We start from the raw sequence: 56607 nt of genomic DNA, 5'->3' as shown, positions 1-56607 counted from the left end.
TTTGCCTGCGCGCCGCTTCCCTTTTTGCTTGCTTTCTTTTCTTTTTGTTTCCCTAATACTTATTACATGAGTAGAGACTTTACTTCTACAGTTCGCTTTTTTTTATTTCTCGCTACTCTTCTTTCAGCGCAATATGCTAAGGGTGGTGATACCTTGACGGTAGCCAAGTCTTTTTACCACATTGATTATTCTAAAAATATCATTCTGGTCAACAAGGGCGTAACGGCCGGTACGCCGCAGGATCTGGATCCGATAACGCATCTGCAACTCGACCGGACGTACACTTTCCTTAGTTCGCTGAACGCGGCCGAAACGGATTCGGCGTACCAGGTCGCCAACCAGGGCCGGCGCTTTACCCTGTACTTTACCCAGCTTCCGGTTATTCACCTCGACGCCCGCAACCCCATCGTCGACAGCCCGAGCACGTACGCCAAATTCACGCTGGCGGAGCCCAACGGCGCGGTTACGGAGCTAAACGCGGGGGTAGAAATCCGCGGGGGCTTTTCCCAGACTTACCCCAAAAAGTCGTATGAGCTCAGCCTGTGGAACGACACCACCGGAGCTACCACCCGCGACGCGCGCCTGCTCCAGATGCGCACCGACAATAAGTGGAACCTGCAGGCTTTATACAATGAGCCCCTGCGCATGCGCAGCAAAGTAGCCAATGAGCTGTGGCAGGAAATTCACCAGCTGTATTATAAAGCCAGTGAGCCGGAAGCTAAAATTGGCATTGCTACCGCCTACGTTGAAGTGTTTGTGAACAACGAATACAAGGGCATTTATGCGCTTACGGAACGAATAGACCGTAAGCAGCTGAAATTAAAAAAGTACGACAAAGGAATTAAGGGCGAGCTGTACAAAGGCAGCGACTGGGGCGGTGCCGTAACGTTTACGGAGCTGCCGCCCTACGATAATTCCAGTGAAACGTGGGGTGGATTTGAGTATAAACATCCGGAGGAAGAAATTAATTGGTCCAACCTGTATTCGTTCGTGGACTTTGTTAAGAACACTCCGAATGAAGAGTTTTACAGCCGTTATAAAGCATGGCTCAAGCTGGATAATGCCGTCGACTATTATATTCTGCTGAATTTGCTGCGGGCCACCGATAACACGGGCAAAAACCTGTATATCGCCAAGTACAAGACCGGGGAGCCTTACTTCTTCGTGCCCTGGGACTTGGACGGGGTTTTCGGCACCGATTGGCAGGGCCTCAACTCGCCGACGACGGACGACTTACTCACCAACGGACTCTACGACCGGCTGCGCGAGGACTGCTCTCCCAACGGCTTCCGGGCCACGCTCAGCCAGCGCTGGACCCAGCTGCGCGCCACCGTGCTGACGGAGGAGAAGATTCGGGCCAAGTTTGCCACTACCCATACCTACCTGCGCTCCAACAACGTGTACGCCCGCGAACAGCTGGCCTGGGGCGAGTTTACGTATGGCCTCGACCAGCTCACGTACATGAACTCCTGGCTCCGAAGCCGCCTCACGTACCTGGACGCGGCCTTCACCCAGCCCTGCAACAATACCACGCTGGCCACCACCACGGGCCGCTTGGCCCCGGCTCTCACGCTGTACCCCAACCCGGCCAATGACTACGTGGTAGTGGAAACTACCGAGCCCTACGAACTCTGCATCCGCAACGTGCGGGGCCAAGTGCTGCTGCGGGCGCAGGGCCGGGGCCGCCAAGAGAAAATAGCGCTTGGCGCCTTGCCCAAAGGTCTGCACGTAGCCACCGTGACGAGCTCTACGTCGGTCCGGACCCACAAGCTGCTCATCAACTAGCAAGGTTAGGCAGTAGGCTTGCCCCCACCGCTGATCCGCAGATTCCCGCCTTGTGCAAGCCCGTACGGCTTACGCGAGGCGGGAATTATTGTGTCAGGGCCCCGGTAAAGCCGCAGTAGCGCTGCCAGTTGAGCTTCGGCAAGCTTTACCAGTAGAAAGGCAGCCTGAAATAACTGTTCAATTTTAGTATTATTCTATTTATTTTTTGCATAATATTCGTTATACTGCATGGTAAATAACGCGAGATAGTTGCCACTTGGGCTCAGGGTTTAACGCTGGCAACTGCCTTACGGCACCTCGATTAGTTTCTCCCTATCTGTGCTGTCCATTTTTGCCCTATGCTGATGAACAAGAAGCTACGGAACCTGGTGTTTGGGCTGCTGCTCCTGGTCTGCAAGCCAGCGGCTGCCACCACCATTGCCTTTTACGTCAACGGCCACCCCGATGACTGGCAGCTGTTTATGAATCCGGACGCCTATCAGGACCTGACCAGTCCGGATACCCGGGTAGTGTTTATATACCTGACTTCCGGTGACCAGGACCTGCGCGGGGGGGGCGACGGCTCGTTGCCGCTGTACCTGGCCCGCGAGAACGGGGCCCTGCGCTCCAGCAGCTTCGCCTCCAACCTAGCCCAGGCCGCGTCCAGCCCCGGGGCATTGGGCCCGGTAGAAACTGGCATTTTCAACCAGCACCGGGTAGCGCGCTACCGCTACCGCAATGCGGTGCACTACTTTCTGCGCCTGCCCGACGTGGCCGATTGGCAGAGCATCACCCACCTCGACCAGTTTCACCGGCGGCCCCTGCCCTTGCAGACAATCGACGGGGCCGCTACCTACACCACCTGGGCCGATCTGACGGCCACGGTGCGGGCCATTATTCTGGCTGAAAGCCAGGGGGCCCTCAATGCGCATCTGAACGCCCTGGATCCGGATGTGCGCTACAACCCCGAGGACCACCCCGACCACCGCAATGCCGGTTCCATTGCCGTGGAAGCCTGTCAGGGCCTGAAAGCCCGGATCAAGCTGTTTCAGGGCTACGCTACGGGCCTCTACCCCGAAAACCTTTCGAACGAGGAAAAACTCAACGAGTCGGCCCTGTTTGCCCTGGCGGCCAGCGCCACCACCGAGGCCGGCTACGACAACACCTGGGAATATTGGCACAAGGCCTTCATCGGCAAAAACTATTACCGCCTCTACTACGACCCGGTGAGCCTCCAGGCCAGCGGGCTGCCTTCCATTGATGGACTACCGGTAACCTCGACGACGGCCAGCGCGTTTTCGCTCGAATACATTTCCCCCCCCGGCCACTCCGATGCCGACCAGAACATGGTAATGCAGGCCCTGGACCGGGCCAGCGAGTTTATTTCCTACCACAAGCGGCACTTCAACAACATGCACCTGTTTGTGTATGCGTCCTTGCTGCTGGGTGGTTTTTTCCTGGGTCTGCTAGTCATGAAACGGCGCTACGCGGCGGTAGCCGAGCCTTTGCGCCACGCCACGGCCTAGCTTCTTGTTCCTCGGCCGATTCAGCGCCCGGACCTGCCCGCCAGGTCCGGGCGCTGGTTTTTTAGGGGTGGGCCCAACCCCGGACCGAGCAGCAAGTGGGCCACAGGCAAAGACGACGGCCCGAAAACCAGGCCGCCTGATTTCCGCAGTGGACGCCGCCGGTGCTTATCTTGGCCCGCCTACGGGGCCGGCGCTTCGTCCGGCTGCTTCATGATTTCTGCCATGCTCGTCTCTGCTTCCCAACCCGCTGCCAAGCCGTACCGGGGCTGGCTCCTGCTCTTTGTCATCGTCAAAATCGGGCTGCAGTACCTGGTGACGCACCCTATTTACGAGCTGCACCGCGACGAATTCCTCCACCTCGACCAGGGCAACCACCTGGCGGCCGGCTACGTGTCGGTGCCCCCGCTTTCGGCCTGGGTGGCGGGCCTGATTCAGCTGCTGGGCAACACCGAAGGCTGGGTGCATTTCTTTCCGGCCCTGTTTGGGGCCCTGACGCTGGCCGTGGTGTGGGCGGCGGTGCACGAGCTGGGCGGGGGCCTCTACGCCAAGGTTCTGGCCGCTACGGCCGTGCTGTTTTCGGTCGTGTTGCGCCTGAACCTGCTGTTTCAACCCAACTCTTTCGACGTGCTGGCCTGGACGGCGGCCTACTACTGCCTGCTGCGCATGGTGCGCGACGCGCACTGGCGCTGGCCGGTGCTGCTGGGCGGGGCCGTGGGCCTGGGCATGCTCAACAAGTATAACCTCGTATTCTGGGCTGCCGGTATGGTTCCGGCCCTGCTGCTCACGACCCAGCGCCGGTTGCTGCTGCTGCCCCGCACCTATCTGGCGGTGCTGGTGGCGCTGCTGGTGTTTTTGCCCAACCTATTCTGGCAGTACCAGCACCACTGGCCGGTGCTCTGGCACATGCGGGAGTTGCAGCAAAGCCAGCTGGTGCACGTCGACCGGGCCGATTTTCTTAAGGAGCAGCTGCTGTTCTTTTTCAACAGCGTGGTGGTGCTGGTGGCGGCCGGCGTGGGTCTGGTGCGCTACCGGCCGTTGCGGCCCTACCGGTTTGTGGGCTGGGCGGTACTGTTTACGCTGGCCTGGTTTACCTTGATGCACGCCAAGAGCTACTACGCCGTTGGCGTGTACCCGATTTTGCTGGCCGTGGGCAGCGTGTATTTGGAGTACAGCTGGCAAACCGGGCGGTGGCGCTACCTGCGGCCGGCGCTGCTGGTGCTTATTGCCGTGCTGTTTTTGCCCATGCTGCGCGTGGCCTTTCCGCTCCAGTCGCCCGAACAGATCCGGCAAAGCCCGGGTCCCTACGAAAAACTGGGGTTGCTGCGCTGGGAAGACGGCCGAAACCACGCCCTGCCCCAGGACTTCGCCGACATGATTAGCTGGCGGGAAATGGCGAATCTGGCCCTGCAAGGCTACCGGCAGCTCACGCCCGCCGAGCGGCAACACCTGATTATTATCACCGACAACTACGGCGAGGCCGGGGCCCTGAACTTCTACAACCACGGCCGCATGCCCGCCGCCGTATCCTACAACGCCGACTACGTGTACTGGTTTCCGCCGCTGGAAGGCCTGCAAACAGTAATGCTGGTGACGGAAGACCCGCTGGAAGCCGACGACGCCATTCACTTCAAAGCCGCCACCCTGGTGGGTCGGGTGCAAAACCCGCTGGCCCGCGAAAAAGGTACGGCCGTGTACTTGCTGCGCGGGCCCGACGCGGCCATTATTCAGGAAGTGCGGCAGCAGATACGGGACGAGCAGCGTCGGATGCGCGGTTGGCCGTAGTGCCGGTTTCGAGCATTTCCACAACCTGCGCCCGGAGCCGCTTCAGCGACTCGTGGGCGAAGCGCCGCTGCAGCATCCGGCCAAACAGCTTGAAGCCCAGCCAGTAAAACGGGTTGCGGATGCGGCCTACCTGGGAAAAAGCGTGGATGTGAAACACGACGCGGCCGGTTGCCAGGTTTTTGTGGATGGTAAATTCAATCTGCCCCCGCTCGAAGTGGCCTTCCAGGGTGCGGTAGTTGTAGCCCCACACTTGCTCCTGGGTGCCGTCGGGCAGGGCGCGGGTTTCGTCCGTGACGCCGCCGATGCGCACCCCAAACCAGAAGGTGAAAAACAAGAACTGGCCCCGTAAGACCATCGTGCGGTTTTCCAGGGGCGCATCGGGCACGAAGATGCCGGTAATGAGGTCGGAGGGCGGGAAGGTGTAGTTGCGCAGAATCGTTTGGCCCGCCTGCCAGGAGCCGTGCGCTTCGGGCGGGCCGGGCGCCTCCCCGGGCAGCTCGATTTCGTAGTCGTCGATGCGCCAGCCGTTTTCGGCGGTGTACTCGGCCGTGCGCTCCAGGTCGAAGTTGACCTGGGCCTTGCCGAAGGATTCGAGCCGGGCCCGCTGCACTTCCCAGAGCGGGGGCTGGTTGGGGGCGGTGGGGTTAGGCATGGGCTTGGGCTTCCGCCGAGTTTTTGTCGTGCTCAATGGTTTCGACCTGGACCGGGCCGCGGGCGTGGCCGCCGCTGGCCTGGGCCACTTTCTCGCAAAACAGCTCCCAGGTTTGCTGCTGCACTTTTTTGCCCATGCCCAGCGTGTCGTAGGTGAAGGCCACGAGCCCGTCGCGGGAGCGGGCCCAGGAGTGAATTTCGAAGCGCAGCGCTTCTTTGCCCAGGGGCGCCACCGAAAACTTGATGCGGCCCGCCTCGGGGTGGTCTTCCAAGGTCACGAACTCGAAGCAGTCGGGGGTGACTTCCGTGACGCGCACCGAGCCGTTCCAGGGACCCAGAATTTTGATGGAAAACTCGTCGCCCTGGCGCAGGCCCTGCTCGTGGCCCTTTATTTTCTCAAACTGGGCCAGCAGATCGGGCGAGTAGTGGGCCACGTTATTCTGGATGGCCTCCATGAGCTGCCCGGCCGTGAGGGCGGGCCGGTCGATATCGATGTAGTAGCGCCGCTCAAACAGGGGGCCGGAGCCGGTGCTGGCGGGTTGCTCGGGTTTTTTCATAAGGGAATCAGGCCCGCTGAGGAAATGCAGCCGGCCGTCTAGCCCCTAACGCGGGCCGTCCGGCGCGGGTTGGGTTTTGCGGCCCTTGGACTTAGCCCCGGCAATTCCCGCTACTTTTGCACTTCCTCACCAGCTTCGCCCCGCTGCATGCGCACTTCCCGGATTTCTCAGTTTCTGCTCTCGACCCGCTTTGTGGTACCTCTCTACGCGGTCCTGACCGTGCTCATCAGCTTTCAGCACTACTTCAAGGGCACAATCAACAACTACCTGATTTTCGTCAAGCCCTTTTTCAACCTGGTGGCGGGCAAAAATCTCTACCTCGAATACCCCGAGTACTACTACGATACCTACAAGTACAGCCCGGTGTTTGCCCTGTTTATGGGCCTCTTTGCCTGGATGCCCAACTGGCTGGGCCTGCTGCTCTGGAACGTGCTCAACAACACGGTGCTCTATACCGCCGGCCGCCGCCTGTTCCCCGAAGTGCGCCGGCAACTGCTGTTTCTGCTCCTGATTTTCATCGACGTCATGACGGCCCTGCACAACAGCCAGGCCAACTGCCTGCTGGTGGGCCTCATGCTGTGGACTTACCTGAACCTGGAAAACCGTAAGCCCGTGTGGGCTGGGCTGTGCCTGGCCCTGGCCTTCCTGATTAAGATTTACGGCATCGGTATCGGGCTGCTGTTCCTGTTTTACCCGGGCTTCTTCCGCAACAGCTTCTGGGCCGGACTCTGGCTGCTGGTATTGGGCTTCACACCCCTGCTGGTGGTCAACTGGACCGACTTTCAGATGATTTACCGGGGCTGGTACGACATCGTGCGGGCCTCGGCCACCGGCGTGCAGCTCTCCCTGATGGGCGTGCTCGACACTTGGTTTGGCCTGCACGTGTCCAAGGGCGCGGTGCAGCTCACGGGCCTGATTTTCCTGCTTATCCCGCTGGGCTACTGGCGCCGCTGGACCGAAACCCACTACCGCCGGCTCTACGTTTCGTCCATCCTGATTTTCGTGGTCATCTTCAACCAAATGGCCGAGTCGCCCACCTTCATTATTCCGGTGGTGGGCTTCGTGTTCTGGTTTTTGCACTACCGCCGCAGCACGCCCCTGGCCTGGCCCCTGTTTGTGCTGGTAGCACTGTTTACCTCCTTATCGGCTACCGATATCTACCCCCATTTCATCCGCGACGGGGTTTTCGACGCTTACAAAATCAAGGCCGTACCCATGATTCTGGCCTGGCTGGTTATTCAGGGTCAGCTGCTGTTCTACCCCCGCTGGCGCGAGCGGCTGGCCGCTGCCGCTGATGCCGCCGAGCAGGAAACCCTGGCCGCCGAAGCTGCCCCAGCCCAGTAGCGCGAACTGTGTAGTTCGCGTGCCAGAACGACCATCGTTGGCGCGGCACGGGGCACGCGAACTACACAGTTTGCGCTACTCCACCCCACCGCCGCATTGCCAAAAGCCCCGCCCCTGCCGTATAGCAGCAGGCGGGGCTTTTTCGTGCGCAAAAAGCCTACCCGCGCCACCCGCCCGAAAAACTCACCATTCACCATTTCACCACCTCACCCTTGTACCGCCCCTACCACCCGCCCGCCGACCCGCAGCTTGTGCGGGAGCTCACCCAGACCCAGCAGGAGCTGCGGACCCACGTACGCCTGCTGCCCCTGCCCAAGGAGCCCGAGTTTATTGCCGGCTGCGACTCGTCGTTTCCCACCCCCGAAACCATTCTGTCGGTGTTCGTCGTGCTGCGGTTTCCCTCGCTGGAGCTGGTCGAGAAGGTGTGGCACACCGGGCCGGTGGAAGTGCCCTACGTGCCGGGGTTTCTCTCCTTCCGGGAGGCGCCCAACGTGCTGCGGGCCTACGAAAAGCTGCAGCAGAAGCCCGACATCATTATGGTCGACGGGCACGGTATTGCCCACCCGCGCCGCATGGGCATTGCGGCCCACATCGGCGTCATGCTCGATATGCCCAGCTTCGGGGTGGCCAAGCAAAAGCTGACCGGCAGCTTCCCCGAGCCCGGTCTTACCCGGGGCAGCATCACGCCGCTCACCGACAAAAGCGGGGAACTGCTGGGCGAGGTTATCCGCTCCAAAGACAAGGTGCTGCCGCTGTTCGTGAGCCCCGGCCACCGCTGCGACCAGGCCACGGCCACCCGCCTGACGCTGGCCTGCCTGCGCGGCTACAAGCTGCCCGAGCCCACGCGCCTGGCCGACCACTGGGCCGAGGAGTTCAAGAAGGAGCTGCGCTAAAGCCCGACTTTCTACCCCGACAATACAGCCCCGCTCACCCACGCGCCCCCTTTTGCCCGAGCCGTAGCCCGGGCTCGGTCAAACACTGGTACCGCCGCTTATTGCTAACCCGGCGGCCCGGAAAACCGGTCAGCTTTCCGCCACACGTGTGACAGCTACTCCCGAGAAGCACGGAGCACCTATCACGGGTGTGACGAGTACTCCCGAAAAGCGCGAGGCACCTGTCACGCCTGTGATAGGTCGTCCCGAAAAGTGCGGAGTACCTATCACAGTCGTGACAGGCACCCGCCAAAAGCCGGGGGCACCATCACAGTTGTGCCCGATACTCCCGAAAAGCGCGGGGTGCCTGTCACGACTGTGACGGGGGCCCCGGGAAACAGGGCCTTACTTATTACGGTGGCGGCGGAGACCCTACCTGGGCCGGATGGCACTAGCGGCTAGCTTTGGCCGACGTGCTGCGTCTGGGCTCCGAGACCCGGCAACCATCTGGACCCGGGCGGCTTACCTGCTGCTTAGCTACATAATAGCCGCGTTTTCGAAGGCTGAGCGCAGGGCGGCCAGGGAGCGGCCCGCTTCGGACGGCAGCTGTAGCACACTGGCCACGGCTTCAAACACCGGCCGGGGTGAGGCCGCTTCGGCCATAATGCCGCGGTCCAGGGGTTGCTGCTGGGACTTTGACAGCTTGCCACCATCCGGGGCGGGCAGCAGAATGTGGTGTACGAGGCGGGTTTGCAGAAAACCAGCCGTTTCGGGGGTTTGGGCCGCCAACCAGCGTTGGGCGGCCGTGCTGGGCAGCAAGTCCAGGCCCCGCACGATGAGCGTCACGCCCAGCCGCACGTCGTCCACCACGGAGCCAATCTGGTAGGCGGGCAGCCCATCCTTTTTACGCACTACAAAGTCGCCCAAATCCCGGGCCAGCTCAATGGCTACCGGACCCAGCCACAAATCGGTGAAGTTGACCACGGTAGAAGCGCCCACATGGGCCCGCCAGGCCGTTTCCGGCGCTTCAAAGTCCAGATTTTGCGGCTGGCAGGACCCGGAATACACGCCCCCGGCCGAATGAGCCAGCACCTGGGTGCGCGAACAGCAACAGGCGTAGAGCAGGCCGGACTGCTGGCGCAGGGCCTCCAGAAAGTCTTCGTACTCGGCCAGGTGGTGGAGCTGGGAAAAGTTGCGCTCAAAGTCCTCGGGGCCGCTGGGGCCGTGGTCGTAGTCAATACCCAGCCACTCGATGGTGCGGAAGATATTCTCCACGTAGGCCGGCCGCAGCCGGGCCCGGTCCAAATCGTCGATGCGCAGGTGCAGCACCCCGTACACCCGGCGCACAATCAGCCAGGTAAGCAGGAAGTTGACGGCGTTGCCCAAGTGTAAATACCCGCTGGGCGTGGGTGCCAAGCGCGACACAACGGGAGCAGAGTACGGCATGAATGAGAAATTACGGGCAGCTTTTTGGGTGGGGCAGACCAGGGGGCTATACAGTATTCAATATTTTATATAAATAAACTGGTCCGGTTAAACGCGGCATTCAACCGGCTGTTTAACTGGTTTAACGCTCAACTTATGAAATACGTTGTACTCTTGCCAGTGCTTTGGCTTCTGCTGTGGCTGTGGCCGAAGCCCGCTACGGCCCAGCAACTCTACTTCCCGCCCCCGACCGGCAACACCTGGGCCACCGTGTCGCCGCAAACCCTGGGCTGGTGCCCGGCCGCCCAAGATTCGCTGCTGGGTTTTCTGGGCCGCAAGAATACGAAGTCGTTTCTGATTCTCAAGGACGGCCGCCTGGCCCTGGAGCACTATTTCGGCACCTACACCCAGGATTCGGTGTGGTATTGGGCCTCGGCCGGCAAGTCGCTGACGGCCGTACTGGTGGGTTTGGCGCAGCAGGAAGGCCTATTGAGCATCGAGGACACGACTTCGCGCTTTCTGGGCCGGGGCTGGACTTCGGCCCCCGCCGCCAAGGAACGCCTCATCCGGCTGCGCCACCAGCTCACAATGACCACCGGCCTCGATGACACCCCGCCCGCGCCCTGCGACAACGAAAGCTCCACCCCGGCCTGCCTGCGCTACCGTACCGACGCGGGCACCCGCTGGGCCTACCACACCGGCGCTTACCGCCTGCTACAAGACGAAATTGCCCGGACCAGTAACCTGACCAGCACCCAATTCACCACCCAGCGCCTGGGCAGCCGCATCGGCCTGAGCGGGGTGTGGTACAACTACGTCTTCTACAGCCGGGCCCGCGACATGGCCCGGTTTGGACTCTTTATTCTGGCCCGGGGCAGCTGGAATGGCACCCCCATCCTGCGCGACACGGCGTACTTCCGCCGCATGACCACGCCCTCCCAGCCACTAAACCGCTCCTACGGCTACCTGTGGTGGCTCAACGGGCAGTCGTCGTACATGCTGCCCCAGAGCCAACTCACCTTTTCTGGCCCGCTGGTGCCCACGGCTCCCGCCGACATGCTTGCGGCTCTGGGTAAAAACGACCAGAAAATCTACGTGGTGCCCAGCCTGGGCCTGGTGGTAGTGCGCCAGGGTCAGTCGGCGGAGGCACCCAAGCTGGCTGTTTCCTCTTTCGATACCGAGCTCTGGCGCTACATCATGAACCTGTATTGCCGGCCCCTGGCTACGTCTGCGGCCCGCGCCGCCGCGGTGCAGCTCTACCCTAACCCGGCCCGCGGGCAGGTGCATATCCAGTTCCAGACTGCCGCTCCCGGCCAGCAGCTGCGCTGCCTGGACCTGCTGGGCCGGGAAATGCTGCGCTCCCCCTTGCCCGCAGCCGGCCTCACGCTCTCGGCGGCCCCCTGGCCCGCCGGCCTCTACCTGGTGCAGGTACTCGATGCCCGGGGCACTGTGCTAGGCACTCAGCGCCTGGTAAAGCAGCCGTAAGAGCGGGTTACGGCTGGTAGGGCCAAGCCCCAGCAGGATGACCTGTCGATAGTAGAAATTCGCTAATTATATGATTGCCGAAGCCCAGCGGGGCAACATTCCTTGACCAGGTGTTGCCCCGCTGGGCTTCGAGGTTTTGCGGTTGCCCAATTGCTACCAATATGCCGTTCCGCTGGGGCTTCGGCAATCAATAGTCCTAGAAACCTGAGTTACTTCTTACCTGCCAGCGCCGGCGCTTTGCGGGCGGCTTTGCTGCCTTTGCTCTGGCTGATGACCTCCCGATTCTGCACGCCCCAGGCCTGAATAGCCTGAATGACCGGCTCCAACGACTGCCCGCACTCCGTCAGCGTGTACTCCACGGTGGGCGGCACGGTGGCGTAGGCCTGCCGGCTCACAATGCCGTGGGCTTCGAGCAGCTTGAGCTCCTTGATGAGCATGCGGGCGGTAATGCCGGCTACGTCCCGCTCCAGCACCTTAAAGCGCATGGTGCCGTGCCGCAGCAGACTGTGGATAATGGCAAACTTCCACTTGCCTTCCAGCACGTCGAGGGTTTGTCGGAACGGACAATCGGCAATTATTTTTTCCTGACTCAATGCCATAACCAGTTGATTTTCTGCATTAGTTACAGATTGTATATTGATATACATACGCGTAACTACTAGCAAAAGTATAGTGAAAGAGTGAACTTTCGGCCCTGATATATGTATGTACATAAGTCAGCCTCTGGCTAATATTTCCAACTCTCGCCTTCACTTCCCCTTTTGTTATGCAAACTGTTCTGCACAAAGCCGAATCCCGCGGCCACGCCAGCCACGGCTGGCTCAACTCCTACCATACCTTCAGCTTCGCCGGCTATTCCGACCCCAGCCGGGTGCACTTCGGGGTGCTGCGCGTGCTCAACGACGACACCGTGGCCGGCGGCATGGGCTTCGGCACCCACCCCCACGACAACATGGAAATCATCAGCATTCCGCTGTCGGGCGACCTGGAGCACAAGGACAACATGGGCAACCACGGCATCATCCGGCGCGGCGACGTGCAGGTGATGAGTGCCGGTACGGGCGTGGCTCACAGCGAGAAAAACCACAATAAGGACCAGGAAGTAAAGTTTCTGCAGATCTGGGTGTTTCCCAACCAGCGCGGCGTAAAGCCCCGCTACGCCCAGCAAACCTTCCGGGCCGAAGACCGCCACAACCAGTTTCAGCAGGTGATTTCGCCCTCGCCCGACGATGCCGGCGTCTGGATTCACCAGGATGCCTGGTTTAGCCTGGGCGACTTCGACCCCGGTTTCCAGACCGAGTACCAAGTCAAAAAAGCCGGCAACGGGGTCTACGCCTTCGTGCTGGAAGGCGAGGTGACCATCAACGGCCAGAAGCTGCACCGCCGCGACGGGCTGGGCAGCTGGGACACTGACTCACTCAGCATTCAGGCCGACAGCCAGGCGCAGCTGTTGCTCATGGACGTGCCCATGTCGCTATAACTAGTTGTCGGTTGTTTGTTGTCAGTTGTTAGGTTTGGGGTGGCGCGTGAAATCATCGACTGCCTCCGACACTTACCAGCTGGCAACCAACACTGGCTAAAACCCGACTAACAACTGACAACAAGCAACTAACAACTAAAAATGAAGACTGCCCCCACCACCTACCCCGTGCACGAGCTGATCAAGAACCGCTGGAGCCCCCGTTCCTTTTCGCCCCAGCCTATTGCGCCCGAAACCCTGGGCCAGGTATTCGAAGCCGCCGCCTGGGCCGCCAGCGCCATGAACGAGCAGCCCTGGCGCTACATCTACGCCCACCGCGCCGACACCGAGGCCTTCCAGAAAATGGTGGACTGCCTGATGCCCGGCAACCAGCCCTGGGCCAAAAACGCCGCCGTGCTCATCCTGTCCCTGGCCAAAACCCAGTACGACAACGGCACGCCCAACGGCGCCGCCCTCCACGACCTGGGCCTGGCCAACGGCAACCTGATTCTGGAAGCCACGGCCCTGGGCCTGCACGGTCACTTCATGGGCGGCTTCGACCGGGAAAAAGCCAAAGAAGTGTTTCAGCTGCCCGACAACCTGCAGCCCGCCGTCATGATTGCGCTGGGCTACCGGGGTGAGGCCGAGCTGCTGGAAGAGCCCTTCCTGAGCCGGGAAAAAGCTCCCCGCCAGCGCAAAAGCGTCGCCGAAATTGCCTTCCAAGCCCATTTGCCGCAGTAGAGCTTTAGTTGTTAGTTGTTGGTTGTCAGTTGTTAGGAAAAAGCTAGCAACCAAGCTAGGACTAACAACTGACAACCAACAACTAACAACTAGAAAGAATGAACCACCGCATCATCCGGGCCGCCGAGCGGGGCCTCAAGGACATTGGCTGGCTGCAAAGCAACTTCTCGCTGAGCTTCAGCTCCTACTACAACCCTGACCGGGCGGGCTTCGGCCTGCTGCGGGTCTTCAACGACGACTTCGTGAAGCCCGGCAACGGGTTTGGCCTGCACGCCCACGCCAACATGGAAATCATTTCGGTGATGCTGGCCGGGCGCATGAACCACATCGACTCGATGGGCTACCGCGAGGAAGTCAGTACCGACTCGGTGCAGATCATGAGTGCTGGCAGCGGCCTGCGTCACGAGGAGCACAACATCGGCGACGACGAGGTGAACTTCCTGCAGATCTGGATTGAGCCCAAGCTCCAGAACGTGACGCCGCGCTACCAGAAACGCAGCTTCCCGGCCGAAAAGCGCCGCAACCAGCTGACCACCATCGTCAGCAACGAGGAAGGCACGGCCCACGTCTGGATCAACCAGAACGCCAAGCTCAGCCTGGGCTACTACGACGCCGGCCAGACCGTGGACTACCCACTGAAGCCGCTCAACAAGTGCGTCTTCGTGTTCCTGATGGAAGGCGAAATAACGGTGAACGGCCAGCTGCTGCAGAAGCGCGACAGTATTGGGCTCTGGGACACAGAGTTGGTCAGCATTGCCAGCAGCCAGGAAAGCAAGTTTATCGTCATCGAAGCGCCCATCAACCACTAGCTATGCCCACGCTAACCGGCCGCTCGGGCCCCGAACCCTACCTCACGCGCATTACTTCCGACACCGGCCACGAGCTCCTGGCCGATGAGCCGCTGGACAAGGGCGGCCAGAATCTGGGCCTTACGCCCGGCGAGCTGCTGGCCGCCTCGCTCAGCGCCTGCGTCTGCATCACGGTGCGCATGTACGCCCAGCGTAAGCAGTGGCCCCTGACCGGCGTGGAAGCCCAGGTGACGCTGGAGCGCAACGAGCAGCAGGTGGTAACCCGGCTGGGCTGCGCCTTGCAACTCGCCGGTGAGCAGCTGACCGAGGAACAGCGCCTGCGCCTGCTGCGCGTAGCCGAGCTTTGCCCCATTCACAAAACCCTGATGGGAGCCGTGCCCATTAGCACCCAGCTGGCCTAAACCGGCAGTTTTGCCGGGTTTGACCACGCCCTTCAGCCCGCTCCACTTATGCAGTGGGGCGGGCTGTTTTGCTAGCTCCGGCTCCGGAATTACCACGCTGCCGACTGGCCGGATTTTGAAAAAAACTGCGCCCCTCGGCACTTTTTTTTGGGCTCTAACACTGATTTTGCCCGCAAGCTCAACCGTAGTTTTCGGATTCCAAGTGCGCAGGTAGTAGCCGGCCGAACAGCACTATTTGATTGTACGAATCCAATAGTTACTGCCTTACTTGCTGGTCTTTATTAGAAATACAAAATACTTAAAGTCAAAATATTAACCACTGATTTCGGGCAGTAGACGGGTGCATTCTTTTGCGTTAAGCTCCTCACTAATAAGACAAAAGCCGGACCTAAGCAGTCTAAGCTCAGCACTAGCTACGGAATAGGGCCAGCCTGAAATCCGGCTTTTGATAGGATACATCATAGAACAGATAGCAACGGTAAGAACAACCTTATCCGGCGGCCTCAGGTATATAGCGACACCACCATAGAGGGTACCTGCACTTTCCTCACTTCTGTTCTACTATATGAGACTACACCTTACCTCCCCGAAAGCCTTGCTGCTGGGGTTGACGCTGCTGGCCCTGGCGCCGCGCGACGGACACAGCCAAAATGCCGAGAAAAAAACCGGCCTTAGCCTCTACGGCTCCACCTTGCAATACCACGGTGACCTGGGCACGGAATGGTTTAAAAACGACAAGATTGAGTTTGGCGCGGGCCTCAAGCTGAGCCGCTACCTCACCCCCGGCCTCGACCTGGGCCTGGACCTGAGCTACGGCGAAATGGCTTTCTCGGCCGACCCGCCCTACAACATGAACCAGGCGTTCAGCGGCTTCCGCGCCAACGTGGTCAACATTGGCATTCCCGTCACGCTGAAGCTCAACAACGGCTGGGCCCTGAAGGAAGACGCCTTCTTCGCCCCCTACCTGAGCCTGGCCCCCGGCATCTTCTTCGCCAGCACCGACCGGTTTAAAGTAACGGGCGGCACGCCCGACAACCGCGACCTGTACGCCTTCGATATTCACGGCGCCGCCGGTATCCGGCTGAACTTCTCGTCGAGCGTATCGGCCTTCATCCAGACCGGCCAGCACTACATCCTGACCGACCAGATTGACGGCATCACGGAGAAAGGCCACATCAACGACCGGTACCTGCAACACACGGCCGGCCTGACCTTCAACTTCGGCAAGACCATCGACACGGACGGCGACGGCGTGAGCGACAAAAAGGATAAGTGCCCCGGAACGCCCACCGGCGTGGCCGTGGATGCCAACGGCTGCCCCCTCGATGGCGACGGCGACGGGGTACCAGATTACCAAGATAAATGCCCCACCGAAAAAGGCCTGGCCACGCTCGAAGGCTGCCCCGACCGCGACGGTGATGGTGTGCGCGACGGCGACGACGCCTGCCCCGATACCCCCGGCAAAGCCGAACTCCGCGGCTGCCCCGACGCCGACAATGACGGCGTAATTGACTCGGCCGATAAGTGCCCCGGCACGCCGGCTGGTGTGAAAGTTGATGCCAACGGCTGCCCCGTAGACAGCGATGGTGACGGTGTTCCAGATTACCAAGACCGCTGCCCGCAGCGTCCCGGCCCGGCTTCGAACAAAGGCTGCCCGGAAATGAAGGTAGAAGAGAAGAAAAAGCTCCAGGAAGCCACCAAGTACATCCAGTTCGAGTTCGATAAGGCGACGCTGAAGCCGATTTCGTTCCCGACCCTGAATGGCCTGGTTGAAATCCTGAACGCCTACCCCGACTACTCGCTGGGCATCTCGGCCCACGCCGATAACAAGGGTGACGATGCCTACAACCTGCGTCTGTCGGATGCCCGCGCCGCCTCGGCCCGCACCTACATGCTCAGCAAGGGTATCCCCGCCGACCGGATTGTGTCGCACGGCTACGGCGAAACCAAGCCGATTGCCGACAACGCTACCGAAGCCGGCCGGGCCATCAACCGCCGCGTAGAGTTCGACGTGTACCTGCCCGGTGACCCGAACCCTGCCGAGACGAAGTACGGCCCCGCCCCCGAGATTCCTGCCGCGCCGGTGAAAGCCGCCCCAGTCAAGAAAGCTCCGGTGAAAAAGGCGCCGGTAAAGAAAGCCGCCCCGGCCCGTCGTAAGTAAGCTCCCCGGCCTCTGGCACATACGCCCAGAGTAAATACCCCAAAAGTGGCCAGCTCCCGTAGCTGGCCACTTTTTTTTTGCCCGCGGCCCTGGAACCGGGAATTTGTGAAGCCGCAAAATAATTGCACTTTTCTTCCGCGCAGCTTTTCCTCGACTATTTAAAATCCAGTTCTAAATAATGTGTAATTTTGTAGGATCGGTAAAAATTGCCCTAGCTAGCGGCTTGTCTTATCGTATCTTACACGGCTTTTTTACTTTGCTTCCCGGAAACTCCCTTTTAGTTCTCTATGAAAATATTGTACTTTTTTAGTGCCATCATGTTTTGTAGTCTGACTAGCTCGGCGCAGGACGTGATGTACCAGACTCCTCCCAAGTCCATCGTGGCCCTGGCCGAGGCTCCTTCTACCCCCCGGGTCAGCGTTTCGTCGAATGGGCAGTGGATGCTGCTGCTCGATAACCAGGACATGCCCAGCATTGCCGAGCTCTCGCAGCCGGAGCTGCGCGTTGGCGGGTTGCGTATTAATCCCAAAACCAACGGGCCCAGCCGGACAAACTACATCACCAAGCTCCGCCTCAAGCACCTGCCCGACGGCAAGGAACTGCTGGTGCAGGGCTTGCCGGCCAAGGCCCGCATTAGCGAAGTAACCTGGTCGCCGGACAACACTAAGGTAGCCTTCACCCACACCGCCGACCGGCACGTGGAGCTCTGGCTGCTGGACGTGGCCTCAGCCTCGGCCCGCCTGATGCCCAACCTGTTTTTGAACAGCGTCTTTGGCAAGTCCTACGAGTGGGTGTCGGATAGCCAGACGCTGCTGGCCCGCGCCTGCGTGGGGGGCCGCGGCGACACGCCGATTCTTAATCCCGTGCCCATGGGCCCCACGGTGCAGGAAAACAGCGGGAAGAAGGCACCGGCCCGCACCTACCAGGATTTGCTGAAAAGCCCGACCGACGAGAAGCTGTTCGAGTTTTACGCCACGGCCCAGGTGGTGAAAGTAACCGTGACGGGCCGCATGCAGCCGCTGGGTCAGCCCGGCATTGTGCAGCAAGCCTCGCCTTCGCCCAATGGCCGCTACGCCTTGGTGAAGACCCTGCACCGGCCGTTTTCCTACACCCTGCCCTACACCGATTTTCCGCTGCAGGTAGATGTACTCAGCATGGAAGGCCTGGTGGTGAAAACCATGGCTGACCTGCCCCTGGCCGACAACGTGCCCAGCAGCTTCGATGCCGTGCCCACCGGGCAGCGCGGCCACGACTGGCGCGCCGACGCTCCCGCGACCTTGTACTGGGTGGAAGCCCAGGACGGGGGCGACCCAAAAACGCCGGCCACCGTGCGCGACAAGATTTTCACGCAGGCCGCGCCCTTCGAAACCGACCCGCAGGAGCTGGCGGCCCTGCCGCTGCGCTTCCGGGATATTATCTGGGGCAACGCCAACCTGGCGCTGGTGGAAGGCTACCGCTGGGCCGACCGCAAGGAAATGACCTGGACCCTGAATCCGACGACCAAAGCGGCGCCGGCCGTGCTCTTCGACCGGTCTTCCCAGGATACGTACACTGCGCCCGGCACTCCCTACACCCAGCGCAACCTTACCGGCAACGAAGTGCTGGCCACTGATGCCAAGGGCGAAACGCTCTACTTTATCGGCACCGGCGCTTCCCCGGAAGGCGACCGGCCGTTTGTGGACGAAGTAGCCGTAGCTACCAAGAAAAGTACCCGCTGGTGGCGCTCCGAGGCTCCGTACTACGAAGTGCCCGTAGCCATTCTGGACCTGTCGAAGCGCCAGCTGCTGACCCGGCGCGAGTCGCAGCAGGAAACGCCGAACTACTACCTTCGGGAAGTAAAAAGCGCCAAGCTGACGCCCCTGACTAAGTTTGACAACCCCTACGCGGCCGTGGGCAACCTGACCAAGCAGGTGCTCAAGTACAAGCGGGCCGACGGCGTGGACCTGACGGCCAACCTGTATTTGCCCTACGGCTACAAAAAAGAGAACGGGCCCCTGCCCACCCTCATGGAAGCCTACCCGGTGGAGTTTAAGAACAAGGCCAATGCCGGCCAGGTGAAAGGCTCGCCCTACGCCTTTACCCGCCTAAGCTGGGGCTCCCCGATTTACTGGGTTACCCAGGGCTATGCCGTGCTGCAGGCCACCAGCATTCCGATTGTGGGCGAAGGCTCGAAAGAACCAAACGACACGTACATCGAGCAGCTGACGGCCAGCGCCAAAGCCGCCATTGATGAGGGGGCCCGCCTGGGCGTAGTCGACCGGAAGCGGGTAGCGGTAATGGGGCACTCCTACGGAGCCTTTATGACGGCCAACCTGCTGGCCCACACCGACCTGTTTAAGGCCGGCATTGCCCGCAGCGGCGCCTACAACCGCACGCTCACGCCCTTTGGTTTCCAGGCTGAGGAGCGTACGTACTGGGAAGCGCCGGAAGTATATACCAACATGTCGCCCTTCACGTACGCCGACAAAATTAAGACCCCGCTGCTGCTAATTCACGGGGAGGCCGATAACAACTCGGGCACCTTCCCGTTGCAGAGTGAGCGGTTTTACAACGCCTTGAAGGGCCACGGCGCCACGGTGCGCTACGTGGTGCTGCCCTTTGAGGCCCACGGCTACGCGGCCCGGGAATCCATTCTGCACACGTTATGGGAAATGAATACCTGGCTGGATAAGTACGTGAAGCAGCCGGCCGCTGCCGAAGCTCCCACCACGCCCGACCAAAGCGCCGTTGGGGCCAAGACGGAAGGCAATTAGCCCGCTGTTTGCTTGTATCAAAAAGCCTCGCTCTATCCGGAGCGAGGCTTTTTTGTGGGGTGCCTAGGGGGTGCCAAGGTGGCGGCAATAGTCGCGCAGCTGCTGACCGTTGCGGATGGCAGAGGCGTCGATATCGTTGTTGAAATACACAAAGGCCCGCTCTACGCCCGGCTCCTGCTGAATCTGGTGGGCCAGCTGGTGCAGCTCGGCTTCGGAGTAGGGCGACTTATAGAGCTCCGGGATGCCGTGCAGGCGGTAGTAGAGCGTGCTGGTGTTGGCAATGACGTCAGTCGGTAGGGCCGGGTGGCTCTGGCCCACGAACGTAACGTTGCGGCGGCTCAGCTCCTGGAACACCCGCTCGTGCCACCAGCTCGGGTGCCGAAACTCCACTACGTTGGTAAAGGCCGGGTCGAGGCTTTCGACGAGGCGCAAGAGCCGCTCCTCGGTGTACACCGTGCGCGGGGGCAGCTGAAACAACACGGGGCCGAGCTTTTCGCGCAGCCCTTCCTGCATGGTGCCGTAGAAATCGGCCAGCAACTGGGCGCAGTCGTGAAACTGCTTGTAGTGGGTAATCAGCCGCGGGGCCTTCGTGGCGAAGACAAATTCGGGCGGGCTGATCTGGTACCAGTTTTCGACGAAGGCAAGCTGGGGAAACCGGTAGAAGGTCACGTTTAGCTCCAGGGTGTTGAAGTACTGGGCATAAAACTCGAACCAGCGGCGCTGGGGCAGTTTTTCGGGGTAAAAAGTGCCCCGCCAGTGGCGGTAGTGGAAGCCCGAGCAGCCGATAAACCAGGTAGTCATAAGCAGGAGGAAGATAGACGAAAGGTCGCCGGTCTATACGGGCTCCGCCCCCGGAAAGCTACTCCACAACCTTGGCTGGGCGGGCTACGTTTTAGGCACATAGTCCCATTACATCAACTTTAAATTCAAACGTCATGAAAACGTTCAAGATATATCTGACCATGCTGCTGGCCTTGTTTATGCTCAGCACCAGTCTCAGCAATGAAGCCCACGCCCAGACGGAGCCCAAGAAAGGCTGGAGCAAAAAAGCCAAGGGCGCAGCCATTGGGGGCGGCGCGGGCGTCGTGGGCGGCGCCGTAGTGGGCGGCACCAAAGGCGCTGTCATTGGCGGCGTGGCCGGGGCCGCGGCCGGGGGCCTGATTGGCCGCAAGAAAGACAAGAAAAAAGACCCGGTTCGTCACGCCGAGTACACCCGCAAAGACTAACCCCCGAGCAACCTCTGCCGGCCTCGGCAGCAACGGAAAAGGCCGCGGATATTCATATCCGCGGCCTTTTCTGCTTTATTGCGCTGGCCTACGGCTTCACCAGCTTCTGGTAAGTTTGGCCACCGGGCGTCGTGAGGCGCAGCACGTACACGCCACTGGCCCACGGGCTGGTTGCAACTAGCAGCGTGCCGTCGGGGGCGGCCGTGGCGTGGGCGGCTACGGGGCGGCCCAGGGCATCGAGAACGGTGAGCTGGGCGGGCTGCAGGCGGGTAGCGGCCCGTACCGTTACCAGGTCGGTAGCGGGGTTGGGATAAAGCGTCAGGGCGGCAGGGGCAGTAGCGTTACCGGTACTCAGCGGCCCGCTCAGCCGACTAAGGCGGTAGCGCCGCAAAAAGCGCCACACTTCCACGCTGGCGTTGATGTCGCGGTTCGTTACGCCGATGTTGACCACTGCGCCCGGCCAAGTGTGGCCGCCCCCGATGATTTTGTAGTGCTCCACCGCGCTGCCGTTGCGGCCCCCGCCGTACACGTAGCGTTCTGCCGTGCTACCATCGGTGGTGTTGGTGTTGGGCACGGTCGTGACGGTGGGCGTAGCAGAGCAGCCATTGAAGCGCACCCAGTAATCGACTACCGCCGGGATGGGCACGAACAGAATGTTGCCGTTATAAGGTACTGTGTTGTCGGCCGTGCCGTGAATTTCCATGACCGGCACCGGGTGCTGGGGCGTGCAGGCCCCCAGGCGACTTTGCACCAGGCTGCCCGTCACCGAACCAATGGCGGCTATCCGGTTGCTGAGCTTGCAGGCCAGCTCGTAGCTCATAAAGCCCCCGTTGCTCATGCCGGTGCTGTAAACGCGGTCCGCGTCGATGGAGTAGCGGGCCTGCAGGCTGGTGAGCAAGTCGGACAGAAACGCCACGTCATCGGGGCCACCCGCGCCGGGGGCCGTGAACGTGTTCCAGTAGCGGTTGCCCGTACCATCAATGGTGCCGTTGGGGTGCACGATCAGGAAATTGGCCGTATCGGCAATAGACCGGAAGTCGCCGTACACTTCCTGCTCCAGGTTGTTGGAGCTGTAGCCGTGCAGGTTGAAAAGCAGCGGCACCGCCTTGGTGGCCGAATACGCGGCCGGAATGTAGAGCCGGTACTCGCGCGTAAGGCCGCCGCTGACGATGGTGCCCGTAATGGTGCTTTGGGCCTGGCTGGCGGCGGGCAGCAACAACGCCAGCGCGGTGGCCGTCTGGAGTAGAGTTTTCATAGGTATAGGCCGAGGTGCGTGAAGAAAGGTCAGTTAACCAAGCATTCTACGCAGTAAATGTTCCTACCGGCATCCAATACTCTTTCCGCTACGCCGGCGGCCTATCAATTACTAAGACCAGACGGGCCAGATTGTCTGCCCGGCAAGGCTCCGAAAGCCGCCGGATTTAGTGGGTGGCCAGCTGGGCCAGAACGGCCGGCAGCGTGTTGACGCCCCAGTGCTCCACCAGCTTACCCTCGTGCAGGCGGTAGATATCAATGACGTTAATCACAACGGCCTGCCCCGTGGGAGCAATACCGAGCAGCTCGCCGGTGTGGGTGCCCTTCAGGGCCTTGCGGGTCGTTACCTTGTCGGCTTCGGCCACTTGGTCGTACACTTCCACCTGCAAATCGGCGAAGGCGGGGCGCAGCACCTGCAGAAAGGTGTACAGCATCCCCGCCGGCCCGTTGTCGGCGCCGGCCGGGGCCGAGTGGTTGATGAAGCCGGGGCTCAGCAGCTCCCGGAGCGTGGCAGCATTGCCCTGGGCAATTCCTTCCTGGTTGTAGCGCCGGATAATGGCTTTGTTTTCTTCGGCTTGCGTGGGCATACGTTGGGCAGTTGTTGGGGTGAAACAGATGCGGCAAAGTTGGCGCCGGCCAGGGTCTGCATGGTAGCGGACTTCGGTCAAAAACTCTGGGTTTCCGGTCAATTTCCCGCCGCGACACCGGGCCGGTTAGTCCCCCTATTCCGCTCCTGGCATTTGCTGCTGAAAAGCCCGGGGCGAGAGTCCGAACGTCTTTTTGAAGGCCTCGGCGAAGCTGGAATAGCTTTCGTAGCCCACCTGCTGGTACACTTCCCCGGCCAATTGCTGCGGCTGCCGCAGCAGGTGGGCGGCCCGCTGCATGCGTTGCTTGAGCAGCCATTGGTGGGGCGACTGGCCGTAGATTTCGGCAAACCGGCGCTGAAAAGTCGACACGCTCATGTGGCACAGAAAGGCCAGCTCCTCCACCGTGATTAGGCGGTTCACGTGGGCTTCGACTACGCTACGCAACCCCAGCTCGGGCCGGGCCAGGCGCGAATCCAGCTGAAAGGCCAGCAGGCTGGCCGGGGCCGTGTGCAGCAGGTAAAGCAGCAGTTCCTCCAGCTTCAGCCGCTGCAGAGCCGGGCTCAGCGCCGTGGGAGCTTGCAGCAGTAGGCTCAGCGAGTCGATGTAGTGCCGGATAAACCCATCCTTGGCAAACGTTACCAGGGGCTGGGCTGCCGCCGGGTGGCGCTGGCCCAATTGCGGGGCATGCTGCCGGTAAAAATCCTCCAGCACCTGGGTGCTGAAATACACGATGATGCTGCGAAATTCACCCGCGTCCGAAAGCACTTCGCTCGTCAGGCAGTGGCCCGCGGCCAGCAGCACGATTTCGTCCTGGTACACGGTGCTAGAGCCGGCCGCCTGGGCAATGGTTTTGCGCCCTTCCACCAGCAGGTTGAGCATATTCTGGTGCAACACAATCTTGTTCTTGACCGTGTTGCGCCGCGCCGAGTAGCTCCGAATCAGCACGTCGGCCGGAGCCGGGACGCCGGCCAGGCACGGGTCGTGGGGCAGGTTATAGATATCCATACGGCCCCAAAACTACGGCCCTTTGCTACTCGCCGCCGCTCAGCAGCTCCTGCATCTTTTTAGCGTCGCCAACGCCCACGCCGCCGATGCCGTTGTTGAAGAACAAGTAGACCTGCGCCAAGCGGGGCAAGGCGGCAATTTCGGCGGCAATGCGCTCCAAAAACTCCCGGCTGTACGCCGACTTATACAGCTCCGGCACGCCGTGGAAGCGGTAGTAGACCATACTGGTGGTGGCCACCACCTCGTCGGGCAAGGGTAATGGGTGGCTCTGGCTCACGAAGGAAATACGGTGGTGGCTCAGCTGCTGAAACACCTCCCCTTCCCACCAGCTCGGGTGCCGAAACTCCACCACGTTTTCGAAGCTGGGGTCCAGGTTATCGACCAGGCGCCGGAACAGCTCCTCGGTGTAGGCCGCTTTGGGCGGCAGCTGGAACAAGACCGGCCCGAGCTTGTCTTGCAGCCCTTCCCGGATGGTGGCGTAAAACTCGGCCAGAATCGGCTCGGCCTCGGCGTTGAACTTCTTGTAGTGGGTCACCTGCCGCGGGGCCTTCACCGCAAACCGGAATTGGGGCGGACTCTGCTGGTAGAGCTTCTCGAAAAAGCTCAGCTCCGGCATTCGGTAGAAGGTCACGTTCAGCTCCAGGGTGTTGAAATGGGTGCAGTAGTACGCAAACCACTTGCGCGGGGGCACCTCGGGCGGATAAAACACGCCTTTCCAGTCGCGGAACGAGAAGCCGGAGCAGCCGATGTAGGTAGCGGGCATAGGGAGAAGCTCGGGTGGAAAAAGCTTCTACGGAACATTCCCGCTTTCTGCCGCCGAAGCCCGGGGGAAATACGTGGGGCCCGACAGGCTGCCCCCAATGCGGCTTCGAGCAGAGGCAGCTGGCTGGGCAGCGGCAGCAAGGCTTACTCAAGCTCCGCAACGCTCGGTTAGGGAAATATCCCGGCTGCTATTCAGTATATTAGAGTATGGTTATACATTCCCCGGTCAGGGCCGGCTAACCCTACTCCGCCCATGAAACCTGTCCTGCTGTCGGTTCTGGCGTTGAGCGGTCTGCTGAGCACTAGCTGCCGCCAGACTACTTCCCAAGCGCCCTCTCAAGCCGAAATCAATGCCATTGGCCTCAAGCGGGGCAGCATCACCATGTGCGGGCCCGCGCAGGGCCAAAAGCTGGGCACGGCAAGTTTCGGCACTTCCTGCCCGGCCGCCGCCCAGCCCGACTTCAACCTGGCCCTGAGCCTGCTCCACTCCTTCGAGTACGACGAGGCCGAGAAGGTCTTTGCCCGCGTCATTGCCCGGGAGCCGGGCTGCGCCATGGCCTACTGGGGCGTGGCCATGTGCAGCTACCACCCGCTCTGGACGCCGCCCAGCCCGGCCGAGTTGACCAAGGGTGCCAAGGCCATAGCACTGGCCCAGCGCTTGGCCGGCAAAACCAACCGGGAAGCGGCCTACATTCGGGCCCTGGCCGCCTTTTACCAGGATTGGAACCGAACCGAGCACAAGGTGCGGGCCCTGCGGTTTGAGCAGGCCATGGCCGCCGTGCACGCCCAGTACCCGCAAGACTCCGAGGCCACCCTTTTCTACGCCCTGGCCCTGGATGCTGCCGCCGACCCAGCCGACAAAACCTTCGTGAAGCAGAAAAAAGCCGGCTTCCTGCTGCAGGCGCTGTATCCCGGGCAGCCCCACCACCCCGGCATTCTGCACTACCTCATCCACACCTACGACTACCCCGAGCTGGCCCGGCTGGCCCTGCCGGCGGCCCGCCAATATGCCTCGGTGGCGCCTTCCTCGGCCCACGCCCTGCACATGCCTTCCCACATTTTTACCCGCCTGGGGTTGTGGGACGAGTGCATTGCTTCCAACCGGGCCGCCACCGAATCGGCTAGGTGCTATGCGGCCAGTGCGGGCCTCCCCGGGCACTGGGACGAAGAGCTGCACGGCCTCGACTACCTGACGTACGCCTACCTGCAGCAGGGCCAAAACCAGCTGGCCCGGGCCCAGTGGCAGTACCTGGACACGATTCGGCGGGTGTCGCCGGTCAACTTCAAGGTGGCCTACGCCTACGCCGCCATTCCGGCCCGCTACGTGCTCGAAAACCGGCTCTGGCAGCAAGCCGCCCACCTGCCCCGGCACCCCGGCCCCCTCGATTGGCAGCAATACCCCTGGCAGGCCGGCATCATTCACTTTACCCGGGCCCTGGGCCAGGCCCACCTCGGCCAGCCCGATTCGGCCCGCCGGGAGGTAGCAGCTCTGCGCGGCTTGCACAGTGAGCTAGTCAGGCAGAAAGACGCCTACAAAGCCACCCAGGTCCGGATCCAACTGCTGGCCGCTGAGGCCTGGACGCTGCTGGCCGAGGGAAAAGCCGCCGCGGCCGAGCAGCGCATGCGCCAGGCCACCGACCTGGAAGACCACACCGAAAAGCACCCCGTAACGCCCGGCGAAGTGCTGCCCGCCCGGGAGCTGCTGGCCGATATGCTGCTCCAGCGCCACCGCCCCCAGGAGGCGCTGGCCGCCTACGAAGCCAACCTAATCAAGCATCCCAACCGCCTCAACGGACTGCGGGGCGCCGCTACGGCTGCGGCACAGAGTGGAGAAACAGCAAAGGCGGCGCGCTACCGTAAGCAGCTGCGGAAGCTGGCTCCGGTAGCCCCCAATCCCGAAGCGGCAGCGGCGCACCTTTCTTCGTATCGCAGGCCCTGACCGGAGGGGTGGTGCTATTTACGGCGCCAGGACACTACATTCGCCACGCAACAGGGCTAATCCACCCAACGGCGCTGAATTTGATGCAGTAGCGCACCTCATCAGTAGCAGAGAAGCCCTAGCGTGGTGCCTCATTATACTATGGCTAACTCCGACGTTGGCTGAACTTTCACAACCATGATCCAAACCAGGACCCCAAAACGCCTGCCGGTATTCTTCCTTTTTCTGCTTCTAAGCAGCCTCTCGGCAAAGGCCCAAATCAGCCATCCTAAAATTGACAGCCTGATAAATGCTTACGTCGCTATCAACAAATTCAATGGCTCGGCTTTGGTCGTCAAGGATGGTAAAAAGATTTACGAAAAAAGCTTTGGCTATCGGAATGCAGCCAACAAAAGCCTGAATAGTGCTAGTAGCATATTCCCAATTGGCTCATTAAGCAAATCCTTTACTGCCTTAGTTGTTTTAAAACTTGCCGAAGAGAAAAAGCTAGCTATTAATGACCCAATCAGCAACTATATTCCGGACTATCCCAGGGGAAGTGAAATCCAAATCCGGCACCTTCTCTCAAACAGCTCTGGCATCTACGAAATATTCAGAAATCCGGAGTACGTTAAACAGCTAAATACCAACACGACGTTTAGCCGCGAAGATTTAATAGCTTTCTTCAAAGAAAAGCCTTTAGACTTCGAGCCGGGCAGCCAATTCAGCTACTCAAACTCGGGCTTTGATTTACTAGGCATCATTATCGAAAAAGTCACGGGGTTATCCTACTCAGAAGCGGCAAGCAAGTATATATTCAAGCCCCTAAAAATGAACAACAGCGGCTTTGATTTTAAGAATTTAAAAAACGCAAATAAAGTAGTCCAATACTCCTTTATATCTAAGACAAGACAAGTTGAAACCAAGCCCTGGAATTCGAGCCTAAATTTCTCATCCGGGGGCTTGTACAGCACAACGAACGACCTGCTCAAGTTCTACCAGGGGCTAAGTAGCTTCAAAATAGTTTCCAGAGAAACGTTCAGTCAGGCCACCACACCCTTCCGGGGCCACTATGGCTACGGTTGGTTTATTGACCAGATACACGGGGATAGGGTAATCAATCATGGCGGAAATGTAGAAGGCGCCACCAGCTATTTTCTGATGATACCCGAGCAGAAGATAGGCATTATACTATTGAATAATATTACGTCAACCTCGTTGGAAAAAATAGGCAATTCCATGTATGCGGCTTTGCAAAACATGCCCTACAGTCTCCCTAAGCCCAAGAAAGGAATTGAGCTAACCGCAACCACTTTGCTAAAGTATACGGGCACCTTTGAAGTATCGGAAAGCTACAAAGTGAAAATCTACGAGGACGCGCACCGGCTTTTTGTACAGGTTAATGATGCTAACGGAATACCGCTGTCGGCCGAAAAGGAAGGTGTTTTTTTCGTGAACGACGACGATATTGTGCTCGAGTTTATTTCTAAAGATGACAAAGTCGTTCAATTGAAAATCAAGCAGGGCTTGTCAACAAAAGTAGCCGATAAAGTAGGCTAATAATTACCTCAGCCGTTTACGCTGCCCAAACCGGAGTTCCTTCACCACCTCAACCTACTACTTCACGATGGCCGATTCCTGGACAGCCAAATGGGACGAACGATACAGCACGGAAGCCTTTGCTTACGGGGAGTTGCCCAACCATTACTTACAAGAACAACTGGCCAAGCTGCCCGTGGGCAAGATTCTGTTCCCGGCCGAAGGTGAGGGCCGCAATGCGGTGTATGCCGCCACTCTGGGCTGGCAGGTTTCGGCCTTCGACATCAGCAGCGCCGGCCAGCAGAAAGCCCGGCAGCTGGCCGCCGCCAAAGGCGTAAGCCTGGACTACCGGGTTGGGGAGCTCTCGGCCCTGGATTTTGCCCCGGCGCAGTTCGACGTTATAGCCCTGATTTACGCTCATTTCCCGGCCAGTATCAAATCGACTTATCACCGCCAGCTCAGCACGTATTTGCGCCCGGGCGGCACCCTCATTTTCGAGGCCTTCAGCAAAAAGCATCTGGAGTACCTGGCCCGGAACGAGAAAGTCGGGGGCCCAAAGGATGTCGAGTCGTTGTTCTCCCTGGAGGAAATTCGCGCCGACTTTGCCGACTACGACTTTATCGAGCTGGCCGAAACCGAAATCGAGCTGGCGGAAGGGCTTTACCACAATGGGCAAGGGTCCGTTATCCGGTGTGTGGCCCGGAAGAACTAACTCTACCACACCTGTACTCCTAACATTCCAGTGACCTGCCTTATACAACCGCAGCAATGCTCTGGAACTGCGTCAAGCGTTAAATTATCATGTACTTGCACATTTAAAAGCAAATAAATAATGGGAGGTATAACATGTCCGATTCATGGACCATCAGGCTTTTATGAATTATGCGAACATATTCACAGGGATTTTAATAACGGGGTTATACCTGAGAGGAGGTACCTACCAGTGTGCAGAACACAACTATGTACCGACTGCTATTACGAAAACAATGTTAAAGAAATCCCATATTTGACTTATGACGAAATCTTATCACTTCCCAAAGAAGAGTATCTTATACTAGAAGATAGAATACGGACAGTTTATAATGCTATAAATAGAAGGCACATATGTGCAAACTGCTTTAAACAAGTCCAAATAATTGACGCAAAGACAACTGGCAAGGAATTGCCCTTCGAGGCCTTTGAAAACACGCTCATGTATAAGGACAAAGAAACAATCGAAGCACTAGAGCAAATTTTGAAATATAATTATAAATTTAAACAAACTATAAATCATTTTACCAATACTTTCGAAAGGAATTGGCATATAATGGGCGGAGAGGTAAGCAGCCCATTGTCAATAACATTTTATTACATAAACAAAGATGAGGATCAGAATAAAATTCTTACCTTGATAAATAATTTTTTGAAAATATTCCTCAAAAACAGCGTAAAATCATTTTTTACGAATCCGAAAACTGGATTATTGAAAAAAGAGGTAGTGGAACCAGAATTTCTAAAGGCCAGGAGAAAATACTTTTGGAAGTATTAGTTAGATAAAACACGTTGGCTGCACTGATAATAAATTTCATCTGATCAAAAACGCCCCGGAACCACTCAGGCTCCGGGGCGTTTCTGTTGCTGCTTCAGCCACTTACAGCAGCAGCTTATCAATGGAAACCGGCAGGTTGCGGATGCGCTTGCCGGTGGCGTGGTAGGCAGCGTTGGCCACGGCGGCGGCCACGCCCAGCAGGCCTACTTCGCCCAAGCCTTTGATGCCCAGCGGGTTCACCTTATCGTCTTCCTCCTCCACGAAAATCACGTCGATGTCGTGGATGTCGGCGTTGACGGGAATGTGGTACTCGCTGTAGTTGTGGTTCATGTAGCGGCCGAAACCGTGGTCCATCACGCTTTCCTCCATCAGGGCCATGCTGATGCCCCACACCACCGAGCCCAGCACCTGAGAGCGGGCCGTTTTGGGGTTCAGGATGCGGCCGGCGGCCACGGCATTTACCACGCGCGTCACGTGCAGGGTGCCCAGTTCGGGGTCTACTTTCACTTCCACGAACACCGCGTTATGGGCGTGCAGGGAGTTCTTGAGCTGGTTGACGGGGTTGGGCAGCATCGTGTTTTCGGCCTCCAGCTTGTCCTTGCCGCTGGCGGGCAGAATGTCGCGCAGCACCACGGCCTGCGTGATATCAGCGTTCAGCCGAATCTGGCCGTTGACGAATTCCACGTCCTCGTACGCCGCACCTTTCAACGGGGAGTCTTCCATCTTCTGAGCCAGCTTGAGCAGCTGCTCGCCCAGCTTGTCGCACACCTGCTTCACGGCGTTGCCGACCGAGGCGGCCGTCCAGGAGCCGCCCTGCAGCGGGGCCTCGGGCTGGTTGGTGTCGCCGAGCTTGAAGGTCACGGCTTCCAGGGGCAAGCCCAGGGTTTGGGCCGCAATCTGGGTCATGATGGTGTAGGTGCCCGTGCCGATGTCGTTGGAGCCGCTGAGTACCGTGAGGTGGCCGTCGGCCGAAAGCGAAGCACTGGCGGCGCACTTCTGGATGCTGGCATCCCAAACGCCGGTGGCCATGCCCCAGCCCACCAGCAGGTCGCCGTCGCGCATGGAGCGGGGCTCGGGGGTGCGCTGGTCCCAGCCGAATTTGGCGGCGCCTTCGTGGTAGCACTCGCGCAGCTTTTTGCTCGAAAAGTCCTTGTTGGCGTTCTGGTCGCGCTCGGCGTAGTTGCGCAGGCGGAATTCGAGCGGGTCGAGGCCGGCGGCGTAGGCCATTTCGTCCATGGCGCATTCCAGGGCAAACGAGCCGGTGGCCGCGCCGGGGGCGCGCATGTCCTGGGGCGTGTACACGTCGATTTTAGCCAGCTGGTAGGTCAGCTTCACGTTGTCGCACTGGTAGAGCATGCCCGACCAGTTAACCACGTTTTCGGTGTAGTCCTCAAATTGGGAGGTTTCGTGCAACGCGTGGTGGTGCAGGGCGGCCAGGGAGCCGTCGGGGTTGGCGCCCAGCTCCACATACTGCAGCGTGTGGGGGCGGTGGCCCATGCTGAACATCTGCTGCCGCGTCATCGACACGCGCACTGAGCGTTTGAGCTCCAACGCCGCCAGCACGGCCAGAAACAATTGATACTGGGGCCGCAGCCCCGAGCCGAAGCCGCCGCCAGTGTACTGCGACACCACGTGGGCCTCGTCCTTATTGAGCCCAAACACCTTCATGACGTACTGCTGGGAATTGAAGGCGCCCTGGGTTTTGTCGTAGATGTTGAGCTTTTTGTCGCCGAGGAATTCCACCGTGGACGCAAACATTTCCATCGGGTTGTGGTGCTGGGCCAGGTGGATATACTCGCCCTCGATGCGGTGAGCCGCGTTTTTGAGCTCCGAATCGGGGTTGCCGCGGGGTTTGGGCGGGGGTACCCAGCCGGTTTTGCCCCGGCCGGGCTCGAAGCCGTCGTCGCGCTTGGTTTCCAAGTCGGTATCGTGTTTTTCCACCTCGTAGTCGATGCGGAGCAAGCTGGCGGCGTAGCGGGCCACCTCGAAGGTTTCGGCCACGACCAGCGCCACGGGCTGCATGCTATACTTTACCTCGGCATGCTGCAGCGGCCGGAACGGGGAGCCGCCGGGGGCTACGTCGTCCTTGTAGCTGCGGTCAAACCAGGCCAGGGAAGGCACATTTTCGTGGGAAAAAACCTGCAACACGCCCGGAATGGCCAGTATTTCGTCGGCGTGAATCTTAGTGATTTTGCCTTTGGCAATCGAGCTGCTCACGATGTGGCCGTAGGCCAGATTCGGCACGTTGAACTCGGCGGCGTACTTGGCCGCGCCCGTTACTTTGGCCGGCCCATCGACGCGGTTGACGGGCTTACCGATATAGTTGGTCGTGCTCATGGATTCGAGTTGGTAAAAATGTCGGACGCGTGCTGGGTGCCTTCGGCGGCCTGCTTGAGGGCCCGCACAATGGCGCGCTTGGCTAGCTCAATCTTAAACGTGTTGTGGCCGTAGCCCTGGGCATTTTCGACCACCGCCGCCGCGGCCCGGCGGAAGGTATCTTCCGTGGCGGGCTGGCCTTTGAGCAGAGCTTCGGCCTGCTGGTCGCGCCAGGGCTTGTGGGCCACACCGCCCAGGGCCAGGCGGGCTTCTTTGATGGTGTTGCCGTCGAGCTGCAAAGCCGCTGCTACCGACACCAATGCAAAGGCGTAGGATTGCCGGTCGCGCAGCTTGAGGTAGCTGAAATTCTTGCTAAAATCCTCGTTGGGCAGGTCAATGGCCGTCACGATTTCGTCGGCGGCCAGGGTGTTATCCAGCTCGGGTTTGTCCTCGGGCAGGCGGTGGAAGTCCTCGAACTTAACCGTCCGCTCGCCCTGGGGGCCAGTGACGCGCACCGTGGCATTCAGCGCGGCCAGCCCGATGCACATATCCGAGGGGTGAGTGGCAATGCAGCTCTCAGAAGTGCCCAGAATGGCGTGAATCCGGTTGTAGCCGCCGATGGCCGAGCAGCCCGAGCCGGGCTCCCGCTTGTTGCAGGGCGTGGCCAGGTCGTAGAAATAGTAGCAGCGGGTGCGCTGAAACAGGTTGCCGCCGTTGGTAGCCATGTTGCGCAGCTGGGGCGAGGCGCCGGCCAGAATAGCCTGACTCAGCAGCGGGTAGCGTTGCTGCACCTGCTCGTCCCAGGCTGTATCGGCGTTGGTGGCCAGGGCGCCCAGGCGCAGGCCGCCGTCGGGAGCGGCTTCGATGGATTTGAGGGGCAGGTGGTTGAGGTCGATGAGGCGGGTGGGCCGCTCCACGTTTTCCTTCATCAAATCCAGCAGGTTGGTGCCGCCGGCAATGAATTTAACGCCCTCGTCGGCCGTCTTTTCCCGGACGGCCGCTTCCACGCCACTGGCGCGGGTATAAGTGAAACTGTTCATCAGGTGAGATGGTGAAATAGTGAAATGGTGAGTTTTTGTTCTGCTGGTGCAATGGCGGGGTCAAAGCGACACCTCACCCTTGCACCAACTCACTATTTCACCGTTGCTGATTCAGCACTTCCTCAATGGCCGACACGATGTTAGTGTAAGCCCCGCAGCGGCAGAGGTTGCCGCTCATCAGCTCCCGGATTTCGGCGGTGGTTTTGGCCTTGCCCTCGGTGAGCATGCCCACGGCCGAGCAGATCTGGCCGGGGGTGCAGTAGCCACACTGAAATGCGTCGTGGTCGACAAAGGCCTGCTGCAGCGGGTGGAGCTTTTCCTCGGTGCCTAAGCCTTCGATGGTCGTGATGTCGGCGCCTTCCTGCATCACGGCCAGCGTGAGGCAGGAGTTGATGCGCTTGCCGTCGACGAGCACCGTACAGGCCCCGCACTGGCCATGGTCGCAGCCTTTTTTGGTGCCGGTCAGGTCCAGGTATTCGCGCAGAGCATCGAGCAAGGTGGTCCAGGGGGCAATTTGCAGCTGCCGCTCCACGCCGTTTATTTTCAGCGTGACGGTGCCCGTGGGTGGCGGCAGGGCAATAGTAGAAGTGCCCAAGGGTGCTTGGGAAGTGGTTGTACTCATAAGATGGCGCGGATAAGTGAGGTGAAAGAATAGAGCCGGGCGAGTAGGTTCAGGGGCGGGGCACGCACCAGCCGCAGCTGAGGGTGACCAGCCAAGCTGAACTCTATTTGCTTACGCCCGGAAGCTGGCCATTGTTGAGGCGGCAGTGCCTCTTTTTGCAGCTTTTGTCTTATTTATACTAATTATAGGTAAAACCCAGCCCCATTCCTGAACCCGCCGAAACCGTATTCGGCCCCGGCAGCCCCGGCCGGCCGGGTCATTCACATTCGGCCTTGGGCCCGGCCTTTTTTACGTCATGACAACCGGCACTCGAAGCCGGACATCTTCTAGCCGAAGCCGCAGCCTGGCTTAGCGGCGGGTAGAGCGTCGACGGCTTTTTTTGGCCTTTACGCCAGCGGTGGCCCTGGGCCGGGTTCCCGCTTGACGAGGGCAAGCAGTGCAAGCAGCACCGCCGCACAGCCATACAGTAGCCCAACTGGCGCAATCTTTACCTGACCGGGGTTGTTGCCATCGGCGAGGACTACGCTATGCATGCCCCGCCACTGCCCCACCATGCCGCTCACAAGCAGCAGCAGGCTTACGCTCAGCAGCAGCTTTGTGCCGTTCTTATCAAGCCAGGCGCGGGATTTTTGCATGGAGGCAGCTATTTGCAGGGGCAAAGGCAAAGATACTGCCCGCGGGTTTAGGGCCCGGCGCAACCAAGCCGGCGGCTGCTAGTACACGGAAAGTCTACGGCCGCCCCGGCGCCCCTACCCGCAACCTGCCTTGCTATGAACACCATCGTCACGCTGACCCTAAACCCGACCGTCGACAAAAGCACGACGGCCGACCAGATTATTCCCGACCAGAAAATCCGCTGCGCCGCGCCTAAGTTTGAGCCCGGCGGGGGTGGTATTAACGTGTCCAGGGCCCTAAGACGGCTCGGCTCCGACTCGCTGGCGGTGTTTCCGGTGGGCGGGCCCAGCGGCACGCTGCTGCGCGAGCTGCTCACCCAGGAAAATATCCGGCAGGCCCCGGTGGAAATGGTCAGCCGCACCCGGGAGAATTTCATTGTCGTCGACGCGGCCAGCGGGCAGCAATACCGCTTCGGCATGCCCGGCACGGCCCTCTCGGCCGAGGAGCAGCACCAGATTCTGCAAACTCTGAAGCACATTGATCAGCTGCCGGAGTTTTTGGTAATCAGCGGCAGCCTGCCGCCGGGCGTCGAGCCTGAGTTTGTGGTAAAAGTGGTGCGCGCAGCCAAGGAGCGGGGCGTGAAAGTGGTGGTCGACACCTCCGGCCCGGCTCTGCTCCGCGTGCTGGAAGAAGGCGTATTCCTGGCCAAGCCCAACGTGGGGGAGCTCAGCAAAATGGCCGGCGTCGATGAGCTCGACAACGAGGCCGTGGCCGAAGCCGCCCACCGCCTGGTGCGCGAGGGCAAGGCGGAAATTGTCGTCGTGTCGCTGGGGCCGCAGGGGGCCTGCGTGGTCACGAAGGAGCTGGTGGACCACGTGCCGGCCCCGGCCGTGAAGCGGCGCAGCACCGTGGGCGCCGGCGACAGTATGGTTGCCGGCCTGGTGCACGGGTTGGCTTCGGGCCTCTCGGTGCGGGAAGTGGTGCGCCTGGGCGGGGCCTGCGGCTCGGCGGCCACCATGAACCCGGGCACCGAGCTGTTTCGGCGCGCAGACGTGGATAAGCTCTACCACTGGCTGCTGCAAACCATGCCCGCGGCGGCGGCGTAGCGCGGGCGGCAGCGGCTGGGAACCACAAAACTCTATATTTACACCCTTCCCCTGCCTGCTTGCTATGATGGATTCCGCCTCTCCGACCCCGTGGCCGGCCCTGCCCGCCGCTGCCTGGCAAGACACCCGCCAGACCCTGCACCTGTGGACGCAAATCGTGGGTAAGACCCGCCTGGCGCTGAGCCCCATGCTCAACCACTGGTGGCAGGTACCGCTTTACGTCACGCCCCGGGGACTGTCTACCGGCCCGATGCCTACTGCCGCCGGCTCCTGCGAAATCGTGTTCGACTTTCGCCGCCACCAGCTGCGCCTGCACACCAGCGCCGGCCAGCAGTGGGACATGCCGCTGCAGCCCCGGTCCGTGGCCGACTTTTACCGGCACTACCGCGCCCTGCTGCGCGAGGCGGGCATCCACGTCCGGATCTGGCCTGTGCCGGTGGAAATAGAGGACGTGACGCCGTTTGCCGAAGACGAGCACCACCGGGCCTACGACGCAACGGCCGTAGAGCGTTTCTGGGACGTGCTGCTGCAGGCCGACCAAGTGCTCAACGAGTTTCGGGGGCGCTTTATGGGCAAGTGCAGCCCGGTGCACTTTTTCTGGGGCTCGTTTGACCTGGCCGTCACCCGCTTCTCGGGCCGCCCGGCCCCACCCCACCCCGGCGGCATGCCCAACCTGGCCGATTGGGTGACGCGCGAGTCGTACTCGGCCGAGCAGTGCGCCGCCGGCTGGTGGCCCGGCGGCAACGGGCAGGAGGCGGCTTTCTACAGCTACGCCTACCCCGGCTTGCCCGAACTTGCCCACGCCGCAGTGCAGCCCGCCGCCGCGTTTTTCAGCCCCGAAATGGGCGAATTCTTTCTGCCCTACGAAGCGGCCCGCCTGGCTCCCGACCCGCGCCAGGCCGTCCTCGATTTTCTGCAGAGCACCTACGTGGCCGCCGCCGAGCTGGCCCATTGGGACCGGCCGGCGCTGGAACGCCCCTAGCTGCTGTCCGTGTCCTTGCCGTTGACTTTTTCTGGTTCTGCCCGCCGGCCACATGCTCCGCTGGCCTTTCCTCTCCTACCTGATGCCTCTCAACCTCCAACCCCGCCTCGAAAACCAGCAGGTGCTGCTGCTTCCCCTGCAAGCCGACGACTTTGCAGACTTGTACGCGGCAGCTTCCGACCCCAAGATCTGGGAGCAGCACCCCAACAAGGACCGGTGGCAGCGGGAAGTATTTCAAACGTTCTTCGAAGGCGCGCTCCAGAGCCAGGGCGCCTTTAAGATAGTGGACAAAGCAACCGGCGCAGTGGCCGGCAGCACCCGCTTCTACGGCCCCGACGAGCAGGACGCCAGCATCCACATCGGCTACACGTTTTACGCCACCCGCTACTGGGGCACGGGCCTCAACCTGCTGGTGAAGGGCCTGATGCTGGACTACATCTTCCAGTTCGTTGCGCAGGTGTATTTCCACATTGGCGCCGTCAACCGCCGCTCCCAGATTGCCATTGGCCGCCTGGGCGCCGAAAAGATTGCCGAGGAAGAAATAGCCTACTTCGGCGAAGCGCCCAAGCTCAACTTTGTGTACCGGCTGGGCAAAGAAGAGTGGCTCACTCGCGCGCAGAGCGGCCCCGCCGGCCGATAAAGCTGCCGGCTTGGCTTCTGGCCCCGGCAGCCCGCCGTGCCCATGCACGTAGACCCTTATTCCTGTGCATTCTATCAAGTCAAAATTCCACGATATCGAGCTGATTCACTACGGCTGCGTGGAGCCCAACAACGGCCGCATGCTCTGGGAAGTGGATTTGAAAATCAACGGGGAGCTGGTCACCGAAAAGTACTTTGGGGGCTGGCCCCGCACCGACATGCCCGATAAGTATGAGCCGGATTCCCCGGACGGCCGCTTTTTCTTTATTGCCGAAGAAGGCGGGGGCTTTGTCCTCGACACGCACCACGACTTCAAGGCCATCGGCTTTTCGTGCCTGGGGCCCAGCGCGGCCACTTTCCGGGGCAATATCTACTCCGACCGCTACCTGTTTCTGGTGCATTACCACGAAGTCATTCTGTTCGACCTGACCACGCTGACCCAGCGCAGCCTGGCTTTTCCGGACCTGGGCGTCCGCTGGATCCGACTCCTGGACGATTCCCGGTTTGAAATTCTGTACCAGGACCCCGAGACCCGGCAACAAGCCGCCCGGCTGGTGGTGCTCTAACCGAACTGCGGCGCGTTTTTGCGCGTTTGTTCCTAACTTACCGTAGTCTTAAGAACTTTTTTCCGCATGCCTGCCGCTTTGTCGATGTCGCCCGAAACCCGAATGCTCACCCGCAAAGAAATTGAGGCGCGGGCCCAGGCCGTGCTGCAGCAGGCCGGGGCGGCGGCTAACCTGCCCATCGACCCGGTGAGCCTGGCCCAGCAGCACGATATTACCGTGCACAACGCCGAGTTTGCCCAGGACAGCCTTTCGGGTATGATTACCAAGCAAAGCAGCGGCACCATCATCCTGGTCAAAGGCTCGGACCCGGCCAGCCGCAAGCGGTTTACCATTGCCCACGAGCTGGCCCACCACTTCCTGCACCTGGCCGAAGCCGACGGCTCCTTCGTCGACAGCACCATCAACCTGTTTCGGGAGCAGTTTTCCGACTCGATTCCCGACGCCGACCGGGCCCGTGAAATTGAGGCCAACCGCTTTGCCGCCGCCCTGCTCATGCCCGAGCCCCTGATGCGCCGCGAGTTTGCCCACAACCCCGACATCGACTATCTGGCCTGGCGCTTTGGCGTGTCGGAGCAGGCCATGGGCTACCGCATGGCGGAACTAGGCTTGCGCTAAGGATGGCCGACTTACTCCAAGCCCTGCCGCCCGAACTGCGCAACCAAGTGGCCGCCGTGGGCGAGCAGGTCAACCCCGGGGAGCTCGAATCCTTTGAGCGCGTGACCCGGGCCCGCGACCAGAGCTACAAGCTGCAAACCCTGGTGACGGCCTGGAAACAGCAGCACGAGGCCGAGCGCAGCCTGCGCCAGAAAGTGGCCTGGTGCATTCTGGGGGCCCTGGCCTTCCAGATCCTGCTGGTCAACACCTGCTTTTTCCTCATCGGCTTCAACGTGCTGCACGTCGACGCGGACTTGTCGAAAATCTTCGTGCTGGCCGTCTTCGCCGAAATCGTGTCGATGGTGCTGATTGTGCTGCGCTACCTGTTTCCGCAGGTCGGCACCGAGTTTTTACAGCTGATTAAGGAGCTCTAAGCAACGTCGGGCAGCCCGACCACCCGCCGCTCGCGCAGTGGTAGGCTGATCTTGGGATGCTGCTCACCGGCTTCAGTACGGAAGCAAAATAGTCGGGGCCCGCTCACTTGGTAGTGACGGGCCCCGGATTCAATCTAGGATAGCTAAATAAGGGTAAGCGTAGGATTGCGAATTGCGCTGATGAATTGGGTAATTGGTGTCCCAAAGTAGGCGCCCCAATTTCCGGCAACCAATCCAGCTTTTCGGTTTTGTAGACTTTACAAAATAACCCGTCGGGCGGCGCAAAACTAACCAAGGGCCCTTTAAATAGCCGTAAGTGGATATTAGCCACTCCGCCACGGCCCCGGAGCCGAGACTTTTCACTCCGCCTATTTACCTGCACTTTTCGAGTAAATAGTTGTTCCTCTCCCAGTCTGGCAGGGTACTCCACGCCATTCAGGCCTCCAGCGGCAGCTGGGTCGTAACCGCAATCCGGTTCCAGCCATTGATAACGATAATAGCCATCAGAGCCTGGGCCACGTACTGCTCGCCGCAGGCGGCCACGGCCTGCTGGTAGGTAGCGTCCGAAACGCCACCCTGGCTGAGCAGCGTGACTTCCTCGCAGAGGGCCAGCAGGGCTTTTTCCGCGGGCGTAAACAGCGTCGTTTCCCGCCAGGCCGGGAGCAGGTAGAGCCGCTGCTCGGTTTCGCCATCCTTGCGGGCTTCCTTGCTGTGCATGTTGAGGCAGTACGCGCAGCCGTTGAGTTGGGAAGCCCGCATTTTCAGCAGGTGCCGGTGGGTGGCGCTGAGCCCGGTGCCGGCCAGGTATTTTTCGAGGCCGAACATGGCTTTGTAGGATTCGGGCTCGAGGGCTTGCAGGTTGAAACGCATGGTCAACAAGAGGTTAGGTTGAAGAATGCATCAAAGGTCCGCGCTGCCCCGCCGTTTCTCCTTAATCTAGATTAAGAAATGCCGGCCCTCTGCTCAGGCTCCACCTTTGCCCGGATCTTGCTCAAAAATTCGGGCGTAAAGCCCAGAAACGACGCCAGCATGTACTGGGGCACCCGCTGCACAAATCCCGGCCAGGCGTGGCTGAAATGCCGGTAGCGCTCCTCCCCCGACATGCTATACAGAAACTTGATCCGGAACAGGGCCGCCGCGGCTGCCCGCTGCAGTACCAGCCGGAAGTAGCGCTCCAGCGGCGGCAGCCGCCGAAACACCTCCTCCTGCACGTCCTGCGCCAAGACCACTACCTGCGTAGCCTCCACGGCCTGAATATTGAACTGCGAAGCCTGCCCGGTATCGAGGCTGGCGTAATCGGTCAGCCACCAGTTTTCGATGCCGAACAGAATGGTTTGCTCCGTGCCTTTCTCACTCACCAGGTAAGTGCGCAGGCAGCCCTGCAGCACAAAATAGTTAGCGGCGCACACCTGCCCTTCCCGCAACAGATGGTCTTTGCGGCCAATGGTCTGCACCCGCAGGTACGAGCACAGCAGTGCCTCCTCCGACTCGGTCAGGGCAACGTAACGGGCAATGTGGGCCAGTAGGGGCGCGTACATAGCAGGAAGATATCTGGCGGGCACCATACTACAAATTTTCCGGGCGCCTGAGTTGGGTTCGACTACCGGCAGGCCCGGCCTAACTCCGCCCCAGCAGCCCACCACGCCGCTCCCGCTCACTCCAAGTCTTTGCCGACGAAACCATTAGCACCACTTCAAGTAAAAATATCTTGCCCTTACTTTGAAATACAAAGTTCTTTCACTTGCTTTGTTTCGCTGCTGCGCAAGTGCCTCCGGCCCAGGCGTGGTGGCCGGCTCCGGCGCTTTTCTCCTGCCTCAAACTCCTAGCTTTTCTCGTCATGAACCTCACCAAAAGCCTGCTGCGCGTGGCCCTGGCCACCGGCCTCCTGCTCCTGATTCCGTTGGTAGCCATGCAGTTCACCGCCGAAGTAAACTGGACCCTCTCCGACTTCGTCTTCGCCGGCGTTTTGCTCTTCGGGGCGGGCCTGGTGTTTGTCCTGGCTGCGCGCCTGGCTACCAACCCGCTCTACCGGGCAGCCGCCGGCGTGGCCGTGGCCGCGGGCCTGTTGCTGGTGTGGGCCAACGCGGCCGTCGGCCTGGTGGGCAGTGAGCATAACCCCGCCAATAAGCTCTACGCCGGGGTCCTGGCCGTCGCCTTTATTGGGGCCCTGGTGGCCCGCTTCCGACCCCGCGGCATGTCCAACGCCATGTTTGCCGCCTCCCTCACCTACCTCGTTATTACCGCCCTGGCCCTGTTCGTCTGGACGCCCGCCGGGGCCGCCGCCGAGCCCTCGGTTCACCTCTTAAACGTCGTCGGGGCCAACGCCGGGTTTGCCGCCCTCTGGGCCGTATCGGGCTGGCTGTTCCGCCGCGCCAGCGGCCCTGCGTCCTCCCTGCAGCAGCGCCTGGCGTAAGCCGGGAGTCGGCGTCACCCCACCAGGTTTCTTCCCAGCATTCTTCCCATGACCCTGGCTTCCCCGTTTCCCCCGCTACTTGCGCTGGCGGCCCTGCTGCTTACCCCGGGCCGCCCCGCGAGTACCGCGCACTTCGTTACGGCCGGCATCGCGCTACTGGGCGCGGGCCTGCTGGGTCTGGTCGTGGCCGGCTGGTCCCGCAGGGGCGCCTACCGCCTGGCCGTCGGCGTCACCGTGGCCGCTTCCCTGCTGCTGGTGTGGGGCAACCTGGCCGTGGGCTTCATTGGCAGCGAAGACAACCCCGCCAACCTGCTTTACGCCGCCGTGCTGGTCGTCGGCTTCGTCGGGGCCGCAGTAGCCCGGCTCCGGCCCCTGGGCATGGCCCGCGCCCTGCTGGCCACCGCCCTTGCCCAGTTTGCCGTGCCGTTTGTGGCCCTGCTGATCTGGCGGCCGGCGCTGAATATGGGCGTGGTCTGGGTACTCGTGCTCAACACCCTCTTTGCCGGCCTGTGGGTGGCCGCGGCCCGGCTGTTTCGCCGCGCTGCCGCCCCCGGCTCCCCTACCAGCCCCCGGTTGGCTTAATTCCGAAGTTCCCCCGCCCGCTTCCTGTGCTGCAACGGGGTGGTGAGGGTGGAAAAGTTGAAGAAAATACCCCCTGGCCGGGTTCGGCGGCCTGCCCCTGGTTGTTCCCCGCAACCCGCCCGGCAGGCCCCCGAACCCGGCCTTTTTGTTGCCGGCTCCAAACGTGGGGCACCCCCGAATGCCTGCCGCCAACCATACGTGAGCAGCCAGTCCCCCCAAACACCCCGCCGCAGTATTGCCCCGACCCGACGCACAAACGCCCGCTGACTCGGGAAAGTCAACGGGCGTTTCTGTCTCAAGCCGGCCGCTTATCAGGCAGCGCAGGCAGCGGCCGGGTGCTTAGCAGTCGGTGCTGGTTACTGGTACGTTGTTGATCTGCTTACCGCCGTAGCTGAAGCCACCCTGGCCGTTCCAGTCCGAACCCACGACCATGTGGGCCGTGAACTCCGCCTGGAAGGTGCCAATGGCGGGCGGCGGAACACTATAAATGTACGAGCCGGTCAGCTGCACAACCTTGGTTTCCTTGGCACCCCACACCAGCTCCGAGACGGTGCCCTGGACGTTGTAAACCTCAATATCGGAGCCCGGGCCCTGAATGGCCTGGGTGATGTGCACGGCGCCTACTACCTTGCCGCCCGCGGGGTTGACCAGCAGCGAGAAATGAGCAATAGGAGCCCCGGGCATCCCGGCGTTGCCGATGGTGCCGCAGGCGCGGTAAAGACTAGCCAAAGGGGCTTCGGAGGTGCTAGCTACGGGGGCTTCGGGGGTGGCTGACAGAGTGGTTGACATAAAAGGGGTTGGTTGGGCAGGTTTCCTACTCTCTTGCTTCGGCTTTTCGGATTCCGCCGGTGCCCGCCGGTTTTACCCCGGTCAACACAGTTGTAAAGGAACGGCCCGCCCAGCAGTCTATTCCCGGTAGAAAAGCCCCTTTTCAAAACCAGGTATTTCCACCCGGCGACGCGTAAAAACACTGGGGCCCGGTCTTATTCTCGGCCCCGGCCCTGCGGGCAGGCAACGGTTGCCCGGCTGCCGCTATCTGAGCAGGTATCAACCAGCCATTTCCTTGCTAGCCATGAAAGCCCTGCTTCTCTCCGCCGCCCTCCTGCTCAGCGCCCCGGCCTGCTTCGCCCAGCTCAAGGTGACCCACACCCTGATTCTGGATTCCCCCTTCAAAGGCGCCAATACCATTATCGTCACCCTACCCGACAGCAGCACGGCCCTCCAAAAAACGACTTCGGTGTTTGCCGCCAATGGCTACACCGTGCGGCAACCCAACGCTCCTAAGCCGGTTTTCGCCCTCACGCCCCAGCCCAAGTCCCCGGACACCATCCTCGCTACCATCCGCGGGGCCAAAGTATACCTGACGGCCACCAGCCTGGTCAACAGCGCCACCGACCCCACCGTCCGCTACCCCGGCAAGAAAAAGCAGGCCGCTTCCCCGTCCTGGCAGCAGCTCGAAGCCTCGGCCCAGCTGCTCGGCGGCACCCGCGAATACACCCGCCAGCGGTAAGGCCCCAGTCGCCTACCGCTCCGCCCGGCCCAGCCCCCGCAGTACCAGGCGCTGATGGTGCCGCACGTGGTAGAGCGTGAAGTAGAGCATTTGGCGCAGCGTGAGCTTGCCCAGCGCCGGGTGGGGCAGCAGGTGGGTGTCCAGCTGCGCTTCCGAATAGCCCGCCGCCCGCCGCGTCAGCCGCGCCACCTCGGCCCGCAGCTTCTCGGGCAGCTCCCGCTGCTGGGCCGCCCCCACTTCGTCCGGCAAAAACGACTCGGTAGCCGTAAAGCCCCCCGCCAGCACCTGCTGGTAGCGCGCCACCAGTTCCTCGTACGACCCGGCCGGCTCAGTAGTCTTACCAAACAGCCAGCCCTGCACCATCCCCGGCAGCTTCAGCGCCCCACCCACCCGGCTCACCCCCCGCAGGATGTGGTCCAGGTGCTGGCCGGCATTCCATTTCCCCGGGGGCTTGCGCAAAAAGTCGTTGGCATCCAGGGCCTCCACGGTCCCGGCAAATTCCTCGTGCGCGGCAGTAAGCGCCTCTAGTAGCTGCGGCGTAGTCATGGCGAAGCAGTAATAGTTGGTGGGCGCAATAGTACACCATTTCCCGTAGTACCCGCCTCCCGCGTGCTTGCCTACTAACCCTTTGGGGGCCTTCTCAGCCCCTGCCGGTAGCCCCGCTTCGCCCAGCAACCACCCCAACCTGCCAAAGACATACCGCCGCCATCCAACGCCTGGCCCCAACCGTCCAAAGCCCGGGCGCAACCGGCCAAAGCCCGGTCCCAACGCACCAAAGCCCGGCCTCGGCACTCCAAAGCCCGGCCCCAAGTGTCCAAAGCGTAGTCACAATCCTCCAAAGCCCGGCCCCGGTCGTCCAAAGCCTAGCCACAGTTCTCCAAAGCCTGGCCACGGCGGCCAAAGCTTGGCCTCAATCATCCAAAGCCTGGATTCGGTCGTCCAAAGCCTGGCCCCAGGTGTTCAAAGCCTGGTCACTACTTTTTTCTGCCCAGCTTATGCTATAATATGACAGAATATTCCTACTCTTGAGCTACGCTACTGTCCCGCTTCTATCCATACCTATTCACGTCGTTCAATTCTCTTTTTTCTACTTATCCCCCTCTGCCTTTTATGCTTACCGCCAAACAAGACAACCGGCTCACCGCCGCCGAAAACACCCTGGCCGCCCTGCGTGAGGACGCCACCCCCTACCAGCGCGACCAGGCCCTGCAGGATATCATCGCCGACCTCCAGCAGTTCACCACCGACCTCGAGCCCCTGCGCCAGAAAATCCGGCCCAAAGCCACCAAGGGCAAGACCGACGCCAAAACCGACCGCCGCGAACTGCTGGCCGTCAGCGCCGGCGAAGTAGCCGGTGACCTCTACGCCTACGCCACCGCCAAAACCGACCGCCCCCTCCAGAACGCCGCCAACCACAGCTACGGCACCCTGCTCAACCTGCGCGCCACCGCCCTCACCGACACCGCCCAGGAAATCCTCGACCACGCCACCACCCACGCCCAGGCCCTCGAAAAGTACGATGTTACCCCCGAGCGCCTCGCCGAGCTAAAAGCCGCCCTCGCCGCCTTCAGCACCGGCAAGAACGACCCGCGCCAGGAAACCACCAAAGGCCAAGCCGCCCGCCTCGCCATCAAAGCCAAATTCAGCGAGCTAGCCACCCTCCTAGAAGACCGCCTCGACCGCAGCATGCGCAAGTACGCCCGCTCCCACCCCGAATTCTACCACCGCGTTACCGCCGCCCGCCAAATCATCGACCGCCCCGGCAAACAGCAAAGCCCCGGCGAAGACGAACACCCCCCAATCAAACCCGAGTAACCCTAACCACCTGTCATGCTGAGCTTGCCGAAGCGCAACGAAGGACCTCTTGCGCTTCGCCTGCTTGCTACACCAAGCACCTGCCGAAAAAGCCTACGCCCGTGCGTGGGCTTTTTTACTCCTATTACCGTCTATACCTGTCTGTAACCCCTATTAAGCACCCGCTATCAATGAGCGAAACAAAGGATTTGCCGTAACTTAGCTAGTACGGCACTGTGCTTCTCCCCTGTCCTAATCTCGCTCACCATGCCCACTACCCTATTACTAGAGCCAACCAACGATTCCGACCTGCACTTGCTGCTAAGTCTGGCGCAACGGCTGGGCGTCAAGGCTACTGCTACCCCAGCCGCTGAAATATCCGCGGAAGAGCGAGAGCAGCGTTTTCTGGCCCTATTCGGCTCCTGGCAGTCCAACAAAACCGGCGACGAAATCAACCGGCAATTGCAGGAGTCCCGCCAAAGTAACCGCCCTGATATCGAGCTATGAGCGCCGGCTATCTGCTCGATACCAACATCTGCGTCCATTTCCTGCGCGGAGAGCATCAGTTAGATAAAAAGCTAGCCGCAATTGGTCTGGCCAAATGTTTCCTATCTGAAATTACAATTGCCGAACTGCTCTTCGGCGCGGCCAACAGCGCCCCGGTCTGGCAGGTCCGGCAGCACCAGCAGATAACCGAATTCCGGGAGCTGTTTGCCGAACAAGTACTTCCTATTGGCCCTACCCTGGAAATATTCGCCGCCCAAAAAGCCCACCTACGCCGCGCCGGCCGCCCCATCGACGATTTCGACATCCTCATCGGCTGCACCGCCCTTACCCACAGCCTCACCCTCGTCACCCGCAACACCCGCCACTTCACCAACCTAAGCGGCCTCCAACTGGAAAACTGGATTGACACCCCACCAAGGTCAGACCTAATACTTGCACCGGCATTACAGTAGAGTCCTAGCGCGAGTTTAGCTGTGCATCAATGATAAACGTTTAGAAATACTACCCTTAGTACACAAAAACAATGACAGGAGGAGAAATAATTGCTAGCAAAGCCATTGAGGCCGCTACATCCGACAAAGCACAAGGATTAATCAAAGGTCTATTTGGCAAAGCCTTTGAAGAAACAGGTGAAATGATTGCTGACCAGGTGCGCTTAAGGAGATTTAAGAATCAAGTTAAAATTCTTAAAAAAGCTCAAAGCTACTTAACAGAGAATAGTATTGACACTCAAAAAATCAGTTTAAAGGTTCTTTCTCCATTGCTTGAATATTCTTCATTGGAAGAAGAAGAGAGTCTTCAAGAGCGTTGGTCTAAACTCATTAAGAACATTTTGTTACGACCTTTACCTGTAGTATCTCAACAGAATGCTGTAGAAATATTGAACAAAATATCTAACGACGAGGCAGAGCTATTAGACAATATTTATAATAAATATATAAAAGGCAGAAAAGAAAAAGCCGCCAAACAGAATGCATATGCAATAATTAAGCTTCCAGAAGTTAAAGCCGAGGACTTTCCTGTAGATATTTTTAGTTTCGAAATAAAGTCTTTGGCAAGGGGATTAGGATGCTCTCTTGAAGATATAGAAATACAAATTTCTAATCTTGTTGCGTTGGGCACATTAAAATATGAAGTGGAGGTTGATGTTAAAGTTGAAAAGCCAAACGAAGACTTTGAGGAATTAGAGGTTGATGTAGAAGTTGATGTGAGCGACTATATCAAAGTTAGAATTACTAGACTAGGCGTTGTGTTTGTTGAATTATGTACCTGATACACAATAAGACATTTTGACTCAAACATAACACAAGCAACTACCCAAACCCCGCCAAAACGTCAGAAAAACCTCTTCTGCACCCCGTTTGCTATGCCCCTCGTAGACCTTCCTAACCCGAAGCCTACCTAAGACTCTAGCAAGCCATGAACTTTAATAACTATACCATCAAGGCACAGGAGGCTGTGCAGAAGGCCACTGAAATTGCCGGGGGCAACCAGCAGCAGGCCATTGATACCGGCCACCTGCTCAAGGGCCTCTTCCAGAGCGACGAGAACGTCCTCTCGTTTCTGGCCAAAAAGCTGGGCGTCAACCTCAACATCCTCACGCCCCGCCTCGATACCATCGTGGCCGGCTACCCCAAAGTAAGCGGCGGCGCCCCCTACCTCTCCAACGAAGCCGCCGCCGCTCTGCAGCGCGCCACCGGCTTCCTCAAGGAGTTCGACGATGAATACGTATCCGTGGAGCACCTGCTGCTGGGCCTGCTCGGCGGCAAAGACGCCACCGCCACCCTGCTCAAAGACACCGGCTTCAACGAGAAAGACCTCAAAGCCGCCATCAAAGAGCTGCGCGGGGGCCGCAAAGTCACCTCCCAGACTGCCGAAGACCAGTACCAGAGCCTCAACCGCTACTCCCGCAACCTCAACGAGCAGGTGCGCACCGGCAAGATGGACCCCGTCATCGGCCGCGACGAAGAAATCCGCCGCGTCCTCCAGATTCTGTCGCGCCGCACCAAGAACAACCCCGTCCTGCTCGGTGAGCCCGGCGTCGGCAAAACCGCCATTGTCGAGGGCCTGGCCCAGCGCATCGTGGCCGGCGACGTGCCCGAAAACCTCAAGGACAAGATCATCATGTCCCTCGACATGGGCCTGCTCATTGCCGGGGCCAAGTACAAGGGCGAGTTTGAAGAGCGCCTCAAGTCCGTCATCAAGGAGGTCACCGACTCCGAAGGCCAGATCATCCTGTTCATCGACGAGATGCACACCCTGATTGGGGCCGGTGGCGGCGGTGAAGGCGCCATGGACGCGGCCAACCTGCTCAAGCCCGCCCTGGCCCGCGGCGAGCTGCACTCCATCGGGGCCACCACCCTCAAGGAGTACCAGAAGTACATCGAGAAGGACAAGGCCCTGGAGCGCCGTTTCCAGGCCGTCATGGTCGATGAGCCCACCATTGAGGACGCCATCAGCATTATGCGCGGCATCAAGGAGAAGTACGAGCTCCACCACGGCGTACGCATCACCGACGACGCCGTTATTGCCGCCGTCGAGCTGAGCAGCCGCTACATCACCGACCGGTTCCTGCCCGACAAGGCCATCGACCTCATGGACGAAGCCGCGGCCAAGCTCCGCATCGAGCTCAACTCCATGCCCGTGGAATTGGACGAAGTGCAGCGCCGCATCATGCAGCTCGAGATTGAGCGCGAAGCCATCCGCCGCGAGGAAAACGTGGACCGGGAAAACGTGCTCAATAAAGAGCTCAGCGAGCTGTCGGCCAAGCGCGACTCCCTGAAAGCCCAGTGGGAAAACGAGAAGTCCGTCCTGACCAACATTCAGGAGCAGAAGGAAGCCATTGAGCGGTTCAAGGTCGAAGCCGAGCAGGCCGAGCGCCAGGGCGACTACGGCCGCGTGGCCGAGCTGCGCTACGGCAAGATTCAGGAAGCCGAAGCCAAGCTCAAAACCCTGCAGGACGAAGCCAACGCCAACAAGGACGGCGGCCACATGCTCCAGGAAGTCGTCACCCACGAGGACATTGCTGAGGTAGTAGCCAAGTGGACCGGCATTCCGGTGAGCAAGATGCTGCAGTCGGACCGCGAGAAGCTGCTCAACCTCGAAGCCGAGCTGGGCAAGCGCGTAGCCGGGCAGAGCGAAGCCATTGCCGCCATTTCGGATGCCGTGCGCCGCTCCCGGGCCGGTTTGCAGGACCCCAAGCGGCCCATCGGCTCGTTTATCTTCCTGGGCACTACCGGCGTGGGTAAAACCGAGCTGGCCAAGGCCCTGGCCGAGTACCTGTTCAACGATGAGAACAGCATGGTCCGCATCGACATGAGCGAGTACCAGGAGCGCCACGCCGTGTCCCGCCTCATCGGGGCGCCTCCCGGCTACGTGGGCTACGACGAAGGCGGGCAGCTGACCGAGGCCGTGCGCCGCAAGCCCTACTCGGTCATCTTGCTCGACGAAATCGAGAAGGCCCACCCCGACGTGTTCAACATCCTGCTCCAGGTGCTCGACGACGGCCGCCTCACCGACAACAAAGGCCGGGTGGCGAACTTCAAGAACACCATCATCATCATGACCTCCAACACGGGCGCCGACATCATTCAGAAGAACTTCAAGGAGCTCAATGACTACAACCACGACGAGGTGGTAGACCGCACCCGCGAGGAAGTGGTGGAGCGCCTCAAGCAGCACATGCGCCCCGAGTTCCTGAACCGCATCGACGAAATTGTGATGTTCCAGCCCCTCAAGCGCAAGGAAATCCGCAAGATTGTCGACATCCAGTTCAAGCAGATTCAGCAGCGCCTGGAAGAAGCCGGTATCCGCCTCGAAGCCACCGACGAAGTGCTCAGCTACCTCGGCGAGCAGGGCTTCGACCCGCAGTTCGGCGCCCGCCCCCTGAAGCGGGTGCTGCAGCGCCTGGTACTCAACGAGCTGTCGAAAGACATCCTCTCGGGCCGCGTCACCAAGGATGCCGTGGTAGAAGCCGTGCTCGAAGACGACCACATCCGCTTCGTCAACGTGGACGTGGAGATTCCCGGGGTGTAAGCCCAGGGCCGGTCATTGCGAGGAGGGACGACATTCCGCGCCTCAAGCGGCGTCAGTCCGTCCTCTGAAATGTGCTGAGCCTTCCAACTTGACAAGCCAATAAACCTCTTGAAGCCCCGCTGGCAGTTGCCGGCGGGGCTTTCTTTTTACTCAACAAGCTGGCTATTAGAATGAATTATATATATTCAAATATAAGGTTATATAAGCAAAAGAATTGCTTCATCTCCCAGGTCACGCTAAAGAACATACGCTATGCAGGCAAGTCGATACGCGCGGAATATCAGCCAGGTCTACCTGACGTTGGTTCCCTTTCTAGGGCTCATTATTGCATTTGCCAGCGGGCACAGCAGCTATAAAATCTATTTGCCGATTTGGCTGCTCCATGCCTGCCTGATGCTACTGGCGGCCTGGGTTCTGGGCGGGCACCTTAGTCGAGGGCCAGATGCCAATAAAAAGCGCATAGCTGTCATTGGCCTGTTTCTTATCGGGCCGTGGGTGTTAATATCCATTTTCGCGGGTATAGGCCCCCTGCCAGCTAATGCTGCCGCGTGGGTGGCCACTGCCACGGAACAGCAGATCCGGTATTATATCCTAATTATTGCCGGGTTAATAGCAGCCGGTGGGTTTATGCTGCTGCGAGAATACTTAAAAGAGGCCGGGGAAAGCCTGTATTCGCGGCTGGGCAGCACGGCTGTCGTTGTTGCTACTCCCCTATTTATTATCAACATGGCTTTCTGGGGAAGCTATTTGACAGAATCGTACCGCTTATTCACGGCCTCGGCTTCTGCAAACAGGCCTGATTGGTATCTACCCGTTAGGGCATTATTTGAGTCAATCACCATCGTTGAAGTCGCGCTTATTTACGTAGCCACAATAGCGTTTGCCGTCTCAATGAGGCGGACAAGCTTGTTGAAGCCCGCCGCTTGTACTGTCTATATACTAGTCAGCCTGGTGGGCGTCGTGTTGTGCTCCTTGCCCGGCCGTGGCGTGCCCGCACCACTGGCAATAGCCAGTTTTGCCGTATCTATTCCAGCCATTCCGTTCATTATGCCCTATCTGATGGCTATTAACCTGTTGCGACGCGTGGGCAATTGATTGCCTGCAACGCATACGATTACGGAAATGACTGCCTTAGCTGACGCGACGGTGGGACGCAGCCCGGCGAGTGGAATTAAAGCTACGACAGCCGTGACCTTTCCTAGATGGCAGATCAATAAGTATTGGGCTGGTTTTAGAGGCAAAAGCTCCAGCCGCTCTTAGCTGGCAAGGCTTTCTCTGAGGCATCATGATGAAAAGCCCAAAGAAACTGTTGCGCCTCCTGGGCCTGATTGCCATGCTGCTGCTAGCTGCGGCCGGCGGGGGCTTCACCAGCGCCGCCCCGATTCACCAGAAGCGGGAACGGTTCATCGACACCGATCCTAAAACAGAACAGGTGGATAAAAAAGAAACGTCGGCGGACAACGAGTTGGGGCAGGAATAAGCAACACCAGGGCACGTAAGCCGCAATTTCATTCAATCAGTTCGCGACAAGGCCCGTATGCACTGCAGTAGCTGAACCGTTAACCCTTACCTGCTGTATCATGCCTTACTCTTCCCTGCTCCCTTCGACTGGGCAGTTTTCCTTGTTTAGTCTAGCACGTCTGGCGGCTTTTACCCTGGCCTTTACCGGTGCACTGACCAGCTGCTCCGATGACGACGAGACGCCAACCACCCCGGCCAACCCGGCCAAGATAACCGTGCCCCAGGCGGCGCTTTCGCCCGAGGGCGTGCAGTACGACGAAGCCAACAAGCGGTTTCTGGTCAGCTCCCGCACCAAGGGCCAGATTGGTACCGTCAAGGACGACAGCACGTACGCCGTGCTGGCCGATAATGCCCAACTGATTTCCACTATTGGCCTGAACCTGGACGCGGGCCGCAACCGGGTGCTGGTTGCCGTGTCGGATGCCGGTGGCAACAGCAGCCGCACCTCGGCGGCCACGCTGCGCAAACTGGCGGCCGTGGCCAGCTTCAACGCCACCACCGGCGCCCTGATTTCCTACACTGATTTGGGCAGCAAGGCGGCCACCTACACCCAGCACTTTGCCAACGACATTGCCGTGGATGGGCAGGGCAACGCCTACATCACCGACAGCTTTGCCCCGGTTATCTACAAGCTCGATTTGCAGGGCAACGCCACCGTGTTCCTGGAAAACGCTGAGTTCAGCGGGGGTGGCGGCTTCGGGCTCAACGGTATTGTGTACCATCCAGACGGCTACTTACTAGTTGCCAAAACCAGTGACGGCAGCCTGTACAAAGTACTGCTGAGCAACCCGGTTTTGTTTACCAAAGTGGCGGTTTCCCAAAGCCTAACCGGGGCCGACGGCCTGCTGCTCTTCGACCCGCAGACGCTGCTGCTCGTGTCGGGGGGCCAGAGCACCGTGTTTCGCCTGACCACGACCAACAACTGGACTTCGGCGGCGGAGTCGGGCAAATTTGCCACCGGGGCCGTCAGCCCTACCACCATTACCCGCCGCACCCCCGCCGATGCCTACGTGCTCTACCCCTTCCAGGCCACCTCGCCCCGGTTTGCCATTACCAAGGTGGGTTTTTAAGCTGACCTACTCAGCCTGACGTAAAAAGCCCCGCGAAATTGACTTTCGCGGGGCTTTTGGTTGGTATATCTGGTAGCCAGCCTAATGAATCTTGCGGGCGGCGCGGCGCAGCTGCCGGTTACGCTCCTCCCGGCCGGCCTCGAAGTGCCGGGGCTTGAGCAGCACCCGCACCTTGGCCGGAATGGGCGCGCCGGCCTCGCAGGCCGTGCGGATTTCGGCCAGCTTGGCTTGGGTGTAGGGGCTGTTGTGCAAAATCATGTAGGTAAAGCTGCCGACCACCAGGCCCAGACCCGCCGCTATAGCCCCACCGGACGCTTTTTTATCCTCAAACTGGCCCGTGTACATGTTGTATTCCTTGCCGCTGCTACCCGTCATGAGGCGGGCGGCGGGCAGCACGGCCAGCAGCGGAATTTGTCCGCCCAGCCGCCGGCTGGCAAACAAGCCGGCCACGGCGTCCAGCGAATCGGCCATGGTATAGCCCGTAGCGGCAGCTGGCCGGACCCGGGCGGCCGAATCGGTAGCGGGAGTAGCGGGGGGAGTGGCGGCCACGGGGGGAAGAGCACCCGGAGCCAGCGTATCAGTCACAACGGCGGGCCAGGTGCGGTTGCCGGGCACGGGCCGGCAGATGCCGCGCAGCCGCCGGCGGTACTTACGGTCCAGGAAGCCGGTTTTGGCGTAGTCAGTCAGCACTACTTGCTCCCGGCTCAGGTTGTAGCGGCGGTGCTTACTCACGCCCAGCCAGATGGGCAAGGCCCCCATAACGGCAACGACGCCAATGGATGGCAGCACTTCCCCGCTGCCTTTGGGTGGGTTGGCAAGGGAGCCGACGGCCACGATGCCGGTCATAGCTACACCGTAGCCGGTGAAAAAAGCTCCGCCGGTGCGGCGCTGAAAAAACAGCTCATGCACGGCATAGGCAGTGTCTTTGCGGGTAAGCACGGGCCCAGCGGCAGCTAAGCGGGCCCGTTTGCGGGCACTTTGGGCCTGCCCGGCCTGGGGGAGCAGGGTAGTAACGAGAAAGAAGCTAAGCAGCAGAAGTAAACGAGGGGGCATACGGCAGTAATAGATAGAAGACAGATTTCCTCCAAAAGTACAACAATGACCCAAAAATCAGGGCATTATCTGGGGAGTTTTGTGGGTTGCAATCCAGCTAGTTGACAAGCCGGTTGGCACCAGCTTAGCAGCTGGAACCCGGTAACGGACTTGCAGTTAGACAAATTGACTTTAATAAAGCGTTAAATCTATATAGCGGCGCTTCCTATCCGCCGCTCCCCGCCCTGCGTTATTGGCGGCAGCAAGCCCGGCCGGGCCGAGTAAAAAGTCGGGTGGGGCTTGCGCAAATACACCCAGGCAGGGCCGCAGAAGCCCTTTTCAGAACTCGTGCATAAATCCGTGGGGCGGGTGTACCCTTTCTCTTCCGTTGCCGTACTGGCATACGCAGCCGGCTTCTGGTCACGCGGGGCTACGCTGCCGCAAAAAGGATTTTTTCTGCATTCTCCCACTTACGCCCTCTCCCATTTCTCATTCCTACTTCCAGTTCTTATGACTGCAATCTTACTTTCCTGCCGGCGGTCTGGCCCAGACCACCGCACCCTCACTGCGCGGCGGCCAGCTGGTTGGCGGCTGCTCTGGGCCTTGCTGCTATTGCTGACCAGCGCCCCGCTTAGCCACGCCCAAACCACTACCACTGGCCGCCTGCAGTGGTGGCCGCTGAAGGTCAACAGCCAGGACAGCGCCGCCGTGCGGGCTACTGGCATCCTACCCAGCACCTCCAGCCTGCGCAATTTCTACCTTTCCGACCCCACGCTGGGCACGGCCATCAAACCCTACTCGTCGCAGTTCGGGGAGGCTTTCGGCTCCTCGTCCAGCGGCGACGGGTCGTTTGTGCCGCTGCCGGGCAGCAACCTGAACCGGGTATATTACGCCCAGTTTACGGTGACGGCCACGGCCAACGCCACCGTCCGGGTGGATTCTTTGGTACTGTGGTCGGCCTTCAACAACACGGCCAGTAACCTGAAGCTGGCCGTGGCTTATTCCAAGTCGGGCTTCAGCACCGACTCAGCGGAAATAGCCGGTGGCGGTAGTGGCCCCATCGGTCCGCTGACCACGCGCACTACCACGCCGGGCACCGGCACCGGCACCTTTGCCGACCCTATTTTCCTGCGCAACCAGAATACCGGCTCCAACCAAACCTACCGGCTGGCTATGGCCTCGGGCAGTGGCGTGACCATTACCGGTGGCCAAACCCTGACTATCCGCCTGTATTACGCCAGCGGCAGCAGCAGCGCCGGGCGGTATGCCCTGCTGCGCGACGTGCGCGTGGTGGGCCAGGCCAGCACCAGCTCCAACTGCAACGCGGCCTTCACTTATTCAGCCAACACCTTCTGCACCAACGGTACTACCCCCACGCCCACCATCAGCGGCACCACGGGCGGCACGTTTAGCTCAAATGCGGGCTTGAGCATCAACGCTTCGACGGGCGCCATCAACCTGGCCGCTTCCACGCCCGGCACCTACACCGTCACCTACGCTACTGGCAGCAACTGCTCCAGCACGGCCACGGTGACCATCACGGCGGCGCCTACGGCTACTTTTAGCTACTTCAACCCCACTTACTGCAGCGGCGACGGGGCCACTCCGGCACCCACGCTGGCCGCCGGGGCCACGGCCGGCACGTTTAGCTCGACGGCGGGCCTGAGCATCAACCCCACTTCTGGCGCTATCAACCTGGTTACGAGCACGCCGGGCACCTACACCATCACCAATACGGTAGCCGCTTCTGGCACCTGCGCTGCCGTCACGGCCAGCACTTCGGTTACCATCAGCCCGGCTACCACGGCCACGTTCAGCTACGGAGCCTCGTCGTACTGCCAGAGCGGCACCAACCCCACGCCCACCATCAGCGGCACCACGGGCGGCACGTTTAGCTCAACTACTGGTTTGAGTTTGAATGCCAGCACCGGCGCCATCAACCTGGCCGCTTCCGCACCCGGCACCTACACCGTCACCTACCGGGTGGGTGGCCCTTGCCCGTCGACCGGGGTGCAGACCGTTACGATTACCTCGGCACCCCTGGCTACTTTCTCGTATTCGGGCGCCATATACTGCGTAGCGGGAGCTACAAACCCCACGCCCGTGTTTGGCAGCGGTGCCAGCGCCGGCACCTTTTCGGCTACGCCCGGCGGCCTGACCCTGGACCCGGCAACGGGAGTCATTACCTTGAGCAGCAGTACGCCCGGCACCTACACCGTAACCAATACGGTGGCGGCCTCGGGTAGCTGCGCCGCCTCCACGGCCAGCACGCAGGTAACGATTCAGGCGGCCCCCACGGCCACGCTGACGGCCGGCGGCCCCACCACCTTCTGCCAGGGTGGCTCAGTAGTGTTGACGGCCCCCACCACGGCGGGTGCTACTTACCAGTTCCAGCTCAACGGCGCGGACATAGCCGGTGCTACGTCGGCTTCCTACTCGGCCACGGCCAGCGGCAGCTACACGGTCAGTATCCGCACGACGGGCGGTTGCTCGGCTACTTCGGCTCCGGTAGCCGTGACGGTCACCCCCGCGACTACCGCCACGTTTGCCTACTCGGCGGCAGCCTTCTGCCAGAGTGGCCCCAACCCCACGCCCACCATCAGCGGCACCACGGGCGGCACGTTTAGCTCAAATGCGGGCTTGAGCATCAACGCTTCGACGGGCGCCATCAACCTGGTGGCTTCCACGCCCGGCACTTACACCGTGACTTATAGCGTGGGCGGCACCTGTCCTTCGTCGAGCACGCAAACAGTAACCATTACCAACGCGCTGTCGGCCAGCTTCAGCTACGCCGCTACGCCGTACTGCGCGACGGGCACGGCTAGCCCGACTCTGGGCGCTGGCGCAGTAGCGGGCACGTTTAGCTCGACTGCGGGTTTGAGCCTCAATGCCAGCACCGGTGTTATCAACCTGGCCGCCTCCACGCCTGGCACCTACACTGTGACCAACTCGGTAGCGGCTTCGGGTAACTGCACGGCCACTTCGGCCACCGCCACGGTGACCATCAACGCGGCCCCCACGGCCACGCTGACGGCCGGCGGCCCCACCACCTTCTGCCAGGGCGGCTCGGTGGTACTGACGGCGGCACCGGTAACCGGGGCTACTTACCAGTACCAACTCAATGGCGCGGACATAGCCGGCGCTACGTCGGCTTCCTACTCGGCTACGGCCAGCGGCAGCTACACGGTCATTGTGACCAACGGCGGCTGCTCGGCCACCTCGGCTGCGGTGGCCGTGACGGTCAACCCCGCTACTTCAGCTACGTTCAGCTACAGCGGCACTACGTTCTGCGTGAGCGGCACCAACCCCACGGCTACCGTGACGGGCACCACGGGCGGCACCTTTAGCTCGGCCGCCGGCCTGAGTTTGAATGCCACCACCGGCGCCATCAACCTGGCCGCTTCCACGCCCGGCACTTACACCGTCACCTACAGCGTGGGGGGTACCTGCCCTAGCAGCAGCACCCGCACCGTGACTATTACCAATGCCCTGACGGCGGGCTTCAGCTATGCGGCGGGCACATACTGCGCCGGCAGCACCGGCTCGGTGACGCCCACGCTGGCCACCGGAGCTTCGGCCGGCTCGTTCAGCTCCACCACGGGCCTGAGCCTGAACGCCAGCACCGGGGCCATCAACCTGGCCGCCTCCGCCGCGGGCACCTACACCGTCACCAACACCGT

General features: G+C 60.4%; 53 protein-coding genes. 35 read left to right on the top strand and 18 right to left on the bottom strand.

The genetic code is table 11. From position 1 onward, the window contains the following. The first annotated feature begins 153 nt into the window (after nucleotides 1-153). The 3 genes from CLV45_RS00270 to CLV45_RS00260 all read left to right on the top strand — a co-directional run bounded on the left by CLV45_RS00270 (nucleotide 154) and on the right by CLV45_RS00260 (nucleotide 5072). Nucleotides 154-1785 carry a CotH kinase family protein gene (locus CLV45_RS00270; RefSeq protein WP_170061788.1) on the top strand — a complete coding sequence of 544 codons (1632 nt, stop codon included), beginning with the start codon at nucleotides 154-156 and terminating at the stop codon, nucleotides 1783-1785. A 344-nt stretch (nucleotides 1786-2129) separates the two neighbouring features. Continuing rightward, the gene (locus tag CLV45_RS00265) at nucleotides 2130-3290 is read left to right on the top strand and encodes a PIG-L family deacetylase (RefSeq protein WP_157807191.1); all 1161 of its coding nucleotides are present in this window, start codon (nucleotides 2130-2132) and stop codon (nucleotides 3288-3290) included. A gap of 222 nt (nucleotides 3291-3512) precedes the next feature. Then, nucleotides 3513-5072, top strand: coding sequence for a glycosyltransferase family 39 protein (locus tag CLV45_RS00260; protein WP_157807190.1), 1560 nt, complete (start codon nucleotides 3513-3515; stop codon nucleotides 5070-5072). On the opposite strand, the gene CLV45_RS00255 is transcribed toward CLV45_RS00260, so the two are convergent. Further along, entirely contained in the window at nucleotides 5011-5724 is a 714-nt protein-coding gene (locus CLV45_RS00255; protein ID WP_100334400.1) for a DUF1990 domain-containing protein, read from the bottom strand. The genes CLV45_RS00260 and CLV45_RS00255 overlap by 62 nt on opposite strands. Further along, a complete protein-coding gene (locus CLV45_RS00250; protein ID WP_100334399.1) occupies nucleotides 5717-6280 on the bottom strand; it encodes a DUF1990 family protein in 564 nt (187 codons plus the stop codon). Before CLV45_RS00250 ends, CLV45_RS00255 begins: the two co-directional genes overlap by 8 nt. Nucleotides 6281-6427: 147 nt before the next feature. Between CLV45_RS00250 and CLV45_RS00245 the strand changes: the two genes are divergently transcribed. Continuing rightward, nucleotides 6428-7624, top strand: coding sequence for a glycosyltransferase family 87 protein (locus CLV45_RS00245; RefSeq protein ID WP_100334398.1), 1197 nt, complete (start codon nucleotides 6428-6430; stop codon nucleotides 7622-7624). 212 nt (nucleotides 7625-7836) lie between these two features. Continuing rightward, a complete protein-coding gene (gene nfi, locus CLV45_RS00240; protein WP_100334397.1) occupies nucleotides 7837-8517 on the top strand; it encodes a deoxyribonuclease V in 681 nt (226 codons plus the stop codon). A 516-nt stretch (nucleotides 8518-9033) separates the two neighbouring features. Here nfi and CLV45_RS00235 read toward each other — a convergent pair. Continuing rightward, entirely contained in the window at nucleotides 9034-9942 is a 909-nt protein-coding gene (locus tag CLV45_RS00235; protein WP_100334396.1) for a glutamate--tRNA ligase family protein, read from the bottom strand. A gap of 135 nt (nucleotides 9943-10077) precedes the next feature. Between CLV45_RS00235 and CLV45_RS00230 the strand changes: the two genes are divergently transcribed. After that, a complete protein-coding gene (locus CLV45_RS00230) occupies nucleotides 10078-11406 on the top strand; it encodes a serine hydrolase (RefSeq protein ID WP_100334395.1) in 1329 nt (442 codons plus the stop codon). Nucleotides 11407-11615: 209 nt separating this feature from the next. Here the strand turns inward: CLV45_RS00230 and CLV45_RS00225 are convergent, their stop codons facing one another. After that, nucleotides 11616-12005: a winged helix-turn-helix transcriptional regulator gene (locus CLV45_RS00225; protein ID WP_100334394.1), complete on the bottom strand. Its 390-nt coding sequence runs from the start codon at nucleotides 12003-12005 to the stop codon at nucleotides 11616-11618. A gap of 167 nt (nucleotides 12006-12172) precedes the next feature. Between CLV45_RS00225 and CLV45_RS00220 the strand changes: the two genes are divergently transcribed. The 6 genes from CLV45_RS00220 (at nucleotide 12173) to CLV45_RS00195 (ending at nucleotide 19730) form a co-directional block, all read left to right on the top strand. Continuing rightward, the gene (locus CLV45_RS00220) at nucleotides 12173-12886 is read left to right on the top strand and encodes a pirin family protein (protein WP_100334393.1); all 714 of its coding nucleotides are present in this window, start codon (nucleotides 12173-12175) and stop codon (nucleotides 12884-12886) included. Nucleotides 12887-13027: 141 nt separating this feature from the next. After that, nucleotides 13028-13606 (top strand): nitroreductase family protein, encoded by a 579-nt coding sequence (locus tag CLV45_RS00215; RefSeq protein ID WP_100334392.1) that lies wholly within the window; start codon nucleotides 13028-13030, stop codon nucleotides 13604-13606. Nucleotides 13607-13704: 98 nt separating this feature from the next. Continuing rightward, entirely contained in the window at nucleotides 13705-14415 is a 711-nt protein-coding gene (locus CLV45_RS00210) for a pirin family protein (protein WP_100334391.1), read from the top strand. Between the two features lie 2 nt (nucleotides 14416-14417). After that, on the top strand, nucleotides 14418-14816 hold the full coding sequence (locus CLV45_RS00205) for an OsmC family protein (RefSeq protein ID WP_100334390.1): 399 nt from the start codon (nucleotides 14418-14420) through the stop codon (nucleotides 14814-14816). A gap of 565 nt (nucleotides 14817-15381) precedes the next feature. Then, on the top strand, nucleotides 15382-16977 hold the full coding sequence (locus CLV45_RS25525; RefSeq protein ID WP_100334389.1) for an OmpA family protein: 1596 nt from the start codon (nucleotides 15382-15384) through the stop codon (nucleotides 16975-16977). A gap of 317 nt (nucleotides 16978-17294) precedes the next feature. Continuing rightward, nucleotides 17295-19730 carry an alpha/beta hydrolase family protein gene (locus CLV45_RS00195; protein ID WP_245882497.1) on the top strand — a complete coding sequence of 812 codons (2436 nt, stop codon included), beginning with the start codon at nucleotides 17295-17297 and terminating at the stop codon, nucleotides 19728-19730. Between the two features lie 63 nt (nucleotides 19731-19793). On the opposite strand, the gene CLV45_RS00190 is transcribed toward CLV45_RS00195, so the two are convergent. Further along, entirely contained in the window at nucleotides 19794-20531 is a 738-nt protein-coding gene (locus tag CLV45_RS00190; RefSeq protein WP_100334387.1) for a DUF72 domain-containing protein, read from the bottom strand. A gap of 134 nt (nucleotides 20532-20665) precedes the next feature. Here CLV45_RS00190 and CLV45_RS00185 point away from each other — a divergent pair, with 134 nt between their 5' ends. Next, nucleotides 20666-20956, top strand: coding sequence for a glycine zipper domain-containing protein (locus tag CLV45_RS00185; protein ID WP_100334386.1), 291 nt, complete (start codon nucleotides 20666-20668; stop codon nucleotides 20954-20956). 88 nt (nucleotides 20957-21044) lie between these two features. Here CLV45_RS00185 and CLV45_RS00180 read toward each other — a convergent pair whose 3' ends face one another. The 4 genes from CLV45_RS00180 to CLV45_RS00165 all read right to left on the bottom strand — a co-directional run bounded on the left by CLV45_RS00180 (nucleotide 21045) and on the right by CLV45_RS00165 (nucleotide 24565). Next, nucleotides 21045-22211: an extracellular catalytic domain type 1 short-chain-length polyhydroxyalkanoate depolymerase gene (locus CLV45_RS00180; protein WP_100334385.1), complete on the bottom strand. Its 1167-nt coding sequence runs from the start codon at nucleotides 22209-22211 to the stop codon at nucleotides 21045-21047. A 166-nt stretch (nucleotides 22212-22377) separates the two neighbouring features. After that, nucleotides 22378-22797 carry an ester cyclase gene (locus CLV45_RS00175; protein ID WP_100334384.1) on the bottom strand — a complete coding sequence of 140 codons (420 nt, stop codon included), beginning with the start codon at nucleotides 22795-22797 and terminating at the stop codon, nucleotides 22378-22380. 135 nt (nucleotides 22798-22932) lie between these two features. Next, entirely contained in the window at nucleotides 22933-23802 is an 870-nt protein-coding gene (locus CLV45_RS00170; protein ID WP_100334383.1) for a helix-turn-helix domain-containing protein, read from the bottom strand. 25 nt (nucleotides 23803-23827) lie between these two features. Continuing rightward, nucleotides 23828-24565, bottom strand: coding sequence for a DUF72 domain-containing protein (locus CLV45_RS00165; protein WP_100334382.1), 738 nt, complete (start codon nucleotides 24563-24565; stop codon nucleotides 23828-23830). Between the two features lie 252 nt (nucleotides 24566-24817). Here CLV45_RS00165 and CLV45_RS00160 point away from each other — a divergent pair, with 252 nt between their 5' ends. From CLV45_RS00160 to CLV45_RS00145, 4 genes are all read left to right on the top strand, one after another. Continuing rightward, a complete protein-coding gene (locus tag CLV45_RS00160; RefSeq protein ID WP_100334381.1) occupies nucleotides 24818-26503 on the top strand; it encodes a UDP-N-acetylglucosamine--peptide N-acetylglucosaminyltransferase SPINDLY family protein in 1686 nt (561 codons plus the stop codon). A gap of 177 nt (nucleotides 26504-26680) precedes the next feature. Then, a complete protein-coding gene (locus CLV45_RS00155; protein ID WP_100334380.1) occupies nucleotides 26681-28042 on the top strand; it encodes a serine hydrolase domain-containing protein in 1362 nt (453 codons plus the stop codon). 67 nt (nucleotides 28043-28109) lie between these two features. After that, complete coding sequence (locus CLV45_RS00150; RefSeq protein ID WP_100334379.1) at nucleotides 28110-28733, top strand: class I SAM-dependent methyltransferase; 624 nt, start codon at nucleotides 28110-28112, stop codon at nucleotides 28731-28733. A gap of 120 nt (nucleotides 28734-28853) precedes the next feature. Further along, nucleotides 28854-29549: a hypothetical protein gene (locus tag CLV45_RS00145; protein ID WP_157807189.1), complete on the top strand. Its 696-nt coding sequence runs from the start codon at nucleotides 28854-28856 to the stop codon at nucleotides 29547-29549. 102 nt (nucleotides 29550-29651) lie between these two features. On the opposite strand, the gene CLV45_RS00140 is transcribed toward CLV45_RS00145, so the two are convergent. From CLV45_RS00140 to CLV45_RS00125, 4 genes are all read right to left on the bottom strand, one after another. After that, nucleotides 29652-31886 (bottom strand): xanthine dehydrogenase family protein molybdopterin-binding subunit, encoded by a 2235-nt coding sequence (locus CLV45_RS00140; protein WP_100334377.1) that lies wholly within the window; start codon nucleotides 31884-31886, stop codon nucleotides 29652-29654. After that, nucleotides 31883-32905, bottom strand: a complete 1023-nt coding sequence (locus tag CLV45_RS00135; RefSeq protein WP_100334376.1) for an FAD binding domain-containing protein — start codon at nucleotides 32903-32905, stop codon at nucleotides 31883-31885. Before CLV45_RS00135 ends, CLV45_RS00140 begins: the two co-directional genes overlap by 4 nt. 97 nt (nucleotides 32906-33002) lie before the next feature. After that, nucleotides 33003-33527: a (2Fe-2S)-binding protein gene (locus CLV45_RS00130; RefSeq protein WP_100334375.1), complete on the bottom strand. Its 525-nt coding sequence runs from the start codon at nucleotides 33525-33527 to the stop codon at nucleotides 33003-33005. A 386-nt stretch (nucleotides 33528-33913) separates the two neighbouring features. Then, nucleotides 33914-34162: a hypothetical protein gene (locus CLV45_RS00125; protein ID WP_100334374.1), complete on the bottom strand. Its 249-nt coding sequence runs from the start codon at nucleotides 34160-34162 to the stop codon at nucleotides 33914-33916. A 135-nt stretch (nucleotides 34163-34297) separates the two neighbouring features. Between CLV45_RS00125 and CLV45_RS00120 the strand changes: the two genes are divergently transcribed. From CLV45_RS00120 to CLV45_RS00095, 6 genes are all read left to right on the top strand, one after another. Beyond that, entirely contained in the window at nucleotides 34298-35248 is a 951-nt protein-coding gene (locus CLV45_RS00120) for a 1-phosphofructokinase family hexose kinase (protein ID WP_100334373.1), read from the top strand. Nucleotides 35249-35312: 64 nt separating this feature from the next. Then, on the top strand, nucleotides 35313-36230 hold the full coding sequence (locus CLV45_RS00115) for a DUF5996 family protein (protein ID WP_100334372.1): 918 nt from the start codon (nucleotides 35313-35315) through the stop codon (nucleotides 36228-36230). A gap of 52 nt (nucleotides 36231-36282) precedes the next feature. Continuing rightward, a complete protein-coding gene (locus CLV45_RS00110) occupies nucleotides 36283-36870 on the top strand; it encodes a GNAT family N-acetyltransferase (protein ID WP_245882496.1) in 588 nt (195 codons plus the stop codon). 64 nt (nucleotides 36871-36934) lie between these two features. Further along, nucleotides 36935-37435 carry a hypothetical protein gene (locus CLV45_RS00105; protein WP_100334371.1) on the top strand — a complete coding sequence of 167 codons (501 nt, stop codon included), beginning with the start codon at nucleotides 36935-36937 and terminating at the stop codon, nucleotides 37433-37435. A 66-nt stretch (nucleotides 37436-37501) separates the two neighbouring features. Continuing rightward, nucleotides 37502-38050 carry an ImmA/IrrE family metallo-endopeptidase gene (locus tag CLV45_RS00100; RefSeq protein ID WP_100334370.1) on the top strand — a complete coding sequence of 183 codons (549 nt, stop codon included), beginning with the start codon at nucleotides 37502-37504 and terminating at the stop codon, nucleotides 38048-38050. Between the two features lie 2 nt (nucleotides 38051-38052). Continuing rightward, the gene (locus CLV45_RS00095) at nucleotides 38053-38463 is read left to right on the top strand and encodes a hypothetical protein (RefSeq protein WP_100334369.1); all 411 of its coding nucleotides are present in this window, start codon (nucleotides 38053-38055) and stop codon (nucleotides 38461-38463) included. 435 nt (nucleotides 38464-38898) lie between these two features. Here the strand turns inward: CLV45_RS00095 and CLV45_RS00090 are convergent, their stop codons facing one another. Both CLV45_RS00090 and CLV45_RS00085 read right to left on the bottom strand, forming a co-directional pair. Continuing rightward, entirely contained in the window at nucleotides 38899-39333 is a 435-nt protein-coding gene (locus CLV45_RS00090; RefSeq protein WP_211289881.1) for a carboxymuconolactone decarboxylase family protein, read from the bottom strand. A 71-nt stretch (nucleotides 39334-39404) separates the two neighbouring features. Next, nucleotides 39405-40001, bottom strand: a complete 597-nt coding sequence (locus CLV45_RS00085) for a Crp/Fnr family transcriptional regulator (RefSeq protein ID WP_100334368.1) — start codon at nucleotides 39999-40001, stop codon at nucleotides 39405-39407. 299 nt (nucleotides 40002-40300) lie between these two features. On the opposite strand from CLV45_RS00085, the gene CLV45_RS00080 reads away from it, so the two are divergent. After that, complete coding sequence (locus CLV45_RS00080) at nucleotides 40301-40876, top strand: hypothetical protein (protein WP_100334367.1); 576 nt, start codon at nucleotides 40301-40303, stop codon at nucleotides 40874-40876. 48 nt (nucleotides 40877-40924) lie between these two features. Continuing rightward, entirely contained in the window at nucleotides 40925-41458 is a 534-nt protein-coding gene (locus tag CLV45_RS00075) for a hypothetical protein (protein ID WP_100334366.1), read from the top strand. A 339-nt stretch (nucleotides 41459-41797) separates the two neighbouring features. Here CLV45_RS00075 and CLV45_RS00070 read toward each other — a convergent pair whose 3' ends face one another. Beyond that, nucleotides 41798-42247, bottom strand: coding sequence for a DUF1842 domain-containing protein (locus CLV45_RS00070; RefSeq protein WP_100334365.1), 450 nt, complete (start codon nucleotides 42245-42247; stop codon nucleotides 41798-41800). Between the two features lie 283 nt (nucleotides 42248-42530). Between CLV45_RS00070 and CLV45_RS00065 the strand changes: the two genes are divergently transcribed. Continuing rightward, nucleotides 42531-42968 (top strand): hypothetical protein, encoded by a 438-nt coding sequence (locus tag CLV45_RS00065; protein WP_100334364.1) that lies wholly within the window; start codon nucleotides 42531-42533, stop codon nucleotides 42966-42968. 12 nt (nucleotides 42969-42980) lie between these two features. Here CLV45_RS00065 and CLV45_RS00060 read toward each other — a convergent pair whose 3' ends face one another. Continuing rightward, complete coding sequence (locus CLV45_RS00060) at nucleotides 42981-43514, bottom strand: DinB family protein (protein ID WP_100334363.1); 534 nt, start codon at nucleotides 43512-43514, stop codon at nucleotides 42981-42983. A 564-nt stretch (nucleotides 43515-44078) separates the two neighbouring features. Between CLV45_RS00060 and CLV45_RS25420 the strand changes: the two genes are divergently transcribed. The 8 genes from CLV45_RS25420 to CLV45_RS00015 all read left to right on the top strand — a co-directional run bounded on the left by CLV45_RS25420 (nucleotide 44079) and on the right by CLV45_RS00015 (nucleotide 51895). Further along, nucleotides 44079-44783, top strand: coding sequence for a hypothetical protein (locus tag CLV45_RS25420; protein WP_100334361.1), 705 nt, complete (start codon nucleotides 44079-44081; stop codon nucleotides 44781-44783). Nucleotides 44784-45029: 246 nt separating this feature from the next. Next, nucleotides 45030-45269 carry a hypothetical protein gene (locus CLV45_RS00045; protein WP_100334360.1) on the top strand — a complete coding sequence of 80 codons (240 nt, stop codon included), beginning with the start codon at nucleotides 45030-45032 and terminating at the stop codon, nucleotides 45267-45269. Then, entirely contained in the window at nucleotides 45266-45721 is a 456-nt protein-coding gene (locus CLV45_RS00040; RefSeq protein ID WP_100334359.1) for a type II toxin-antitoxin system VapC family toxin, read from the top strand. Before CLV45_RS00045 ends, CLV45_RS00040 begins: the two co-directional genes overlap by 4 nt. 71 nt (nucleotides 45722-45792) lie before the next feature. After that, nucleotides 45793-46542: an Abi-alpha family protein gene (locus CLV45_RS00035; protein ID WP_100334358.1), complete on the top strand. Its 750-nt coding sequence runs from the start codon at nucleotides 45793-45795 to the stop codon at nucleotides 46540-46542. A 146-nt stretch (nucleotides 46543-46688) separates the two neighbouring features. After that, complete coding sequence (gene clpB, locus CLV45_RS00030; protein WP_100334357.1) at nucleotides 46689-49304, top strand: ATP-dependent chaperone ClpB; 2616 nt, start codon at nucleotides 46689-46691, stop codon at nucleotides 49302-49304. A 252-nt stretch (nucleotides 49305-49556) separates the two neighbouring features. Continuing rightward, a complete protein-coding gene (locus CLV45_RS00025; RefSeq protein WP_100334356.1) occupies nucleotides 49557-50399 on the top strand; it encodes a hypothetical protein in 843 nt (280 codons plus the stop codon). A 190-nt stretch (nucleotides 50400-50589) separates the two neighbouring features. Continuing rightward, the gene (locus tag CLV45_RS00020) at nucleotides 50590-50784 is read left to right on the top strand and encodes a hypothetical protein (protein ID WP_100334355.1); all 195 of its coding nucleotides are present in this window, start codon (nucleotides 50590-50592) and stop codon (nucleotides 50782-50784) included. Nucleotides 50785-50884: 100 nt separating this feature from the next. Then, nucleotides 50885-51895: a hypothetical protein gene (locus tag CLV45_RS00015; protein ID WP_157807188.1), complete on the top strand. Its 1011-nt coding sequence runs from the start codon at nucleotides 50885-50887 to the stop codon at nucleotides 51893-51895. Between the two features lie 81 nt (nucleotides 51896-51976). On the opposite strand, the gene CLV45_RS00010 is transcribed toward CLV45_RS00015, so the two are convergent. Next, on the bottom strand, nucleotides 51977-52948 hold the full coding sequence (locus CLV45_RS00010; protein ID WP_100334353.1) for a hypothetical protein: 972 nt from the start codon (nucleotides 52946-52948) through the stop codon (nucleotides 51977-51979). 489 nt (nucleotides 52949-53437) lie between these two features. Between CLV45_RS00010 and CLV45_RS00005 the strand changes: the two genes are divergently transcribed. After that, on the top strand, nucleotides 53438-56607 hold a 3170-nt coding region (locus CLV45_RS00005), incomplete at its 3' end, for a beta strand repeat-containing protein (protein WP_394338472.1).

Origin of the sequence: Hymenobacter chitinivorans DSM 11115, from assembly GCF_002797555.1 — a bacterium.
Lineage (GTDB): Bacteria > Bacteroidota > Bacteroidia > Cytophagales > Hymenobacteraceae > Hymenobacter > Hymenobacter chitinivorans.
This window is presented reverse-complemented; position numbering and strand designations above follow the sequence as displayed.

Bases quoted from the DNA above. Each gene is read 5' to 3' on its own strand.
- CLV45_RS00100 (WP_100334370.1), top strand. From the start codon at position 37,502: ATGCCTGCCGCTTTGTCGATGTCGCCCGAAACCCGAATGCTCACCCGC.
- CLV45_RS00190 (WP_100334387.1), bottom strand. From the start codon at position 20,531: ATGACTACCTGGTTTATCGGCTGCTCGGGCTTCCACTACCGCCACTGG.
- CLV45_RS00130 (WP_100334375.1), bottom strand. From the start codon at position 33,527: ATGAGTACAACCACTTCCCAAGCACCCTTGGGCACTTCTACTATTGCC.
- CLV45_RS00195 (WP_245882497.1), top strand. From the start codon at position 17,295: ATGTTTTGTAGTCTGACTAGCTCGGCGCAGGACGTGATGTACCAGACT.
- CLV45_RS00145 (WP_157807189.1), top strand. From the start codon at position 28,854: ATGGGAGGTATAACATGTCCGATTCATGGACCATCAGGCTTTTATGAA.
- CLV45_RS00085 (WP_100334368.1), bottom strand. From the start codon at position 40,001: ATGTACGCGCCCCTACTGGCCCACATTGCCCGTTACGTTGCCCTGACC.
- CLV45_RS00180 (WP_100334385.1), bottom strand. From the start codon at position 22,211: ATGAAAACTCTACTCCAGACGGCCACCGCGCTGGCGTTGTTGCTGCCC.
- CLV45_RS00155 (WP_100334380.1), top strand. From the start codon at position 26,681: ATGATCCAAACCAGGACCCCAAAACGCCTGCCGGTATTCTTCCTTTTT.
- CLV45_RS00070 (WP_100334365.1), bottom strand. From the start codon at position 42,247: ATGTCAACCACTCTGTCAGCCACCCCCGAAGCCCCCGTAGCTAGCACC.
- CLV45_RS00245 (WP_100334398.1), top strand. From the start codon at position 6,428: ATGCGCACTTCCCGGATTTCTCAGTTTCTGCTCTCGACCCGCTTTGTG.
- CLV45_RS00185 (WP_100334386.1), top strand. From the start codon at position 20,666: ATGAAAACGTTCAAGATATATCTGACCATGCTGCTGGCCTTGTTTATG.
- CLV45_RS00225 (WP_100334394.1), bottom strand. From the start codon at position 12,005: ATGGCATTGAGTCAGGAAAAAATAATTGCCGATTGTCCGTTCCGACAA.
- CLV45_RS00075 (WP_100334366.1), top strand. From the start codon at position 40,925: ATGACCCTGGCTTCCCCGTTTCCCCCGCTACTTGCGCTGGCGGCCCTG.
- CLV45_RS00125 (WP_100334374.1), bottom strand. From the start codon at position 34,162: ATGCAAAAATCCCGCGCCTGGCTTGATAAGAACGGCACAAAGCTGCTG.
- CLV45_RS00135 (WP_100334376.1), bottom strand. From the start codon at position 32,905: ATGAACAGTTTCACTTATACCCGCGCCAGTGGCGTGGAAGCGGCCGTC.
- CLV45_RS00015 (WP_157807188.1), top strand. From the start codon at position 50,885: ATGCCTTACTCTTCCCTGCTCCCTTCGACTGGGCAGTTTTCCTTGTTT.
- CLV45_RS00160 (WP_100334381.1), top strand. From the start codon at position 24,818: ATGAAACCTGTCCTGCTGTCGGTTCTGGCGTTGAGCGGTCTGCTGAGC.
- CLV45_RS00140 (WP_100334377.1), bottom strand. From the start codon at position 31,886: ATGAGCACGACCAACTATATCGGTAAGCCCGTCAACCGCGTCGATGGG.
- CLV45_RS25420 (WP_100334361.1), top strand. From the start codon at position 44,079: ATGCTTACCGCCAAACAAGACAACCGGCTCACCGCCGCCGAAAACACC.
- CLV45_RS00220 (WP_100334393.1), top strand. From the start codon at position 12,173: ATGCAAACTGTTCTGCACAAAGCCGAATCCCGCGGCCACGCCAGCCAC.
- CLV45_RS00175 (WP_100334384.1), bottom strand. From the start codon at position 22,797: ATGCCCACGCAAGCCGAAGAAAACAAAGCCATTATCCGGCGCTACAAC.
- CLV45_RS00230 (WP_100334395.1), top strand. From the start codon at position 10,078: ATGAAATACGTTGTACTCTTGCCAGTGCTTTGGCTTCTGCTGTGGCTG.
- CLV45_RS00020 (WP_100334355.1), top strand. From the start codon at position 50,590: ATGATGAAAAGCCCAAAGAAACTGTTGCGCCTCCTGGGCCTGATTGCC.
- CLV45_RS00065 (WP_100334364.1), top strand. From the start codon at position 42,531: ATGAAAGCCCTGCTTCTCTCCGCCGCCCTCCTGCTCAGCGCCCCGGCC.
- CLV45_RS00115 (WP_100334372.1), top strand. From the start codon at position 35,313: ATGATGGATTCCGCCTCTCCGACCCCGTGGCCGGCCCTGCCCGCCGCT.
- CLV45_RS00250 (WP_100334399.1), bottom strand. From the start codon at position 6,280: ATGAAAAAACCCGAGCAACCCGCCAGCACCGGCTCCGGCCCCCTGTTT.
- CLV45_RS00120 (WP_100334373.1), top strand. From the start codon at position 34,298: ATGAACACCATCGTCACGCTGACCCTAAACCCGACCGTCGACAAAAGC.
- CLV45_RS00150 (WP_100334379.1), top strand. From the start codon at position 28,110: ATGGCCGATTCCTGGACAGCCAAATGGGACGAACGATACAGCACGGAA.
- CLV45_RS00165 (WP_100334382.1), bottom strand. From the start codon at position 24,565: ATGCCCGCTACCTACATCGGCTGCTCCGGCTTCTCGTTCCGCGACTGG.
- CLV45_RS00095 (WP_100334369.1), top strand. From the start codon at position 38,053: ATGGCCGACTTACTCCAAGCCCTGCCGCCCGAACTGCGCAACCAAGTG.
- CLV45_RS00215 (WP_100334392.1), top strand. From the start codon at position 13,028: ATGAAGACTGCCCCCACCACCTACCCCGTGCACGAGCTGATCAAGAAC.
- CLV45_RS00110 (WP_245882496.1), top strand. From the start codon at position 36,283: ATGCTCCGCTGGCCTTTCCTCTCCTACCTGATGCCTCTCAACCTCCAA.
- CLV45_RS00025 (WP_100334356.1), top strand. From the start codon at position 49,557: ATGCAGGCAAGTCGATACGCGCGGAATATCAGCCAGGTCTACCTGACG.
- CLV45_RS25525 (WP_100334389.1), top strand. From the start codon at position 15,382: ATGAGACTACACCTTACCTCCCCGAAAGCCTTGCTGCTGGGGTTGACG.
- CLV45_RS00170 (WP_100334383.1), bottom strand. From the start codon at position 23,802: ATGGATATCTATAACCTGCCCCACGACCCGTGCCTGGCCGGCGTCCCG.
- CLV45_RS00090 (WP_211289881.1), bottom strand. From the start codon at position 39,333: ATGCGTTTCAACCTGCAAGCCCTCGAGCCCGAATCCTACAAAGCCATG.
- CLV45_RS00205 (WP_100334390.1), top strand. From the start codon at position 14,418: ATGCCCACGCTAACCGGCCGCTCGGGCCCCGAACCCTACCTCACGCGC.
- CLV45_RS00235 (WP_100334396.1), bottom strand. From the start codon at position 9,942: ATGCCGTACTCTGCTCCCGTTGTGTCGCGCTTGGCACCCACGCCCAGC.
- CLV45_RS00080 (WP_100334367.1), top strand. From the start codon at position 40,301: ATGAACCTCACCAAAAGCCTGCTGCGCGTGGCCCTGGCCACCGGCCTC.
- CLV45_RS00035 (WP_100334358.1), top strand. From the start codon at position 45,793: ATGACAGGAGGAGAAATAATTGCTAGCAAAGCCATTGAGGCCGCTACA.
- clpB (WP_100334357.1), top strand. From the start codon at position 46,689: ATGAACTTTAATAACTATACCATCAAGGCACAGGAGGCTGTGCAGAAG.
- CLV45_RS00260 (WP_157807190.1), top strand. From the start codon at position 3,513: ATGCTCGTCTCTGCTTCCCAACCCGCTGCCAAGCCGTACCGGGGCTGG.
- CLV45_RS00210 (WP_100334391.1), top strand. From the start codon at position 13,705: ATGAACCACCGCATCATCCGGGCCGCCGAGCGGGGCCTCAAGGACATT.
- CLV45_RS00255 (WP_100334400.1), bottom strand. From the start codon at position 5,724: ATGCCTAACCCCACCGCCCCCAACCAGCCCCCGCTCTGGGAAGTGCAG.
- CLV45_RS00010 (WP_100334353.1), bottom strand. From the start codon at position 52,948: ATGCCCCCTCGTTTACTTCTGCTGCTTAGCTTCTTTCTCGTTACTACC.
- CLV45_RS00265 (WP_157807191.1), top strand. From the start codon at position 2,130: ATGAACAAGAAGCTACGGAACCTGGTGTTTGGGCTGCTGCTCCTGGTC.
- CLV45_RS00060 (WP_100334363.1), bottom strand. From the start codon at position 43,514: ATGACTACGCCGCAGCTACTAGAGGCGCTTACTGCCGCGCACGAGGAA.
- CLV45_RS00045 (WP_100334360.1), top strand. From the start codon at position 45,030: ATGCCCACTACCCTATTACTAGAGCCAACCAACGATTCCGACCTGCAC.
- CLV45_RS00040 (WP_100334359.1), top strand. From the start codon at position 45,266: ATGAGCGCCGGCTATCTGCTCGATACCAACATCTGCGTCCATTTCCTG.